Below are 57214 nucleotides of genomic sequence, written 5' to 3' on the forward strand. Positions count from 1 at the left end.
CAAAAGTCGTTCGATTCCGGCGGTTTCGTCGTGGATGAGCTCTGTATCGGCCATTGCAGCTGCCTATTGATCGGTGTCAGATGCATCATCCCGAGTCTGACCAAGGAGTCCACCCCATGCCGGTCGTCAACCGCATCGCCGATTTTGCCACTGATATGACCGCATGGCGGCGCCATCTGCACCAGATCCCGGAGCTGGCGCTGGATCTGCCCAAGACCGCCGCATTCGTGGCCGAGCGCCTGCGCGAATTCGGTGTGGATGAGCTGCACGAGGGCATCGCTCAGACCGGCATGGTGGCGATCATCAACGGTCAGGGGCATGACGCGCCGGATGCGCCGACGATTGGCCTGCGCGCCGACATGGATGCACTGCCCATCCCCGAGGAAACCGGCGTCGAATACGTCTCGGGCCACGCGGGCAACATGCACGCCTGCGGCCATGACGGACACACCACCATGCTGCTGGGCGCAGCGAAATACCTCGCCGAGACGCGTAATTTCAGTGGCCGCGTCGCGCTGATCTTCCAACCCGCCGAAGAGGCCATCGGCGGTGCCCGTATCATGGTCGAAGAAGGCGTGATGGAGCAATTCAACATCGGCGAGGTCTACGCGCTGCACAATCTGCCGGGGCTGGCCGAGGGCAGTTTCCTGACCGCGCCGGGGCCGATCATGGCGGCGGTGGATACCTTCCATGTGCGTATTCAGGGGGTTGGCGGGCACGGCGCCATGCCGCACGAGACCCGCGATCCGGTGATGGCGGCCTGCGGCATTGCCCAGGCGATACAGACCATCGTCAGCCGTAATCACTATGCGCTGCAGGATCTGGTGGTCTCGGTCACCCAGATCCATACCGGCACCGTCGACAACGTCATTCCCGACACGGCCTATATCAACGGCACCGTCCGCACCTTTGATCCCGAAGTGCAGGACATGGTGATGCGCCGCATGGAGGAGATCGTGGCGGGGCAGGCGGTTTCTTACGGCGTCGAAGCGACGCTGGATTACGAGGTCGGCTATCCCGCGACCATCAACGATGCCGACAAGGCGGATTTTGCTGTCGGCGTCGCGCGCGAAATCGTCGGCGAGGACCGGGTTGTCCCCGATGCCACCCGCGACATGGGGGCCGAGGATTTCTCTTACATGCTGAACGCGCGCCCCGGCGCCTATCTGTATATCGGCCAAGGCGATACCGCCGGGCTGCACCACCCCAAGTATGACTTTAATGATGCCATCGCACCCGTCGGGGCGTCCTTTTTCGCCCGTCTGGTGGAGCGCGCTCAACCCGCAGCGTGACCGGCTTGCAAGGGCGGGTATTCATACCACCCTCAGCAGGTGACAACATAGTTTCAGTCGGGTATTCCCGGCTGAAACGGGGTTAACAACTTGTAACGGGGCAGGCCGATGGCATTGGAAGACGCAAAGACCCAGGTGGATCAGGCTTTCACCCGCGAAGACCTGAAGGGGCTCAGCTTTGAGAACACCTTTGGCGGGGCACCGTCCTTTGCGCGCCGCCGCTACACCAAGGATCTGAGCGCCGCGGATATCGCCATCACTGGTGTACCCTTTGATCAGGCGGTGACCAACCGCCCCGGCACCCGGCTGGGCCCGCGCGCGATCCGCGAGGCGAGCCTCTTGCAAAGCCCCGATGCCCCCTATGGCTGGGGCTTTGATCCCCTCAGCGAGCTGGCGATTGCGGATTACGGCGATCTGGCCTTTGACTATGCCAACGTCCCGGCCTTTCCCGGCACCCTGCAGGCCCATATCAAGGGCATTCTCGACAGCGACACCGCTTCGGTCACGCTGGGCGGCGATCACTACATCAGCTTTCCCATCCTGAAAGCCTATGCCGAGAAATACGGTCCGATCTCGCTGTTGCAGTTTGATGCCCATACCGACACCTGGGCCGATGATGATTTCTCGCGCGTGGATCACGGCACCATGTTCTATAAGGCGGTGAAATCGGGGATCGTGGACCCTGCGACCTCGGTTCAGGTGGGCATCCGCACCACCAACGAGGACACGCTGGGCGTCAATATCATCGACGCCCCCAGCGTGCATGAGATCGGCCCGGCAGAGACTGCCCGCCGCATCAAGGACATCCTCGGCGACCGGCCGACCTATCTGACCTTTGACATCGACGGGCTGGACCCGGCTTATGCGCCCGGCACCGGCACCCCGGTCTGGGGCGGGCTGACCTCGGCGCAGGTGGCGCGGATCCTGCGTGATATCGCCGGGATCAACATCAAGGGCGGCGATGTGGTGGAGGTTTCGCCTCCGTTCGATACCACCGGCGCGACGGCGATTGCGGGGGCTCATGTGGCGATGGAAATCATCTGCCTTCTGGGCTGGAATATGACAAAGAAGAATGGCTGAGCAGAGAATGGCAGAGTTCAATCAACCCATCAGTGGCAACGATCTGGCGCGGTTCTCCGGGCCCAATACCTTTATGCGGCTGCCGCAAGCGACCTCGCTGACCGGGCTGGACGTGGCGGTGCTGGGCATTCCGATGGACATCGGCACCTCCTGGCGCTCGGGCACCCGGTTTGGCCCGAAACAAATCCGCTCCGAAAGCGCGATGCTGCGGCCCTATAACATGGCCACCGGCGCGGCGCCCTTTGACAGCCTGAACATTGCCGATATCGGCGATCTGGCGATCAATACCTTTTCGCTGAAGGATTCGCTGCGCATCATCCAGGACAGCTATGCGGCGATCCTGTCGGGCTCGGCCATTCCGGTGGCCATGGGCGGCGATCATTCGATCACCCTGCCGATCCTGCGCGCCATCGCCGCGAAATATGGCCCCGTGGCGCTTGTTCATGTGGATGCCCACGCCGACGTCAACGACGAGATGTTCGGCGAAAAGGAAACCCATGGCACCGTCTTCCGCCGCGCCTATGAAGAAGGGCTGGTCGTTCCCGACAAGACCTATCAGATCGGCATTCGCGGCACCGGCTATTCGGCACAGGATTTTGCCGAGGCGCAGTCCTGGGGCTTCCAGCATTTCCCGGCGCAGGAGCTGTGGGGGCGGCAGCTGCATAACATGGGTGCGGAAATTCGTCGCGATATCGGCAATAGGCCGGTCTACGTGACCTATGATATTGATAGTCTTGATCCGGCCTATGCGCCGGGCACCGGCACGCCCGAAATCGGCGGGCTGACGACACCGCAGGCGCTGGAGCTGATCCGATCCCTGAAGGGGCTCAATATCGTGGGCTGCGATCTGGTCGAGGTGTCGCCGCCCTATGATGCATCGGGCAACACGGCGCTGACGGCGGCGAACCTGCTGTACGAATTGATGTGCGTGCTGCCGGGTGTGAAGACGAAATAGGCAACCTCAGCCGCGGCGCAGGGCACCGCGGTCTGCGGTGACAGCAGACGGGGCGGGGGGAGACCAGATGGGACGTGTTATGCTGCTTGGGTGGATCGTTCTTGCTGCTGTCGTTGTGGTTCTTGGCTTCATCCGGCTGGCGCCCTCTGATCCCTTGGACTGGAACACCCAGCCGGAACTGTCCGAGGACAAGGAATTTCGCGGGGGTATCTTCCGGGTGGTGAACACAGGCCCGGACGGGCTGCGCCGGTTCGACCGTATCGCCGGGCAGGCGCCGCGCACGCAATTGCTCGCTGGCTCGGTCGAGGACCAGATGGTGACCTATGTGACCCGGACCAAGCTGTTCGGATTTCCCGATTACACCACGGCCCGGCAGGATGGGGAGTTGCTGAAGGTCTACGCTCGGCTGCGCTTTGGCCGCTCCGATCTGGGCAGCAACAAGGCCCGCATCGACAATTGGTTGTCGCAGATGGAGATGGCGGGCGACACTGCTGCGGTGGACTAAGAAACTCGCCGCTTTTTCAACCGGCAGCGATGCTCAACAAGCAGGGGGAGGCGCTCCCGCCCGTCGCAGGCGCATTGTAGAATGCGTGGCTCCCGTTGGGCCGGGCGCCGCACCAAGGTGCGGCGTGCGCGCGATTTGGCTGGTCTTGCGCCTAAAGCCTTGGCAGCGGGTGCGCTGTTTCGGTTTGCGGCAACTGCGCGCCGTTCAGCGCGGCCGAAGGGCAGGCCGACTGGACCTCGCGCCACATGGGTACGTTCAGGGACATCTGGCATTGCGCCATGAAGCTGCGCCCATCGACCGAGAGGCAGCGAAACTCGCCTAGCTCGACCCGGCTGCCGGATTTGTCGGTGCAATAGCAATCGAGCACCTTGCCGCCCGGACCGGTGACATCCGCCTGCAGGGGCAGGGCGGTGCCGATCAGCGCGGTTGCGATAAGGAGACTGGTATAATGCATGCCCCTAGCATATCACAGGGCGCGGCCCGCGCCAAAGCGCCCCGGCGGCCCATGGCCCTTATGACAAGAACAAAATAGGCGTTCCCGATGGTACCCGAAGATCGGCTGGAGCAGATCCTGCAACGGTTTCAATACCTTGAAGCGGCGATGGCAGATGGTGCCAGCGGCGGCGATATTGCGACCCTGGCCAAGGAATATTCCGATCTGAAGCCGGTGGTTGAGCAGGTGCAGGCCTATCGCAAGCTGGTGGCGGATCTGGCCGAGGCCGAAGCCATGCTGGCCGATCCCGATATGAAGGAACTGGCCGAAGAGGAAATCCCGGCGCTGAAGGCGGCGCTGCCCGAAGCGGAACATCAGCTGCAGCTGTCGCTGCTGCCCAAGGACAAGGCTGACGCGCGGCCCGCGATCCTGGAAATCCGTCCCGGCACCGGCGGCGACGAGGCGGCGCTTTTTGCGGGGGATCTTCTCCGCATGTATCAGCGCTATGCCGAGGCGCGCGGCTGGAAGTTCGAGATCCTGGAAGAACAGGCCACCGAACTGGGGGGCATCAAGGAAGTCGTGGCCCACATAAAGGGCGAGAATGTCTTTGCCCGGCTGAAGTATGAATCCGGTGTGCACCGGGTGCAGCGGGTTCCCGTCACCGAATCCGGAGGTCGTATTCACACTTCAGCGGCAACCGTCGCGGTCCTGCCCGAAGCCGAGGACGTCGACATCAAAATTGATGCGAACGATCTGCGTATCGACACCATGCGGTCCTCTGGCGCGGGGGGGCAGCACGTCAACACCACGGATTCTGCGGTGCGGATCACCCACTTGCCGACCGGCACGGTTGTCACCAGCTCGGAAAAATCTCAGCACCGCAACCGCGAGATTGCCATGCAGGTGCTGCGCACGCGGCTTTATGATCTGGAGCGTCAGCGCATCGACAGCGAGCGTTCGGAAAGCCGCGCCAGCCAGGTCGGCTCGGGCGATCGCTCGGAGCGGATACGGACCTATAATTTCCCGCAGGGGCGGATGTCGGATCACCGGATCAACCTGACGCTCTATAAGCTGGATCAGATCATGCAGGGCGATCTGGATGAGATCATCGACGCGCTGACGGCGGATGATCAGGCGCGTCTTCTGGCCGAACTGGGGCAGTGACGTGACGCATTCGGGAAATACCGCAGCGCAGGCCATGGCTGCCGCAGCATCGCGGCTGCGGGCGGCCGGCGTGCCTGATCCTGCACGCGATGCACGGGTTCTTTTGGCGCATGCCGCGCGAATCGAAGCGAGTCGTGTTACACTGATAGCACCGGAAGAGTTGTCTTCTGAGATCGCCGACCGGTATGAGCAACTTGTGGCCCTGCGCGCCGTGCGCGTTCCTGTGTCGCATCTAATCGGCGAGCGGGAGTTCTACGGTCGCCGTTTCAAGGTCTCGGGCGAGGTTCTGGACCCGCGCCCGGAAACCGAAACCCTGATCGAAGCCGCGCTGTCGTGCCCCTTCAAACGGATACTGGATCTGGGCACCGGGTCGGGCTGCATTCTGGTGACGCTGCTCGCCGAACAGCCGGATGCCTCTGGACTTGGCGTCGATCTCAGCGAGGCGGCCTGCCTGCAGGCCAGCGCCAATGCGGTGCTGCACCGGGTGGCGGAGCGCGCCGATATCCGTCAGTCGGATTGGTTGCAAAACGTGAGCGGGACATTCGATCTGATCGTTTCCAACCCGCCCTATATCGCCCGGTCTGAAATGGAGGCGTTGGCCCCCGAGGTTCTGGACCATGAACCGCAGATGGCCCTGACCGATGGCGGAGATGGGCTGGGCGCCTATCGCAGTATTCTGGCCGGTGTCATGCAGCATCTTGTGCCGGGGGGGCGGCTGCTGGTCGAAATCGGCCCAAGTCAGGGCGCGGATGTCGCGGATCTGTTCCACTCGGCAGGGCTGGAGGCGGTTCAGGTTCTTCCCGATCTTGATGGACGGGACCGGGTTGTTTGTGGGAATGCGCCTGCCTAGACCGGATCGAATGGGAAAATTCGCACTTTAGAAAGAAAAAAGGTCGAAAAAGAAGCTGTGCCTCTTGTATGGGGGCGCTTAAAGTGGTTACTCAAACTGTCGCACAAAGGTGAGGGCGTTTTTCCTCCCGGCGACATCAAGCCCAAAAATGTCGATGACCCGGCGCTGAGGCGCGCTCGATTGGGTCTACGACGCTTACAATCAAGGCTGACGTTAGGCATATGAGATCGTCAAAATCACGTTCGCGTTCCAAGTCGAACCGAAATCGCCCTGCAAATGGCGCCAATGTTGTCAATCGTGTCTTTGACAGCTCTGGTCCCGAGGGCAAGGTGCGCGGAACTCCGCAGCAGATCATAGACAAGTACAACCAGCTGGCTCGCGATGCGCAGCTGAGCAATGACCGCGTTGCGGCTGAAAACTTTCAGCAGCATGCCGAGCATTACCTGCGCCTTCTGAACGAAGCGCAGCGGGAAATCGACGCGCGCCGTGAAGAGCAGGAGCGGCAGAACCGCGAACGCCAGGCCGAACGTGATCGCGAACGCGCCGAGCGGATGGAGCGTCAGGAACGCGAAGCGGCTCAGGCCAAACCCGCAGCTGATCCCGCCGATGCGCCGCAGCCCGAAGTGATCGACCCGCGCGAAGCTGGCGGTCAGGATCAGGACAGCGGTCTGGTTGAGACACCGGAAAGCGCGAGTTCCGAGGCTGCGCCGAAGAAATCTGCGCCGCGCAAACCCCGCGCGCCGCGCAAGCCCGCTGCCAAGAAGGCGCCCGAAGGGGCACAAGGCGAGGTCGCAGAACCGGCCGCAGCGGAAGGCAAAGAGGATGAGGCCAAGAAACCGGCCAAGAAGCCCACGCGCAGCCGCTCCAAGCCCAAACCGTCGGAAGACACTCCGGAAGCCGCTGAGTAAGGGCTGCAATGGGATTGGGGCAGATATGTCCCGTTCCTGCGTCCACCCTGTGGTTTGGGTCTCTCGCGAATGAAATAGAGAACCCCGGTCGCCGATGGCGGGCCGGGGTTTTTCTTTTGCTCTGGGCTACAGGTCTGGAGGACCGTCAAATGAGGGCGTTGCCGCAGGGGCGGCGTCTTACGCGACTGGCTTCAGGCTGCGGGCCAGCGCGCAGAAGGCTTCCAGGCTGACCTGCTCGGCGCGTTCTGTTGGGGGGATGCCCGCTGCCTCCAGGTGCGCTTCGATATCCGGGGACACCCCTTTAAGGCTTGCACGCAGCATTTTTCGACGCTGGTTGAAGGCCGCAGCCACAACACGCGACAGGGTCGCCGCATCCGCCGGGTAGCGTGGTTCGGGTAGCGCCTCCAGATGTACCACGGCGCTGCTCACCTTCGGCGGCGGGGTAAAGGCGCCTGGCGGCAGCGACAGTACGATCTGCGCCTTGGCGCGCCATTGCGCCAGAATGGCGAGCCGCCCATAGGCCTTGGAGCCGGGCTGCGCCACGATGCGTTCGGCCACCTCGCGCTGGAACATCAGCGTCAGGCTTTGCCAGAACGGCGGCCAGTCCTTTGGCGTCAGCCAGCGCACCAGCAATTCGGTACCGACGTTGTAGGGCAGGTTGGCTACCACCCGCACCGGCGGCGTCAGGTATTGCAGCGGGTCAATCTCAAGCGCGTCGCCATTGATCACCTGCAAACGGTCCGGATAGGCGTCTGCGATCTCCTCCAGCACCGGCAGGCAGCGGCTGTCCTTTTCCACCGCCAGCACCCGGCGCGCGCCCTCGGCCAGCAGGCCACGGGTCAGGCCACCGGGACCGGGCCCGATCTCAAGCACATCACAACCAGTAAGGTCGCCGGCCTGGCGGGCGATCTTTGCTGTCAGGTTGAGATCCAGCAGAAAGTTCTGGCCCAGCGATTTACGGGCGGACAGCTGATGCGTCGCGATGACCTCGCGCAGGGGGGGGAGGGTGTCGATCTGGCTCATCCCCTTCCTATGCGGTGAAATACCGGGCCAAGGCAAGGGGCTGCAGGCGTAAAGGGTGGCGAGGGATAGGATCAGTCAGAGGTCGCCAAGGCCATGCGCTGCGCCATTTTCAGCGCTTCGATCATGCTCGACGGGTTCGCCTGACCGGTCCCCGCGATATCAAAGGCGGTGCCATGATCCGGAGAGGTGCGGATGAAGGGCAAGCCAAGGGTGACGTTGACGCCGCGGTCGAAATCCAGCGTCTTGATCGGGATCAGCGCCTGATCGTGATACATGCAGACCGCCGCATCATAGCGGGCGCGGGCGGTCGCATGAAACATCGTATCGGCCGGATGCGGCCCGGTCAGTGTCATGTCCGGCGATTGCAGCTCGGCGATCAGCGGCGCGATCCACTCCAGCTCCTCGCGGCCCATGGCGCCGCCTTCACCTGCATGCGGGTTGAGCCCGGCAACAGCGATGCGCGGCTTGGAAATGCCGAACTGACGCCGCAGGCCCTCGGCGGTGATGGCGATGGTTTCGCGCAGCAGATCCGGCGTCAGGGCGCGGGGGACCTCAGAGAGGGCAATATGGATGGTTGTCGGCACCACCCTCAGCTGGTCGCTCGCCAGCATCATCACCACCCTGTCGCGCCCTACCAAATGGGCCAGGAATTCGGTGTGGCCGGGATAGGCAAAGCTCGCGCCGTCGATCAGCGCCTTCTTGTGAATGGGGGCGGTGCAGACGGCCGAGGCCTCGCCTGCGCGCACCAGCGATACGGCGGTTTCGATTGCGGCGATCACACCGGATGCATTGCGTGGGTCCGGTGTTCCGGTATTGGCGTCCCCGGCAAAAGGCACCTTCAGCACCGGCAGCGCCTGCGGGCAGATCGCTGCGGCATCCTGCGGCTGCGCAACCTCCTGATAAGGCGTGCCTGCAGGAAGGTGGCGCGGATCGCCGAGCCACAGCATAGGACAGCTGGTCCGCAGCTCAGCCCAGGCCTTGGCCGCGATTTCAGGGCCGATACCGGCCGGTTCGCCGCAGCTGATCGCGACGGGGCGCGTATGGGTCATTTTTCTTTGATCTGGGCGTCGGCGCGCAGCTGTTCCAGATAGCTTTCGGACAGGGAATCAACCCGCTGCGCGGTCAGGGCATTGGCGACAGTTTCGCGGCTTTCACCTTCGCCGAGTTCGGCCGTACGACCACACAGGCGCAGAAGAACCAATGTATTTCCGTTGTTGCGCGTCACTGCGGTCGAGGTTTCGCCGGGATCGAGTTTCGCAAGCTCGATCGCGATGTCGCGGTCAATCTCTGCCGGGGACAGGCTGACACGATCCAGAACCGAAGGATCCTGACCCTTTGCCACCCCATAAAGATCGTCGCAGGTATCTGTCTGGGAGATGATGCCTTGCGCCTTGGCCAATGTCTCGGCACTGCGCCCTCCGGGCAGGTAATAGGCGGCGTAATCGATCGCGGCATAGCGTTGCGCACGTCCTGTGACTTCGCGCAGATCGCGCATCTGGAACAGGGCAACCGCGCCTTGCAGCGGCAGCGGATCGGTCACCTCGCCGGGGCTAAGGGCCAGTACGACCTCTTGCAGCTGCGGCGGTAGCTTGGTGATCGGCATCCAGTTCAACTGACCGCCCCGTTCGCGGCTTTGGGCAGCGGAATACTGGCTGGCGGCGGCGGAAAAGGAATCATAGCTGCGCAATTGCGAGACCTGACGCGCCAGATCCTCGACCTGTGCGGCGTTTTGTTCGTTGATCGGCAGGATCAGCTCGGACAGAAGAACCTGAACGCTGCCGGAGCCAGCCTGACCCATGGCGCGGTCGATCTCTGCCTCGGTCGGGCGGGCGCGTGACAGGAAGCGGGCACCGACCAGATCACGCCAGCCCAGCCCGACGCGGGAGAAATCGCGCACGGTTTCCGGATCGACGCCGCTTTCCTGCAGCGCCGACAGGAATTCGTTCAGCGACAGGTTGGCGCGCCCGGCCAGTTCAGTCATGCCTGCGGTGATCTCTTCTTCGCTGGGCTCAATACCAGCCTCAGCCATGGCCGCCAGTTTCAGGCGGTCATTGATCAGCTCTTTGCGGGCCGCCTTCATCAGGTCGCCCGGAACCCGCAGCACCCCCATGAAACGGGCGCGCTGTTCGAGTTCGTAATATGTAATGACCGAGTCATCGACTGTGATGGCAGGCGAGAACAACCCCTGCGCGGCGCCAGGCACCGGCGTCAGAAGAACGGCGCAGAGCGTCAGGGCCGTGGCCGACTTGGCCGCAAACCGCAGGCCGCGATGGATCAGGGAGGCCGGAGTCCGGAGGGTCAGGTATTGCTGCATGATCGCCTGTACTTTTTGTTGCCGCTGTTCACGGAGAACCCGTTCAACGCGATGGTAAACCCAAAATCGGTCGAAGGCTCAACACTTGTTGTAGATGTATAACGCCGGTTGAGCGAAACGTCGACGGTGACGCATTCATTGCTGTAGGCAAGGCCGATACCTGCCCGCGTGGCCTGTGCATCAGAGATGTCATAGCGCAGGTTGGCGCTGGCGCGCCAGGCCGGTGAAATCTCGTAGGAGCCGTCGAACCACATTTCCGAGGTCTCTTCGCTGCGCCCTTCGGCCGGGTCGGTGCCAAGCCAGAGGTAGGTGCCTGACAACGCCCCCTTTTCGTGGCGCCAATCGCCGCGGAATTCCGCCTTGGAAAAGTTCAGCGACCCGTTCAGTAGGCCGCGCGTGGTTAGCGAAAGATCCTGGCTCAGCTTCAACTGCCCTGCCATCAGGATGTCTGAGGTGGTGCCGCCGAGGCCCGAGCTCTTGGTGAAGCGGGTGTCGGCATCCTGCCGGAAGATTTGTCCGACGGTGGCAAAGGCTTGCCATCCATTGACCGCGTAATGCGCCCAGTTGACCCCGTAGACCAGGGTCAGCCCGTCTTCGCGCGCATCGACAGCGGGGAAGCGCGACAGGGCCAGAAGATTGCCTTGATCGAATTCGACAAAGCCGCTTTCGTCGCCGGGCACCGCATCGCCGGTGACATCGCTCCAGCCCAGCTGGACGATGGGCTCCAGATAGCTGCGGTTGCCGGTGGCGCTGACCTTGCTCATCGGCAGGCGCAGGGTCAGGGCGCTGCGCGGCGTCAGCCGGGTTGCGGTGTTGTCAAACTTGGCGTCGTTGTAGATCGAAAACGCATCTGTCGCAGCGCCGGCCTGCCACTCGGCCACCAGGCCGCTCGCGAAATGCCATTGACGGCGCCAGTCGATATCGGCGGTCACACGGGCAATGTCCCGGCCCAGCGGCAAGGCGCCGGTACTGGTCTGATCCGACTGTCGACGGTGGCCATGGGCCTCCAGCGTCAGGCGCATTTCGCCACCGATAGTCTGCGGGAAATAGCGGCGCTGGAAGGTGAGATCGGCGACGGCCGAGGGGATGAACTCCTGCTGTTCGCTGTCGCGCAGGGTCTTGTAGTGATAAAGACCGGCCCTGAACATCATGTCGCGTTGCGCCTTGGTCAGCGTCAGATCCGAGCGGAGCCGGTCAAGATCGTCGAGGCCGTAGTCGGCAAGATAGGCGTCGTCCGAGACGGTTTTTACATCGAACCCGAGGCGGACATCATGGGGCAGATCGAAACTGCCGGTCCCGAAGAAATAGCCGCGACTGTCGCCGGGTTGCAGGTCATCGCGGGTATGGGCGCCCTCGAATGTAATCGTGCCGGTACGGAAAGCCTGCCTGTAGCGTGCCTCCAGCGTGCGGGTCTTGCGCGAGACATAGGGCGACAGCGTCAGGTCCCGGTGATCACCAAGCCGGAAGAAATACGGCACTTTGACCCCGGAGCCGAGGTTCGAGGTTGTGCGCAAAGAGGGGATCAGGAAACCGGTGGCTCGCTTCAGCGTCGGATCGGGCAGGCGGATTCCTGGGAAATAGAACACGGGCACATCCAGAACCCGCAGCTGGGCGTTCTCGAAGTAAAGTTGGCGTTCGAGCTGGTCATGGGTCACGCGTTCAGCCCGGATCTGCCAGAGCGGCGGGCTTCCGTCCTCGCAGACGTGACACGAAGTGACGGCGGTCTTGTACAGCTGCGTATAGCGCCCGCTGACTCGCGTCATTTGCAGCGAGGCCAGCTGCAATTGCTGTTGGAACACCATGCGCGCACTGCTCAGAAGACCATTCCGCAGGTCCCGGTCCATTTCGGCAGCATTGGCAAGAATGACGATCTCGCCGCCCTGATCAATCCGGATTGGCCCCTCGATTTCTAGAGTGCCGCTGCTTTGGTCATAGGTGATCTTTTGTGCCTTGAGGCGGACGTCACCCTGAAAGGCCTCGACATGGCCGCTGGCAACCAGCGTCCGGTCCGGGGCGATGAATACCCGGTCTGCAACCAGCATTGCAGGCTGTCGCGGCGCGTCTGCGGCATTGGTGTCCTGCGCTTGCACGGGGACGGTCAGGCCCAGCCACGGCAGCAGCACGGAAAGCAAAAGGGTGCGGCGCATATTAACCGTCCTCGGCATGCAAAAGCAGGCCCATAGTCAGCAGAATCGCGGCGACCGGTGGAGCCCAAGCGGCCAAGGCCACCGGAATCTGGCCGTTCTCGCCAAGAACCTGCGCAAAGTTTCGTATGAAGTGAAGGCCAAAGCCTAGCAAGACGGCAGTGAGTACCGCCAGACCTGTGCCGCCAAAGCGGGCATGGCGCATGGTAAAGGCCGCACCGACCAACACCATGGCCACCAGGAACAGCGGCCGGGCCAGTTCGGCCTGATACCAAACCTCGTAGCGTTTGGTGGAGAACCCGGCTTCATCCAGATCGCGGATGGTGGCGGGTAGGTCATAAACCGAGATCCCGTCAGCGGTGCCAAGCGTGTCGCGGATCCGGTCGGTGGTCAGTGTGGTCGGCACCAGTAACACTTCGTGCTCAGCCGAGCTGGTTTCGGGGTTCAATCCAGCGGCCAATGGCCAGACCTTGGCCTTGGTCAGCAGCCAGTCGCCGCCCTGCAGCCGGGCGCTTTCGGCGACGATCTGACGGATTGGTGTGCCGCCGGGGGCGTAGTCGAGAATGGTGATGTCGAACAGTTTGATACTGTCGGCATCGCCGTTTCCCAGGCTGGAGTCTTGCTGCTCGCCCGCGTAGCCCGACGCGTGAATCACCGATTGCCCCTGCGGGCTACCCTGACGTAGCCACAGCCCCTCGCCGGACAGCGACAGCGCCGAGGGGCCGCCGTTGCGATAGGTTTCCGAAAGGGTTTTGAAACGGTTGGTCGTCGCCGCGACGATGGGGTTCAGGGTGCTGAGGGCCAGAATGCCGATCAGCGCGGCTACCAGAACCGGCGCGGCCAGCGCCCGAATGCCAGAGCGACCGATGGCTCTGGTCACCACCAGCTCACTGCTGCGCGCGAGCCCAACGAACAGCACGATGGTGCTGAGGATCATGATCAGCGGCAGAAATTCGTCAAAGGCGGCGGGGGCGTTCAACAGTGTCAGACCGATCAACTTACCGGCGCCGAGGTCGAGGCTGTCAAACCGGCGGATCTGCTCGTTGAGATCGATCAGCACCACCAACGTCATTAGGACGCCACCGATAACGAGGAACCACTGCGCAAATCTGCGCGCATAATAGAGATCGAGTTTCACGCCAGCTGCTCTCCCGGTTCAGCCCGCCGCCGCCTGCGCAGCAGGCTAGGGTGGCTGGCCAGATGCAGAAACAGCAGCGCAATGGCAAGGCCGCTCAGCGCGGGGAGATAAATCAGCGGCCAAAGATCGGGGTTCTTCAGAACGGGTTCCGAGACGATACCGCGCAGGCCCTCGACCCCGATCAGCAGAGCAAAGGCTATCAGCGCCTGCCGCCAGACCCCAAAGCGCGAAAATGTTCCCAACATCAGCGCGGAAAACCCAATCAGGGCGACCGTGACGCAGACCAGGGCCCGGGCAAACCGCAGATGCAGTTCTTCAGTGAGGGCGCCCTGCGAATAGCCTTCGCTGTCGGTGATCGCCTCTTTTGCGGTCAGAAGCTCAAGGCTGGAAATGGCGCGGATATTGCGGGTCGTTTGACCAATCTTTTGAGTCAGAGAGCTGATATCATAGGAAAAGTCAGAAAAGACGGTGGTCGACATCGTCTGGGTTTTGTGATCCAGCCGCTGCGCCATGCCATCTACCATGATGAGGTGGGCCTTGTCGCCATCGCGCACCAGAAAGGCGCGGGCGCCTGTGTAGGTGACCGATTGCTCCGGATCGCGCCGGTCCGAAAGGAACACGTCGTTGAGAGTGCCGTCAGGGTCGATTTGCCGGATGTAGAAGGTGACGCCCTTGGCTGGGTGCAGGAATTTGCCTTCGGTCAGCAGGCGGGCTGTGACATTGCGTGACACCTCCCGTTCGCGCAGCGCAAGCTGGTTGATCGAGGACGGCAACAGGAAATGCGTCAGCACTGACATCATCAGCGCGGTAATGATGCCAAAAGCCAGCGCCGGGCGGGCCATTTGCCAAGGGCTGGTTCCCGTCGCGCGCAGCACGGTCAGCTCGCTTTCATTGTGCAGCCGGTTGGTCACCCAGACCGAGGCGGCAAAGGCGGCGACTGGCAGCACCATGCGGATCAGATTCGGTAGCGTCAGGGCGGTGAATTCCAGGAAGACCAGCGCCGACTGCCCGTCTCCGATCAGCCGGTCGAACAGCACCACGGCCCGGTTCACCCAGAACACAGCTACAAGGATGAGCGCAAAGAAGCCGAAGAACAGCAGGTATTGCGACAGCACATATCTGTCGTAGCGTGACACCTGATCCCCCCAGATCTTGCGGTTGTGATTGCGCCGCAGCTTAAAGGATTTGTCCGGCGGGGAAAACTGCAATCTGCACAGCCGGCAGGCAATGATCAAAGCCGGGCGCGGCGTGCAATCCGCAGGGCTGGTCAAGCCGTCAAGCACAGGGTAGCTGTTGCAAAACCATGTAAAAGACCGACAGGAGCCCATGCGATGAGCACTCTGACCCCGATCCGTTTTGATGACTATGATCCCAAGACCCTGGCCGAAATGACTGGCCATGTCGCGGTTCTGGTGACGCCGGAGGGGACAATGGATCAGGCGGCGCGTACCGCCAACCGTCTGGGCAAGGGGGGCATTGCCCGGCTGATCGAATCGGAAGGGTTCAAGAAGGTAAAAACCGGCTCGGTGATCACCATGGCCTGGCCTGCTGGCCTCGCCGCTGAGGCACTGCATGTACTGGTGCTGCCCAAACGCGCCAGCCAGACCGAGGCCCGAAAGGCCGGCGCTGAACTGGCAAAACGCGCAGGCGGCAAGGCGCTGACCGTGATGGCGGGGCCGATGCCTCGGGCGGCAGATCTGGCGCTGGGGCTGGCGCTGCGGGCCTATGGGTTTGATCAGCACAAGACCGCTGCCGATGAGGCACCGAAGGGGGAAGTGGTGATCGCGCATAAATCACCGGAGGAGATGGCGACGGCTTTCGCTCCGCTCCTGGCGGTGGCTGAAGGCGTGCATATGACCCGCAATCTGATCAACGAGCCGGCGAACGTGCTGACCACCACCGAGTTCGCGCGCCGGATCGAAGAGCTTTCCGACATCGGTCTTGAGGTCGAGATCCTCGACGAGGCAGCGCTTGCAGAGCTGGGCATGCATTGCCTTCTGTCGGTGGGGCAGGGATCGGACAGCCCGTCCAAAGTCGCCGTCATGCAATGGAAGGGCGGCCCGAGCGATGCCGCGCCGCTGGCGCTAGTGGGCAAGGGGGTTGTGTTTGACACTGGTGGTATCTCGCTGAAACCGGCTGCGGGCATGGAAGACATGACCATGGATATGGGCGGCGCCGGTGTTGTCACCGGTACCATGAAGGCGCTGGCCCTGCGCAAGGCAAAGGCCAATGTGGTGGGTCTGGTTGGTCTGGTCGAGAACATGCCATCGGGCAACGCCACCCGGCCCGGCGATGTGGTGAAGACGATGAAGGGCGATACGGTTGAGGTCATCAATACCGATGCCGAAGGTCGTCTGGTTCTGTGCGATGTACTCTGGTACGCGCAGGAGCGCTTCAAACCGGCGGGGGTGATCGATCTGGCCACCCTGACGGGTGCGATCATCATCGGTCTTGGCCACGAAAACGCTGGCGTCTTCTCCAATGATGACAGCCTGTGCAATGGTTTCCTGAAATCCGCCGCAGCCGAGGATGAGGGCGCATGGCGTCTGCCTCTGGGACAAGCCTATGATGATCAGCTGAAATCGCGCATTGCCGATATGAAAAACGTCGGCGGCCGTCCTGCAGGTTCGATCACCGCCGCTCAGTTCCTGCAACGGTTCATTCAGGACGGCATGCCGTGGATCCATCTGGATATCGCGGGCGTCGCCTCGGTTAAGACCGAAACCGCCTATGCACCCAAAGGGGCGACCGGCTGGGGCGTCATGGCGCTGAACCGGCTGGTGCAGGATCGGTTCGAGGCCGAATGACACTGCCATGGGGGCCGCCTATTTCTATCATCTGACGCGCAGGCCACTGCAGGATACGCTGCCCGTGCTGCTGGATAAGGCGCGCGGCGCAGGCTGGCGTATTGCTGTGCGGGGCCAAAGCCCCGATCGCATGGCCTGGCTGGATGAACGCCTGTGGCTGGGGGGCGATGACGCCTTCCTGCCGCACGGGCTGGCCGGCGGTCCGCATGATGCGTTGCAGCCTATCCTGCTGACCACCGATGCCGAGGCGGCAAACACGCCCAGCTGCGTCATGGCGGTGGATGGGGCAGCGGTTTCACCAGAAGAGGTGCAGGCGCTGGAGCGCGTTTGTATCCTGTTTGATGGTACCGACCCCGAGGCGGTGCAGCATGCCCGCGTGCAATGGAAAACCCTGACCGATGCAGGCTGTTCGGCGCAATACTGGTCCGAAGAAAGCGGGCGCTGGGAAAAGAAGGCTGAGAAGTGATACTTTCCCGCCGGAGCGCCGGGATCTAGGAAGCGCGGGACTGTTTGTCCTTGGTCCAGAGCAGGAAGTCGGAGTGCACTGTCACTTCGGCAAAATGGGGCTTGGGTTTACCAAAGAGGTAGCCCTGCAGATAGGTGACGCCGATGGCGTGCAGCAGGCGGGCCTGTTCAACGGTTTCCACCCCTTCGGCCACGGTATGCACACCGAACCGTTCAGCAATCATGACGCTGCCTTCGATGATGGCGCAGCGTTGATCGTCGATCTGCTGAACAAAGGATTTGTCGATCTTAAGCGCCGAAATCGGCATTTCGTGCAAGCGTGACAGCGAGGAATAGCCGGTGCCGAAATCGTCGATGTGTACTTCGATGCCCTTGGCGTGCAGTGCATTTAGAACCGCGATGATCTGGTTTTGATTCCGGGCGTCAAAAATCGTTTCTGTCACCTCAAGGATCAGCGACAGGGCGGACAGGCCGTATTTTTCAAGGTAACCCAGAATGAAGTCTGCGAACCCGGGCACAACCAGCTGCCGCAGCGAGATATTGAGCGCCAGTTTCACATGTGAATCGCGTCCAAGTTCTTCGGTGTAGGTCGAGAGTGCCGTATCCAGCACATATTCGCCGATGCGGACGATCTCGCCGATGTCTTCGGCGATGGGAATAAACTCTTCCGGGCTGACACGGCCAAGGATCGGATTGTCCCAGCGCAGCAGAACCTCGTAGGAATGCAACGAGAAATCATCCGCATGCACGAGCGGTTGAAAGGCCAGGTGCATTTCATTGGCAGGCACCGCGTGTTTCAGGCGCTGGGCAATGATCAGGTGGCGCTCTTTTTCTTCAACCAGCTCTTTGGAGAACAGCAGCGTGTTGCCGCGTCCGGTCCGCTTGATCTCTCCGGCGGCCAGATCCGCAGATCTGATCGCCTCGCTGACTGCGACCGGACGGGGGCGCGAGACGGCGAGACCGGCGCTGAACCCCACGGTGACCTCCTGGCTGGAGAAGATGATGGGCTTTTCGATAATGGCGCGCAGTTGTTCGGTGAATTCATAGCCGATGTCGATGCAGCGCTCTTCAGGCACGGCAACCAATCCTACGAATTCGTCGCCGCCCCAACGGCAGAAGGCCGCGTGTTCCGGCGCGGCGTCAGCAAGACGTTCGCCGATTTCTGCAAGGGCGCAGTCCCCGGTGGCATGGCCCATGCCGTCGTTGATCTGCTTGAACCGGTCCAGATCGATGAAGATCACCACAAAGGCATATCCGTCAGGGATATTGGGTTGCTGATCCTCCACCCATTGAATGATGCCACGGCGATTATACAGCTGGGTCAAGCTGTCATGTTCCGCCAGCCGTTTCAGGTCTCGGGTGCGTTTCTTGACCCGGTCTTCCAGCGTTGCATTGAGTTCGGTCAGGGCTTCCTGCTGGACGCGCAGGTCCTGCACCAGTTCGTGATTGCGCAGTTGCAGGCGGATCGAATGGCGTAGGATATTGTAGTTGCGTTGGTGTGTGACCAACATGACGGCCATGAAGACGGCAACCAAAGTGGCGAGAGCGAATTCCGGCACAGGCTGCAGGCACAGTTCTGCAATGATCAGCGTCAGCAGGGTGGCGATATAGATACGGCCCGTGTTTGCCATCGGCGCGAGCACCCCGGTTGCCCCGGAGGCCATGGCAGAGACCACGATGACGGTGAAATACTTCAGGTCCTGATTGCCGCTTTGCAAGGCAGCATGCAGCAGGCCTCCCCAGATCAGACTGCCAAGAAATGTGCCGAGGAAATAACGCCGACTGGCACCGACTGCCAGAGATGAGCCAGGATCGGTTTCCTGCGACAGGTGCTTTTCGTCCCGCGCTGCCAGGATCGTGCGGCCAATGGAAAGCGTCAGAAGACAGGCGGTCAGAGCATCGACCAAGGTGCTGCCTTGCCCCGTGTACTGGAACTGGGCGTAGACGCCCAGGACGCAGGCGACGTTCACGAAGAGATTGGACAGATGGTTACGATAGGCGTGCTTAAGGAGGCTCAGCCCGATCCGCTGTTCCTGCGCTTGACAGTCCCTTTCGGTTCCGGCGGCTCCACCGTCTCCTTCTGGGCTATGTTGCGGAAACTGTTCCGTCACCTCGTCCAACCTTCGCACTGCGCCTTGGCAGACCCTGCCTTGCGCCGGACAATTCCGGACCTGTTACGTCCTGAACCGCCTTCTGTGACCAGCCCGCGTCAATACCGCTTGGCACGGGCCATACCAATGTCTTGCTAAGTGTCGGGGGTTACTTTTGTGTTTATATTCAGCAATTCATATGCGGGGCAGAGCGCAGGCTCCGCATCTGACGTGACGGCACTGGCGCGCCGCTCACCGGGGGCGGCGCGCAAGCGCGCTAAATTGGTCGCTATCAGCCGTAGTGGGCGACGGGCGTACCGGCAATTGCCGCCATGTTCAAAAGCCCCCGTGCGGTGATCGACGGGCTGACGATATGGGCGCGGTTGCCCATGCCCATCAGGATCGGGCCGACCTCCAGCCCGTCCGAGCGCATTTTCAGGATGTTGCGCACGCCACTGGCAGCATCCGCATGGGCAAAGACCAGCACATTGGCCGCGCCTTCCAGCCGGGAATTGGGGAAGATCCGCCCGCGCAACTCAGGATCCAGTGCGGTGTCGATGTTCATTTCGCCTTCGTAGATGAAATCGCGTGGCTTATCGTCCAGAATGTCTATGGCGTCGCGCAGCCGGGCACCGGTGTCGCAATCGATATTGCCGAACTGAGATTGCGAACACAGGGCAATTCTGGGCTCCAGACCAAAGCGGCGCACGTGGCGGGCGGCGCCCATCACGGTCTGGGCGATCTGCTCAGGCGTGGGTTCGATCCGCACCTGGGTGTCGGCGATGAACAGCGGGCCGTCTTCGAGGATCATCATCGACAGGGCGCCGTGGGGCGCATAGGTGCCGCCGCCCAGAACCTGGGTGACATAATTGAGGTGCCAGCGGTATTCGCCAAAGGTGCCGCAGATCAGGCTGTCCGCCTCGCCGCGATGCACCATGATGGCGCCGATGGCGGTGGTGTTGGTGCGCATGATCGCCTTGGCCAGATCCGGGGTCACGCCCTGGCGCTGCATCAGCTTGTGATAGCTGTTCCAGTAATCGTAATAGCGCGGATCGTTCTCCGGGTTGACGATCTGGAAATCGCTGCCGGGTCGGATGCGCAGGCCCATCTTCTCGCAGCGTGCCTCGATCACATCGGGGCGGCCGATCAGGATCGGGGTTTCAGTGGTCTCTTCCAGCACCTCCTGCGCGGCGCGCAGCACCCGTTCATCCTCGCCCTCGGCAAAGACGATGCGGCGGGCGGCAGCGCGGGCGGCTTCGAACACCGGTTTCATCAACAGCGCCGATTTGAACACGGTCTGGTTCAGTTGGGCGCGATAGGCGGTCAGATCCGCGATCGGGCGGGTGGCAACGCCGCTTTTCATGGCGGCGCTGGCCACGGCAGAGGAGACAACCCCCACAAGGCGCGGATCAAAGGGTTTCGGGATCAGGTAGTCGGCGCCGAATGTCAGCTGTTCGCCCTGATAAGCCGCTGCCGCCTCGGCCGAGGTGGTCCGGCGCGCCAGTTCCGCGATGCCTTCGACGCAGGCGATCTGCATTTCGTCGTTGATCTCGGTCGCTCCGACGTCCAGCGCGCCGCGGAAGATGAACGGGAAACACAGGACGTTGTTGACCTGATTGGGGAAATCGCTGCGCCCGGTGGCGATGATGGCATCGGGGGCAACCTTGCGGGCCTCATCGGGCATGATTTCCGGCGTCGGGTTGGCAAGGGCAAAGATGATCGGTCGCTTGGCCATCTGGGCGACGTGATCCGGTTTCAAAACATTGGGACCGGAGAGGCCGAGGAACAGATCGGCGCCGTCGATCACATCCTCCAGTGTGCGCAGATCGGTTTTCTGGGCAAAGGCGGCTTTCATCGGGTTCATGTCTTCGGTGCGGCCTTCGTAGACCAGACCATGAAGGTCACAGAGCCAGATGTTTTCCCGTTTGACGCCCAGTTTCATCAGCATGTTGAGACAGGCAATGCCCGCTGCGCCGCCGCCAGTCGAGACGACCTTGATGTCCTCGAAGGATTTCTTTGCCACATGCAGCGCGTTGCGGGCGGCGGCCCCCACCACGATTGCGGTGCCGTGCTGGTCGTCGTGGAACACCGGAATGCCCATTCGCTCGCGGCAGATCTTCTCGACGATGAAGCAATCGGGCGCCTTGATGTCTTCCAGGTTGATGGCGCCGAATGTCGGTTCCAGCGCGCAGACCAGGTCGGCCAGTTTCTCCGGATCGCTTTCGTTCAGCTCCAGGTCGAAACAGTCGATGCCGGCGAAATTCTTGAACAGGACCGCCTTGCCTTCCATCACCGGTTTCGAAGCGAGCGGGCCGATATTGCCCAGCCCCAGAACTGCGGTGCCGTTGGTGACAACCGCCACCAGGTTGCCGCGTGAGGTATAGCGCGCGGCGGTGCCTGCCTCTGCTTTGATCTCAAGGCAGGCCTCGGCGACTCCGGGGGAGTAGGCCCGCGCCAGATCGCGGCCATTGGCCATCGGTTTGGTCGCACGGATCTCCAGCTTACCGGGGCGGGGGAATTCGTGATAGCGCAGCGCGGCGTCGCGCAGGTTCGGGGTATCGGACATGGGGCCCTCCAAAACTGATAGTTTAGCGTTAAACTATATTGCGCCGGAGGGGAACAGGGTTTTCGGGGCGGTCTCGGCGGCGGGCGGATCCTTGCATATTTTATCCAATCGGATCACTCTGCCGGGCAGAACCGCACCAGACCGTCTGAGGGAGAAGAGAGATGGCCGAGACCATCGCAGAAATGCGCCTGCCCACGCAGGAGCTACGCGACGATATTCCGTTTTATACTAAAACCTTGGGAATGAAGCTGGATATGATCTATCCGGCGGACGATCCGCGCATCGGCGTCTTCTCGGGGCATGGCCTGCGGCTGCGTATCGAACGGGGGGCCCCCGAGAGCCCCGGAACCCTGCGCATTCTGACCGAAGACCCCGAGGGATTCGCGGGCGGGGCGCGTAGTCTGACCGCCCCGAACGGAACCAAAATCGAAATCGAAGAGCGTCATCAACCAATTGTGATGCCGGACACGGTGCATTCCTTCGTGGTGCGCAGGCTGAAGGATCAGGCGCCCTGGATCATCGGGCGCGCGGGCATGCATTACCGTGATCTGGTGCCGGACCGCTTGGGCGGCTCGATCATCGCCAGCCACATCCGCATCCCCGATGGCGGGCCAGTGCCGGATATGGTGCACTTCCACCGGGTCGGCTTTCAGCTGATTTTCTGCATCCACGGCTGGGTCGATGTGGTCTATGAGGATCAGGGCGAGAAGATGCGCCTGACGGCGGGTGACTGTTTTATCCAGCCGCCCGAAATCCGTCACCGCGTGCTGGAGGCAAGCGACAACGTGCAGGTGATCGAGATCGGCGTTCCGGCAGAACATGTGACCGAGATCGACCACGAGATGACCCTGCCGACCCCGCATTACCGCCCTGATCGCGAATGGCAGGGCCAGCGGTTTGTCTACAATCAGGCAGCGGGCGCAGACTGGGTTCCTTTCCGTCTGCCGGGTTTTGTCTGCCGCGACACCACCATCAACGACAACACCAAGGGCGTCGCCTCGGTGCAGGTGGTACGCCGCGCCGAGGGCGCAGAGGCGGGCAACAGCCCCTGGGCCAGCCACGACACCGACATCCTCTTTACCTTCGTGATGGAGGGCAGCGTTACCCTGCACGGGGAAGGGCGTGATCCTTATGAGCTGGAAGCAGGCGATGCCTTTGTCATTCCGCCCGGCATGAAAACGCGGCTCAGCGATGGCTCTGCGGATCTGGAATTGCTTGAGGTCAGCCTGCCGGGTACCTTCAACACAAAGCTGGAGGAAGCATGAGTCTGAAGGAAGCAGCCATTGCCGTGCGTGAGAACGCGCACGCGCCCTATTCCAACTTCAAGGTCGGGGCCGCCATTCGCGCGGCCTCGGGCACGGTCTACGTGGGCTGCAACGTAGAGAATGTCGCCTATCCCGAAGGCACCTGCGCCGAGGCCGGAGCGATTGCCGCGATGGTGGCAGCGGGCGAGACGCAGCTGGCAGAGGTCTATGTGGTCGCCGATAGTCCCGACCCGGTGCCGCCCTGCGGCGGTTGCCGTCAGAAACTGGCTGAATTCGGCAGCGGAGATGTGCCTGTGACCATGGGTACCACCGCAGGGGCCGAGCGGCACGCCACCATTGCCGATCTGTTGCCCGGTGCCTTTGGTGCCAGCCACATGGCCGGGGCCTGACCCCAAATGGATGCCCGTGCGATCAATGCTGCCCTGCGCCGGGGAGAGACCCCGGGTGACGCCGATCTGCGCTGGTTTGCCCAAGGGCTTGCCGATGGTACGGTCAGCGATGCCCAGGCGGGTGCCTTTGCCATGGCGGTATGTCTGCAGGGGTTGAGCACGGATGGCCGCCGCGCGCTGACGCTTGCCATGCGCGACAGCGGTGATGTGCTGAGCTGGGATCTGGATGGGCCGGTGCTGGATAAGCATTCCACTGGCGGTGTCGGCGACTGCGTATCGCTGTTGCTGGCGCCCGCGCTGGCGGAATGCGGCGCCTATGTGCCGATGATCTCGGGGCGGGGCCTGGGCCATACCGGCGGGACACTGGACAAGATGGAGGCCATCCCCGGCGTTACCACCTCAGTGTCCGAGGATCGACTGGACGGTCTGATGCGCGATGTCGGCTGTGCCATCGTCGGGGCAACCGCGCAGATCGCCCCCGCAGATAAACGGCTCTATGCGATCCGCGATGTGACGGCCACGGTCGAAAGCCTGGATCTGATCACCGCCTCGATCCTGTCCAAGAAACTGGCCGCCAGCCCCGATGCGCTGGTGTTGGACGTAAAGACAGGTTCGGGCGCCTTCATGAAATCTGACGAGGAGGCCCGCGCGCTGGCGCGTTCGCTGGTGGACACCGCCAATGCGGCAGGCTGTCCGACCTCGGCGCTGATCACCGATATGAACCAGCCCTTGGCGCCCGCGCTGGGCAATGCGCTAGAAGTTGCTGAGGTGATGCGCGTGCTGACCGGCGAGACCTCAGGGCCGCTGGCTGAGATCACCATCGCACTTGGGGCGGTGCTGCTCGTGCAGGCGGGGCTGGAAAAAACTCCGGAAGAGGCCGCCGCGCGCCTGTCGACGGTATTGACCGATGGCCGGGCCGCCGCCCGGTTCGAAGCCATGGTGGCCGCATTGGGCGGGCCGCAGGGCTTTGCCAGCGACTGGCAGAGCGTTTTGCCTGAAGCCAGCGTCATCCGCGAAGTGACCGCGCCGCAGGCCGGCTATATCTCGGCCATCGACGGTGAGACGCTGGGCCTTTGCGTGGTTGGCCTTGGCGGCGGGCGCATGGTCGAAAGCGATCTTGTCGATCCTGCTGTCGGCCTGTCGGATTTGTTGCCGCTGGGCGCGCGCGTTGCACGCGGAACGCCGCTGGTGCGCATTCATGCCGCCCGGGAAGAGGCCGCCGACCGCGCCGCGCAGGAGGTCCTGGCGGCGATCACCATCGCAGAGGCGGCGCCGAAGTTGCCGCCGCTCATTCACGAAAGGATCATCTGATGGCGCGCGCCTTTCTGGTGGTGATGGATTCCGTTGGAATCGGCGGTGCGCCGGACGCGGATCGCTTTTACAACGGTGACCTGCCGGACCTGGGTGCCAATACGCTCGCCCATATCGCGCAGGCCTGCACCGAGGGCCGCGCCGAGGACGGGCGCAGTGGCCCGCTGCATCTGCCCAATCTGGAGCGGCTGGGGCTGGGGGCGGCCATGCGGCTGGCCTCTGCTGTGCCGTTTCCGGGGTTGACCGCTGAACCTGAGGGGCTGTGGGGCTGCGCCGCTGAAGTCAGCCCAGGCAAGGATACGCCTTCGGGCCATTGGGAGTTGGCAGGCCTTCCGGTGCCATGGAACTGGCATTTCTTTCCAGACGAGACACCTGCCTTTCCGACGGATCTCAGCGCCTTTGTCGCAGAGGCCGCGGGGGCGCCGGGGGTCTTGGGCGATTGTCACGCCTCGGGCACCGATATCATTGCCCGTCACGGGGCCGAGCATATGAGGACCGGTGCCCCGATCTGCTATACCTCTGCCGACAGCGTCTTTCAGATCGCTGCGCATGAAGAGAGCTTTGGCCTCAATCGTCTTCTGGACCTGTGCCGCGCGGTGGCGCCGCGCCTGCATGCGATGAAGGTGGGCCGGGTGATCGCGCGCCCGTTTGTAGGCACGCCAGAGAGTGGATTTACCCGCACCACCAACCGGCGGGATTTTGCGATCACGCCCCCGGCAAAGCTGCTGACCAACTGGGTGCAGGACGCCGGGCAGAAGGTCCACGCCATCGGCAAGATCGGCGACATCTTCACCATGAGCGGCATCGACACCCTGAAGAAAGGCCCCGATGCCGAATTGATGCAGCATCTGGCCGAGGCGGTGGAGACGGCAGAGGAAGGCAGCCTGACCTTTGCCAACTTTGTGGAGTTCGACAGTCTTTACGGTCATCGGCGCGATATTTCGGGTTATGCACGGGCGCTGGAATGGTTCGACCATGAAATCGGAAAGATCCTGCCACGGTTGCGGGTCGGGGATATTCTGGTGCTGACCGCAGATCATGGCAATGATCCCAGCTGGCCGGGGACCGACCACACCCGAGAACAGGTGCCGGTTCTGGTGGCCGCGCCGGGCCAGACACCAGGTCAGGCACCGGGCGCCGGATCGCTGGGCGCGCGGGCCTTTGCCGATGTCGGTGTCTCGGTTGCACAGCATCTGGGCGTGGCCAGCAGCGGCCCGGGGCGCAGCTTTCTGTAGCGGAATGGGCAATCCGGCTTGCCTGCACCGGGCAAGGGCGCATAAGAGAGACCAAATTTATTCGCAGGAGAGTGCCGATATGTCCGAACATCTGACCGTTGTTGATCATCCGCTGGTCCAGCACAAACTGACCCTGATGCGGGACAAGGGCACATCGACTGCCGGGTTCCGGCGTCTGCTGCGCGAGATCACCCAGCTTCTGGCCTATGAGATCACTCGCGAAATGCCGCTGACCACCACCACCATCGACACCCCGATGGAGGAAATGGAAGCGCCGATCTTGGCGGGCAAGAAGCTGGCGCTGGTGTCGATCCTGCGGGCGGGCAACGGCATGCTGGATGGCGTGCTGGAACTGATCCCTTCGGCCCGGGTTGGATTTGTGGGTCTCTACCGCGACGAGGAAACCCTGCAGCCGGTGCAATATTACTTCAAGGCGCCCGAAGGTCTGAAGGATCGTCTGGTGATCGCCGTCGATCCGATGCTGGCGACCGGCAACTCCTCGGCAGCGGCCATCGACCTCTTGAAAGAGGCTGGTGCCAACAACATTCGTTTCCTTTGCCTCCTGGCCGCGCCGGAAGGCGTTGCGCGCATGAAAGAGGCGCATCCGGATGTGCCGATCGTCACTGCTTCGCTGGATCGCGAGTTGAACGAAAAAGGCTATATCATGCCCGGTCTTGGCGATGCCGGCGACCGCATGTTCGGCACCAAGTAATTCGCATTTGCTGGCTCTGGGCCCGCTGCCTGCCTTGGCAGCGGAGCCGGGGCAACAATTTGCCCGAACGCCGCCAGATTGTGCCCGGCGCCGGGTTTACTAAGATTTGGTTATCAGGCATCGTATGCCCATATGTTGTGGGGCTCTGGTATGAAGATAACAAGAATTGTCGCGCTCGCCATCATTGCAGGCACGCTGAGCGTTCAAGGCGTGGGTCAGGCCGTGGAGGCGCAGACCCTGCGGGCCTCCGGTCCCCCAGCAGAGGTGCCCCCGGCCTCTTATAAGGGTAAGCAATATGTCGACAGCCGCGGTTGTATCTATATACGCGCCGGGATCGACGGCAATGTGAACTGGGTGCCCCGCGTAACCCGCAGCCGCAAGCAATTGTGCGGCTACAAGCCTACTACCATCGCAGGGGCTGCTAAACGCCAGCCGCAGGCGAACGCGGGGCCTGAAATCATCACCCTGCCGCAGGAACAGCAGCCCGCCGCGACCGCGGTTGCAACGGCTCCCGCCAAAAAGGCGACGCCCACGTCTCGCACAACGGCTCCTGCAAGCGCCCCTGCAGTCGCCGCAACCACCAAACCGCGCCGCACTGCGCAAAGCACCAGTGCCCGCCCCACGCGGGTCACCACCGCCGCGCCCCGGCGTGTCGTGAAACCGGCTCCGGTTGTTCCGGCGCCGCAGCCTGCACCGCAGCAAGTGCGCACGGCACCAACAGCAGGCGGCTGCCCCGGAGCCTCGGCGATCAGCCAGCAGTACATCAATAAATCCGACGGTGTCCGCTGTGGCCCGCAGGCCGAAGCGCCGGTGACTTATGGCCGGGACAGGGCGGGCGATCAGAACTCGTCGCTTCAACTGGCGCCCAACACCCGTATCCTGCCGGCACATGTCTATCAGCAGCGCCGACTGAGCACGGGGCTGACGGTGCCGGAAGGCTACCGCCCAGTCTGGGAGGATGATCGTCTGAACCCCCGGCGCGCCGAGCGTACGCTGACAGCGGCCACGCCGAATGGACAGACTGCGGTGCCGCCGGGTTACGTCCGGGTGGAACGGGATGACGACCGCATGAATACAATGCGCGGCGTGCGCAGCGCTGCAGGAGATGCGCAGATGGCCGAGGTCTGGACCGATGGCCTGCCGCGTAAACTGGTGCGCAAACCGCTGGACCGGCAGACGGTCACATTGTCGGGGCGTCAGGCCCGCAGCGCCGCCGAGGCGCGCGAGCCGCTGGCATTGCGTCTGTCGACCAGGTCGGACCCCGAGGCGGGAGCGGCTGCATCTGAAGCCACACCGCGTCGCTACGTCCGTGCGGCGACCTTTGCCGATCCGGCGGCGGCGCGCGCTGCTGCGCGGGATCTGGCCCGCTGCACTGGCTTGCCGGTCCGTCTGGGCACGCTCACCCGCAAGGGCAAGACCTACAAAGTTGTTTTGGCAGGGCCTTTCACGGCCACTGGGGCAGGTGATGAAGCCCTGAACGCCGTGCGCGGCGCGGGGTATCCCAAGGCGCGGCTCAGCAAGTAAGCTCAGCAAGAAAGATGGGCGTTCAGGCTATGGGGCAGGGCGCATCTCTGCCCCGTTGCGTTGCTCCGTAACTTAACGGGTCAGCACAAGGGCGCGGTTCTGGATCTCGATCCGTGACCAGCGTTGCAGATAGCCCATGCCAAGCAGGGATTTATCCATTTCACCGGCGTTGACCCAGACCCGCACATCGCTGTCGGTGATCCCGCCTAGCGACATCTCATCCACCCAGAAAGAGGCGGTGCGCACTTCGCCATTGGCGGTCTGTGCGCGGCCCAGATAGGCCAGTTTGTCGGTGTCGATCCCGGCGCGCTCAGCGTCCGCGTGGCTCAGAACCACCTGACTGGCGCCGGTATCCACCAGGAAATTGACTGGCGTGCCGTTGACCGAGAGGGTCAGGTAGTAGTGACCATCCGGCGCCATTGGCACCTCCACCCGGCCTTGTTCGGTGATCACGCTTTGCTGTGGCATTACCGTGCTGCGGATATCGCCCCACAGACCATAGGCGGCGATCACCCCAAGGAAGATAAACGCCCAGACGGCGAGCATCTGCACCGTCTTGCCCAGAGACTGCCGGTTCTGCACGAAGACCCAGGATCCTACCGCCACCAGCAGCAGGACAAGATAAATCACCCGGGCATAGTCCATATCGGTCATCAGCGCGCCTCCTGCTTTCTGATGTAGGAAGTTCGCGCCGCGATACTAGCCTGCGGCAAAGCCAAAGGCGCGCAGACCGTCCAGAATGAACTGCACAGAAAGCGCCGCCAGTAGCATGCCCAGAAGTCGGGTCACCACATTGATCCCGGTCTTGCCCAGAAGCCGCTCCAGCACGCCGGAGACAAGGAACATCACCAGCATCACAGAAAGCACCGCCAGAACGATGCTCATCACCAGGGCAAAGCCTTCGATGCCCGGTTTCTGACCAGCGAGCAGGATCACGGTTGCAATCGAGCCGGGGCCTGCGATCAGCGGGATGGAGATGGGAAAGACGGAGGGGTCCTCGACCTCGGTCGCTTCCTCGCCCTGATGTTCGCGGCGTTTGGTGCGCCGTTCGAACAGCATGTCGAGCGCAGTGAGGAACAGCAGCGCGCCACCTGCGACACGGAAGGCGGGCATTGAGATGCCGACAAAGGCAAGAACCGCCTCTCCGAACAGGGTGAAAAGCGCGAGGATGAAGGTCGCGGTCAGCGACGCGCGAATGGCCACGCCGCGCCGCTCGGACGCGGACATGCCTTGTGTCAGCGCCAGAAAGATCGGGGTCAGGCCAATAGGATCAATAATCACGAAAAGCGTGACAAAAGAGGTGATCATAAAGGCCGTGTCGATCATAGGGCTTCGGCTTTTTCCAGTTTCTCCAGCGCCCGCATCCACAGCAGTTCGGCGCGGTCCAGCGCCTCGATGACTTCGGCGTGCTTGCCTTGCCAGACGCGGGCTTCGTCCTTCTTCTCTGCCTCGTAGAGTTCCGGGTCCGCCAGCTTGATGTCAAGCTTGTCCTTCATTGCGGTCAGTTTGCTGACGCGCTCCTCGGCTTTACGGGCCTCCGCGCGCAGCGCCAGCATGGCATCGCGCGTGGGGCGTTTCGGCTTTGGCTTGGCAGCGGCCGGTTTCGACGCAGGTTTGTCCTTTTCCAGCAGCAGCGACCGGTAAGAGGTCAGATCGCCCTCATAGGGTTTCACCGTACCTTGCGACACCAGCCACAGCCGGTCGGCCACAAGGCTCAGAAGGTGCATGTCGTGGCTGACAAGGATCACCGCCCCGGTATAGGCGGTCAGCGCTTCCACCAGCGCTTCGCGGCTTTCGATATCAAGGTGGTTGGTCGGCTCGTCGAGGATCAGAAGATGCGGCGCATCCAGTGTTGCCAGAAGCAGTGACAGGCGCGCCTTTTGCCCGCCCGACAGGCGTCCGACCTCGGTATCCGCCTGCGCGGCGCCAAGGCCAAAGCCCGCAAGGCGCGCCCGCAGTTTCGCCTGACCTTCTTCGGGGCGCTCGCGCTGCAGGTGCTGCAGCGGGGTTTCGTCGATATAAAGCTCGTCGACCTGGTGCTGGGCAAAGAAACCGATGCGCAGCTTGCTCGATTGCGTCATCTTGCCGGACATCGGTGCAAGACGGCCCGAGAGCATCTTCGACAGGGTGGATTTGCCTTCGCCGTTCTTGCCCAGCAGCGCGATCCGGTCGTCCTGATCGATGCGCAGGTCCAGTTTGCTGAGGATCACCGTGTCGCCATAGCCGACCGAAACGCCTTCGGTGGCGATGATCGGCGGCGACAGTTCTTCGGGCTCCGGGAAGGTGAAGACTGTGCGTGCTGCGTCTTCGGGCGCGCGGATGGTTTCCATCTTTTCCAGCATCTTCACGCGGCTTTGCGCCTGCTTGGCCTTGCTGGCCTTGGCCTTGAACCGGTCCACGAATGCCTGCAGGTGGGCGCGCTGCGCCTCTTGTTTCTTGGCGGCTGCCGCCTGATTGGCGCGGTTGGCGGCGCGCTGGCGGGCGAACTGGTCATAGTTGCCGCCGTAGTAGATGAGGCCGCGATCCTCCAGATGCAGGATCCCCCCGACCGAGCGGTTCAGAAGTTCGCGGTCGTGGCTGATGATGATGACCGTATGCGGGTATTTCACCAGATAGGCCTCAAGCCAGAGCGCACCTTCGAGGTCGAGATAGTTGGTCGGCTCGTCGAGCAGCAGCAGATCGGGTTCGGAGAACAAAACCGCGGCAAGCGCCACCCGCATCCGCCAGCCGCCCGAGAAATCGGCGCAGGGGCGCTGTTGCGCCTCTTCGTCAAAGCCAAGCCCCTTGAGGATGGACGCGGCGCGGGCTTCGGCGGACCAGGCGTCGATATCGGCAAGCCGGGTCTGCACCTCGGCGATGCGCCCGGGATCCGTCGCGGTCTCGGCTTCGGCCATCAGCTCGGCCCGTTCGATGTCGGCGGCCAGCACCGTGTTGATCAGCGACACGTCCGAGGCGGGTGCCTCTTGCGCTATACCGCCGATCCGCGCCCGGGACGGCAACGAAATACTGCCGCCTTCCAGCGCCAGTTCGCCCTTGATCAGGCGGAAGAGGGTGGTCTTCCCGGTGCCGTTGCGCCCCACAAGGCCAACCTTGTGGCCGGTGGGAATGGTGGCGCTGGCCCCGTCGAACAGGGGGCGGCCTTCGACCGAATAGGTGATGTCCGAAATACGTAGCATGGCCGCGCTCATAGCAGAGGGTATCGCGCCCGACCAGCGCCTTTGCACGCTGCGTCTCAACTGGGTATCAACTGGCCCATCCCCGGAGCACGTGATAGCCAAGGCGGGAATTCGTCTTTCTCCCGTTCTACGTCCGGTGACTGCCATGCGAGCTGCGCAAACGGCCCCTCATATTGCCACGCTGATCTTCGGCACTGCCCTTTCGGTGCTGTCGCTCAACATGTTCCTGCCGTCGCTGGCACGGATCGGAGAGGATTTTCAGGCCGACTATGGTCTGGTGAACCTGTCCATCGCCGGTTACCTGGCGATTTCTGCAGTATTGCAGCTGGTCATGGGGCCTTTGTCGGACCGCTTCGGACGCCGTCCGGTGGTGCTGGTGTCGCTGCTGGTCTTTGCCCTTGCCTCAATCGGCTGCGCGCTGGCGCAATCGATCTGGGTGTTCCTTGGCTTTCGCTTGCTGCAAGGGGCCGTGGTGGCGGGGCAGGTGGTCTCCCGCGCTGCGATCCGAGACATGCACAGCGCCGAAGAGGCCGCCAGCAAGATGGGCTACGTCTCCATGGCGATGGCACTGGCGCCGATGCTGGGGCCGATGCTGGGCGGCTTTCTCGAAATGGCCTTTGGCTGGCGGGCGGGATTCATCCTTTATACCGTGATGGGCCTTGCCATGCTGGCGCTGGCCTGGGGCGACTGGGGCGAGACGAACGACAACCGCTCGGCCACCTTTGGCGCCCAGATGCGGACCTATCCTGAGCTATTGGCCTCGCGCCGGTTCTGGGGGTACAGCCTTTGTGTGGCGTTTTCGGTCGGCGGGTTCTTCTCTTTCATCACCGGGGCGCCGCTGGTGGCAGCGGCCTGGTTCGACCTCAGCCCTGCCATGGTGGGGCTGGGCATCGGCATCATCACCAGCGGTTTCATGGTGGGCAATTTCATCACCGGACGGGTGGCGGGGCGGGTGTCGCTGCTGACACTGATCCTGATTGGCCGTATCAGCGCGACGCTCGGCCCGCTTGGCGGATTGTTCCTGTTCGCGCTGGGGCAGGGCTCGGTTCCGGTGTTTTTCGGCGCCGCGATCTGCGTCGGATTTGGCAACGGTCTCACTATCGCCAATGCCAGCGCCGGGCTGATGTCGGTGCGCCCGCATCTGGCGGGCAGCGCTTCAGGGTTGTCGGGGGCCTTGTCGGTGGCGCTGGGGGCGGTTCTGACCTCGCTGACCGGTGCTTTGGTGGCGCCTGAAAACGCGCCCTTCATGGTGCTGGGGATCATCCTGTGCGCCAGTATCCTGGCGCTGGCCTCGGCGCTGTATGTGCGCTGGGTCGATATACGCGAACCTTTGCCCGAAGCGGGCTGATCGCAGGCCGTGTTGACAGCGTGGATTTGAGCGCCAGGGAGCAACTCAGCCCTTCCCAAGCGAGCGCAGGCATGTTACCCGGCGCGCGATATATCCGGCGCGGGGATTTGCCCCGGCCGAACACTAATGGAGAACGCCCGATGGCACTGGAACGCACCTTTTCGATCATCAAGCCTGATGCAACCCGCCGCAACCTGACCGGCGCAATCAACGCCAAATTCGAAGAAGCAGGTCTGCGCATCGTCGCGCAAAAGCGCATCCACCTGACCAAGGAACAGGCCGGCAAGTTCTACGAAGTGCACGCCGAGCGTCCCTTCTACGACGAACTGTGCGAATTCATGTCCTCCGAGCCGATCGTGTGTCAGGTTCTGGAAGGTGAAAACGCCATCGCGAAAAACCGCGAAATCATGGGCGCCACCAACCCGGCAGACGCCGCTCCCGGCACCATCCGCGCCGAGTTCGCGGAATCGGTTGGCGAAAACTCGGTTCACGGCTCCGACGCGCCGGAAACCGCAGCGGTTGAAATCGCATACTTCTTCTCCGGTCTGGAACTGGTCGGCTAAGCCTGACTTTCCGTGACCCGGATTTCAGGGCCGCCTCGGGACACCGGGGCGGCCTTTTTCGTTCGTCTGTTTCCTTCGGAACGGGGGAGGGGCGGTTATCCCCGACGGGGAATGACGCCTATGGCGTCTAGCTCGCGCTCCAGCCGCGACAGACCGGCGGCCTCGCTCTTGGCCGTAGTGTTTTCCGCCTTGATCTGGTCGAACCGCTTGCGCAGGGCCTTTTTCTCTTCGCCCTTGCAATCGTTCCAGGGGCGCCCCTGAAGCCCCATCACCAGCACATAGTACCCGATGAAATGGGGGCGACTGCCCGCCTGCAGCAGCCGCGCATAGGCCGCATCCGCGCCAAGCTCGCGCAGCTCCTCGGCGGAGTGGATGCCTGCACGGGCAAAGGACTCTTCCGAGGCCGGGCCAAGGTTGCGGATGGATGAGATAGGCGTGGACATAGGGCGAACATATCCGGGGCGTCCGGGGCCGTCACCCTGGTTTCGCAGCGGAATTTTGCGCCGCAGCGATTGACAGTCTCAAAACGACAGCGGACGTTACGGCACGTTCTGGGAGGAGACGACGTGACACAACCGCAAACCGCACCCGACATTCTGAATTTTGATCTGGCAAACCCACCCGAGGGCTTTGTGGAGGATCCGTTTCCCTTCTACGATGCCCTGCTGGCAGAGGCGCCCATTCTGCAGCAGCCCGATGGCTCGGTGCTGATCTGCCGCCATGCGGATCTGGACCGGATCTATCGGGACACCACGTCTTTCTCCTCGGATAAGAAGGCCGCCTTTGCGCCCAAGTTCGGCGAAGGTTCACCGCTCTTTGAACATCATACCACATCGCTGGTGTTTTCCGACCCGCCGCTGCACACACGCGTGCGCAAAATCATGACCTCGGCCCTGACGCCGCGTGCCATCGGGCGGATGGAGGCGGGGCTGGTTGAGACCGTCGATCATCTGCTGGATGCCATGGAAGGGCGCGAGGAGGTAGATCTGATCGAGGATTTCGCCTCGACCATTCCGATCCAGATCATCGGCAACCTGCTGGACGTCCCGATGGAGGAACGCGGGCCGCTGCGCGATTGGTCGCTGGCGATCCTCGGGGCGCTGGAACCTGCGCTCAGCGATGAGGAGCTGAAGCTCGGGCATAAGGCGGTGGAAGAGTTCAAAGCCTATCTGACGGATCTCATCGCGCGGCGCCGTGCCCAGCCGGGCGATCCGGAAACCGACGTGCTGACCCGACTGATCCGGGGCGAGGGCGCGGATGAGCAGCTGAGCGAGATCGAGCTGATCCAGAACTGTATTTTCATCCTCAACGCAGGGCATGAGACCACCACCAACCTGATCGGCAATGGTCTGGCGCTGCTGAATGATCACCCGGACCAGCGCGCGCGGCTGCAGGCGGAGCCGGAACTGATCAAACCGGCGGTGGAGGAGATGTTGCGGATGCGCTCTCCGAACCAGCTGGGCAACCGGGAAACCACGCGGATGGTGGAAATCGGCGGGCTTGAGATCCCGCGGGGCACCAACCTGCATCTGGTGATCGGCGCCGCCAACCGTGACCCGGAGGTGTTCGACCACCCCGAGCGCTTCGATATCTCGCGCAAGCCGAACCGGCATCTGGCCTTTGCCGGTGGCCCGCATGTCTGCGTCGGGCTGACTCTGGCGCGGCTGGAAGGCAAGATCGCTATTGAACGCTTCCTCAGTCGCTTTCCGAATTACCATCTGCTGCCGGGGCGGGTCGCCGGCGGTCGGATGCGGTTTCGGGGCTATGCGCATCTGCCTGCCTCCTTAGGCTGACCGCCGCCAGGCCTAGCGCTGCCCGCATGGGGTGCGCCTTTGCGCGCGACCTATCCTTTTGGGCGCGCTGCGCAGCCCCATGGATAGGCGCTTTTTGTATGAAGTTTCTGTAAACCTGTCGGCATCAGTTTACTCCGGCGAGGGTTGTTATGATTTATCCAGTGGTGATGGCAGGGCAGGCAAATTCTGTGGTTCCGGCAGGGGAAGAGCGCGTTCCGGCGCATTTCTTCGCGGAAGCGATGATCGAAAGCCGGTTCCAATCGGTTATCCGCTGTCTGGATCATCCGATGTTTGCCGCTCCGACGGTGGTCACCTGCGAAGCCAATCAAGGTCTGGCAGTGCAGCAGATGTGCGCGGTGGGCGTAAAGGGCTCCCTGCTGATCGAGCCGGGGCTGTCGAAATCCGCTGCGGCTCTGGCGGCCGTTGCGCTGCGGTTCCGCGATGCGCCGGATGCGCTGTTGCTGATCATGCCTGCCAGCCATTCCTGCGCCTCCGAAGGCCGTTTGCTTCAGACGCTGGAGGCGGCACTGCCTGCGGCCAAACAGGGCGGTATCGTGGCGGTGGCAACCCGTGATCACGGGCCTTATGGTCGTCTCAGAACTTTGTCGCGGCGCCGGGGACAGGAGCCGATGCAGGCATTGTATAGCGCCGGAGTGGGGGGTGATGAGGCCGATCCTGATGTCCTGTGGAATTCCGGCATCTATCTGGTGCGGGCGGGCAGTCTCCTAGCAGCATTCAAACGCCATGCCCCGCGTATCCTTCATGCCACCAAGGCCGCCGTTGCCGGTATCGCGCAAACCGAGATCGTTCGTCGGCTTGTGCCCGATGCCTATGGCAAGGTGAAACAGGAAAGCTTTGAGGCTGCGATTCTGGGACGGGTGGAGATCGTCGACAGCGTGCAACTGGACCACAACCGGTCGATCTGGGAGGACTGGATCCAGGACATGGCGAATGAAAAGGCCGAAGCCGGTGCGGCCCGCCGACGTGCGAAACGGCAGAGGGCGGCCTGATCAAGAGGCCGCACGGCCGGAGAGGAGGAATGCCGCCTCTTGCCAAAGAACACCTGAATGCGACCGGTGCGGCGCAGTCTGCGGGCGTGGTTCAGAAAAGACCGGCTTCCTTGGCGGTCAGGGCAGCTTGGGTGCGGTTCTTGGCGTCCAGCTTGCGGCAGAGGGTGCGCACATGCAGTTTGATGGTGACCTCTTGCAAGTCCAACTCGCGGGCGATTTCCTTGTTCGACAGGCCGCGGCAAAGGCCGTTCAGGACTTCCAGCTCCCGTGGGCTCAGCCGTTCGGCCAGGGGGTGCGTATTTGCGCTCTCTTCCGCGCGCATCAACTCGACCGGAGCATAGATTTCCCCCGCGCTCATGAAGCGGACCGCGTTCAAAAGCGACTGCGCGCCCATGGTCTTGGGAATGAACCCGATGGCCCCGGCATCGAGCGCCGCCCGGGCAGTATTGGCCGGAGCGCTGCCGGAGAGGATCGCAACGCCCTTGCCGCCATTGGCCGCAAGCGCCTCAGCCAGGCCATCCAGTCCTGTCATTCCGGGCATCTGGTAGTCCAGCAACACCAGGTCAAACGGGCCTTCCGCGGAAATCAGCTCCATCGCGCCCGGCAGATCGGTGGCAAGCAACACCTCTGCGCCCCCCTCGGATTTGAGGTAGGCGGAAATGGTCTCGCGAACCATGTCATGATCATCTGCCAAAAGAATACGCATAGAATTCCTAGAGTCTGTTAGCGACAGCGAAGGTCAATCAAAGTCGACACCTACACGACAAGGGTTTCATAAGTATCAATCCCCGGCTGGACGTGTCTTCCCTCTTGCAGACAATAGTGCCCCGGGCCGGTTTTCAATAAAACATTTAGAAAGATAACTGAATTAAGCTGGAGAAGGACAGCTGAAAAGGTTGGGTTTTAATAACCCATCCGGCAGGCGTCCTATCCTTTGGGATAGGCGCATATCCCGAGGCGTTGGTGCCAGAGGGGGCACAATCTGTCAGTGTCCGACGCGGTGAAATTGGGTATTTTCAAAAAGGAGTGTTGTGATGATCCGCTGGATGAATGTTTTGGGCGCGCTGGTTCTGGCGCTGGGGGTAGGCCTGATGCTCGGGCTTGGGGCGTCGGCGCAGGCCGCCAGCGACGACACCGTGCTGCTGACGGTTCAGATCGAAGGGGATGATGCCTCGACGACGACCTTCACCCGCGATCAGCTAATGTCGCTGGGCCAGACCTCCTTTGAAACGGAAACCATCTGGACCTCTGGCACGCAGGCCTTCACCGGCGTATCGCTGAAGGATCTCATGGCCCATCTCGGGGTGACCTCTGGTGTCCTGCAAGCGCGGGCGATCAACGATTACATGGTCGAGGTGCCTCTGTCCGATGCGATCGAAGGGGGGCCGATCATCGCCTATGAACGCAATGGCAAGACCATGTCGGTCCGCTCCAAGGGGCCTTTGTGGATCGTTTACCCTTACGATAGCAATCCCTCGTATAAAACCGAAGCGATCTACTCCAGAAGCATCTGGCAGCTGGAGGGGATCAACGTCCAACGGTAAAGGTGTGGCCCGGTGACCAAAGAAACGGACTGGCGATTTCCACTAGCGTCGCGCTGGGTTCTGGTCGCGGCCCTGATCGTTCTGCCTTTGCTGGTGGTACAGTCCGTGCGCCTGGGTCAACAGGTTCTCCTCAGGCTCGAGGGTCTATCGACGGCCGCGACGGACAACATGCAATGGGTCATGTCGCAGGCCGAGGTCGAGCATCTGAAACTGGATGCAGCAGCCGGTGCAGCGCGGCAGGCAAAGGACCTGCCCCTGCTGCGCCGTCGCTTTGACATTTATTACAGCCGCATTGCGACCTTTCAGGAAAGCCCGCTGTTTCAGGAGCTGCGCGACAACGAGGCGGGCAGCAAGTTACTGTCCGATCTCAGTGCGCGACTGGACCGTTTGGCTGATCTGATCGATGTCAGCGACGAGCAGTTGATTGAAAATATCTCTCAGGTCCGTTCGGAACTGAATCAGAACGGCGACAAGGTGCGTGAACTTGCCCTGTTCGGGGTGGTGATGCAGGTCGAGGGAACCGAGGCCAAGCGCCTGCAGCTGTTCGATATCCTCTACCAGTTGGGTTGGGTCATTCTGGCGTTATTTGCGGCCATTGCGATCACCGCGCTAATGCTGGCGCAGATGTACCGGCGCGGGCGCCAGCTGGCCGAAGAGCGCAGCCGCGCCGCAGCGCAGATGGAGGCAATGATTTCCTCCTCTCTCGACGCCATTCTGGTGGTCGACACCGAAGGCCGTATTCAGGCGTTCAACGGCGCGGCCGAAACGATTTTTGGCTACAACAGCGCCGAAGTCATCGGGCAGAAGATGCAGGAGCTGATCATTCCGATGCACCTGCGCGAAGCGCATGCCCGGGGCATGGCGCGTTTCCTCAATACCGGCCAGACCAAAGTGATCGGCGCCGGCCGGGTCCAGCTCGAAGGGTTGCGCAAGTCCGGTGAAATTTTTCCGGTCGAACTCTCGGTCTCGCTCAGCCAGTCGGGGCAGGATATGGTCTTTGTCAGCTTCATGCGTGACATTTCGGACCGGATGCAAGCCGAAGAAGAGTTGCGCACCGCCCGCGATGATGCCCTTGCAGGTGAACGTGCCAAGGCCAATCTGCTCACCGTCATGAGCCACGAAATGCGCACCCCTCTGACCGGGGTGCTGGGGGCGATCGACCTTCTGGAAGACACCGATCCCTCGGGCGAACAGATGCGCTATCTCCAGGCAATGCGAGTGTCGGGAGAGCTTCTGCTGCATCATGTGAACGACGTGTTGCAGCTGTCGCGGCTCGAAGCAGGGGTGGACCCGGAAAAGATTCGTGTCTTCGACCTCAGGGAACTGGCCGAAGGTCTGATCGAAAGCCAGCAGGCCACCGCAAAGAGCCGGGGAATCGATCTGTCGCTGCATTGCAGCCTTGGCCCGTCCTCGGTGGTGGCAGGGCGACCCCGCGCCATTCAGCAAGCGCTTCTCAACCTGATCGCAAATGCTGTGAAATTCACCAATGAAGGCGCCGTTTCCGTCGATATCCAGCGCCTGCCGGAGACGGATGTGGTGGACTTCCATGTCGCCGATACCGGCCCCGGTATCCCGCAGGAGGATCTGCAGCGCATCTTTGAAGAGTTCACCATGCTCGATTCCAGCTATCGGCGCGGCAATGAGGGCACCGGGCTTGGCCTGGCGATCACCCGCCGTATCGTGCAGGCGATGGATGGTGAAATCACCTGCGAAAGCGAACTTGGCGAAGGCAGCCTGTTCTCGATGTCGCTGCCGCTGCCGGTGGCCAGCGCGCCCATGGTCAAGGCCGAGGCGCAATCGGATCAGGAACAGGAGACTAGTGCCGTCCTGATCGTCGAAGACAATGACATCAATCGCCTGCTCTTGGAGAAGATGCTGATCCAGCAGGGCCAACGGGTGACCACGGCCGCAGGCGGGCTGGAGGCGGTCAACTGCGCCGAAGCGGGCAGTTTCGATCTGATCCTGATGGATATCAGCATGCCAGAGGTGGACGGGATCGAGGCAATTCGCCGGATCCGCGCGCGGAAACTGGCGGAAGGCACCGACATCGTAGCCCTTACAGCGCATGCCGCCGCCGAAGATCATGCCCGCATTCTGGACGCGGGATTCGCCGAGGTCATCACCAAGCCGATCAGCAAACAGGAACTTGCCGATGTGATCGCTCGTCGGGCAGGGCGAACCCCGGTGCTGCCGGAGGTTAATCAGGACGAAAACATCGTGCAGTTCTTCGATGCGCTTGGCCCGGAACGCGCCCGCGGCTTCCTCGCGACGTATTGCGAGGACGTGGAGCGGCTGAAGGCAGCTTTGGCCGAGGCCGAGGAGCTGACGACAGAGCTGCGCCAGGAGGCACACCGCCTGGCGGGATCGGCAGCGGTCCTGGGCCTGACCCGGTTCCGCGAGCTGATGCTGGAGATCGAACACGCAGAAGGCTGCGACATCACCCAGACCGAACTGCTCGATGAGATCTGGTGCGAGGCCGAGAGCTTTTTGTCCGTCCATATGTGCGCCTGAAGTCGGCGCTCCGCGGCACAGGCTCTCCGTGCTGTTGACCAATAACGGGGGAGGGGGGCTGGCTACGGCGCCGAGCCGGACAACGTGGCAATCCGGTCGGGCTTTTGGGCCGCCTTGGTGCCGAAGACGCGTGGACAGAGGTTGGTTCCACAGGGGCCTATCAAGGTGACAGGGGGTGTCGGCGCGGAGACGAAAGAGGGCTTAAGACCAATATGTTAGGCTGAAAGCGCGCTCTGACTTTAGGGGCTGAAAAAAACTGCAGCTTGGAGAGAATTTTCTCTGGACGCGGCAGAGCGGAGATTCTATACCACGCCTCACATTCCGGCGTAGCTCAGCGGTAGAGCAGTTGACTGTTAATCAATTGGTCGTAGGTTCGATCCCTACCGCCGGAGCCATAAAAAGCCCTCAGGTCGTGCAGACCTGAGGGCTTTTTTGGTGTCGGAGAGTTTGACGCCATAGCTCCATCCTTTTGATGAAAGCCTGCGCTTAGGGGGAGGCACTGCACCTTCCTTGAGGGTGGCCAAGCAACCTGAGTTACCAACTGATTACCTCTGGCGTCTGGACTTCCAAATGCACAGATAATTTTTTTCCTCTTTGTTGGAAATCAAAACGTCTGTCTTTGGGTTTGAGCTCAAAAAGCATGGCGCAAGGGCAGTGCCCCACTGCACTCTCTTTCACATCTCAGAGGACGGCAAGGAACACAAAAAGCTGTCGTATTGAATGGACAAATTGATAGCCTCAAAGGCCACATCCACGGACACAGGGTTCGGACCGCAGAACGCGGACGTGGCGCTTCGCCAATCTGACCTCTAGCGCTTAACTGGAGACCAGAATGCAACTTAGAAGGCCAGCAGGTTCAAAAAAGGAGGGGAGTGCACCTCTTGCGCAGATACCCCCGCATCCAATAGCACTCCAGATTCTGGAACCAAAAAAGCCCTCAGGTCGTGCAGACCTGAGGGCTTTTTTGGTGTCGGAGAGTTTGACGCCATAGCTCCATCCTTTTGATGAAAGCCTGCGCTTAGGGGGAGGCACTGCACCTTCCTTGAGGGTGGCCAAGCAACCTGAGTTACCAACTGATTACCTCTGGCGTCTGGACTTCCAAATGCACAGATAATTTTTTTCCTCTTTGTTGGAAATCAAAACGTCTGTCTTTGGGTTTGAGCTCAAAAAGCATGGCGCAAGGGCAGTGCCCCACTGCACTCTCTTTCACATCTCAGAGGACGGCAAGGAACACAAAAAGCTGTCGTATTGAATGGACAAATTGATAGCCTCAAAGGCCACATCCACGGACACAGGGTTCGGACCGCAGAACGCGGACGTGGCGCTTCGCCAATCTGACCTCTAGCGCTTAACTGGAGACCAGAATGCAACTTAGAAGGCCAGCAGGTTCAAAAAAGGAGGGGAGTGCACCTCTTGCGCAGATACCCCCGCATCCAATAGCACTCCAGATTCTGGAACCAAAAAAGCCCTTAGGTCGTAAAGACCTAAGGGCTTTTTATGGCTCCGGCGGTAGGGATCGAACCTACGACCAATTGATTAACAGTCAACTGCTCTACCGCTGAGCTACGCCGGAACGGTCCGCGCCGTATAGCGGCCCTGCGTGGGGGCGTCCAGAGGGAGAGGCGAAAAAAATGCAAATAACATCGGATCGCACAATCCGGGACCGAGAACCGCTCTGGGGCAGGGGCGTCCAGGGATCAGCCCAGCAGCCTGAATTCTGCGGTTGCGCTCAGGTCACCGACCGGGGCTACGCGGGATTTTCCCATTAGGTCAATGAGATGGGCCAGAACGTTGCGCTCGGCAGCGAGCAATAGGGCCGTCGGGGTTTCGGTATAGATCCGGGCGGCCAGATCGCCCGGGCGGGCCGGGCCGGAGCGCAGCGCATCGATGATGGCGGCTTCGCGGGCTTCGCGGTGGGCGATCAGCCAGTCGAGACGTCCGGCAGGGTCCGTGATCGGGGCGCCGTGGCCGGGATAGAAGATCCGCCAGTCGCGGGCGCGCAGCTTGCGGCAGGAAGCCATGAAGTCGGTCAGATCGCCATCGGGCGGCGAGACCAGCGAACTGGCCCAGCCCATCACGTGATCAGCGGTGAAACAGGCATCCCCAAAAGCCAGCGCGATGTGGTTGCCCAGATGCCCGGGCGTGTGCAGCACCTCAAGGTTCCAGCCCTCGCCGGAGATCATATCGCCATCTGCCACCGTGATGTCAGGCGTAAACTCGGTGTCGATGCCTTCGCCGCCGCCTGTCATGCCCTGCGCGACCAGTTGCTGCATCGCCGGGCTCCGGCCTGCGCTGGCCGGGCCAAAACCATAGACCGGCGCGCCGGTACGCTGGCTGAGCTCGTCGGCAAGGGGCGAATGATCTACATGGGCATGGGTGACGATGATATGGCCGATACGCTGATCAGGGCCCACTGCGGCCAAAATCGCTTCCAGATGATCTGGCAGCACCGGACCTGGGTCGATCACCGCCAGATCCCGGGTTCCCATCAGATAGGTGTTGGTGCCGCGATAGGTCATTGGCGAGGGGTTCGGGGCCAGAATGCGGCGCACACCCGATTGCAGCTCTTCGGCACGACCGGGGGCGGGATTGAAATCGTCTGGAGCCTGCATTCGGGTATCCGTTCCTTTTGTTGCTGGCGCGCGGGCAAAAGCCTGCCGGGTGCCTTCACAGCCATGGGGCGACCCTGTAGGCTTAGCGCATGTTCTTGCAAAGGCTCAAACAATATTCTCCACGGAGCCTTTATGGCCGGGCGGCGCTGATCCTGATCGTGCCTATCGTGTCGATGCAGCTTGTGGTCTCCATCGTCTTTATCAAACGGGATCTGGAGGATGTGACCACCCAGATGACGGCCACGGTGATGCAGCAGATCGCATTGCTGCAACAGCAGGGCGCAGGCGCGGAAAGCCAACAGGACATGCTGGTGCGGATTGCTCCGTTCCTGCAGCCTCTGCAGATGGGGGCACGGTTCCTTGAGGAGGGTGAACCTGACCCGCAGGATCTAGTGGGGTGGTACGAATTCTCTGGCCGCGTTGTCCGGGACAAGTTGCAGCAGGATCTGCCGGGTTTTGTCGCGGCGCAGTTTCCCGATAACCGCGAGGTCAAGGTGTTCCTGGATACCGACCTTGGCAGGATGGAACTGCGGGTGGACAGGCGGCGGTTGACGGCGGCAGCGCCGCATCAGCTGATCGTAACGATGGTTTTCTTCGGCCTTTTCATGGCTTTGATTTCTTTCATCTACCTGCGCAATCAGCTGCGCCCGATCAAGCGGCTTGCGGATGCGGCGCAGGCCTTTGGCCGGGGACGGATGATCCCTTATTCGCCGCGTGGCGCGACAGAGGTACGGGCCGCTGGCAGCGCCTTCGTGGATATGCGCGCCCGGATCGAGCGGCAGATCGAGCAGCGGACCCTGATGCTGTCGGGGGTGAGCCACGATCTGCGCACGCCGCTGACACGGCTGAAGTTGGGGCTGGCGATGTTGGACGAAGAGGAAGCGGAACCGCTGTTGCGTGATGTCGATGAAATGCAGGCGCTGCTGGATGCCTTTCTGGATTTCTCCCGCGGTGCGTCAACAGGCGAGCCTGAACCGGTGGACCCGATGCAAATGGCGCATGCCATCGTCGAGGATTGGCAGCGGCAAGGCAAGGATGTGATGCTGGGAGAGCTGAGCGGGTCTGGCACCGTGATGCTACGCCAGCAATCGATACGCCGGGCGGTGGAAAATCTGGTCTCGAACGCGGTACGATATGGCAGCCGGGCGCGGGTCTCTGTGACTTTGACGGAAAAATCCCTGCGCATCCGAGTCGAGGATGACGGTCCCGGTATCGACCCCGCGCAGCGCGGTGATGCGATACGTCCCTTTACCCGGCTGGATGCTGCGCGCAATCAGAACCTTGGAACCGGGGTTGGACTGGGGCTTGCCATCGTTGTGGATGTGGCGCGGGCGCATGGCGGCACGCTGCGCCTGACCGAAAGCGCCGAACTGGGCGGGTTGCAGGCCGATATCGTGATCGCACGCTGAGGAATTGCAGCTATACCCTGAGGGGCCGCGATACGGTTGAAAGGGCAGGGCGCCTGCTGGTCAATGTCAGAATAGTCGGGCCTGCGCGATGCAGGCCCGGTGGAAAATCCGATTACACGATCAGAAGATGAAATCGCCCACACCTAGGTCGGCCATATCGACGTCCAGCAGCGTGATCGAATTGCCGTTGCCATCCTGAATGAGCACGTCGTCGCCTTCCTGGCTCATGTGATTGTTGCGCAGATCCCGCATGCCGGTGATGCTTTCCACCCCGCTCAGATCAATGTCCTCACCGTTGCGTGTGGCGTTGAAATCGCGGATCTTGTCATTGCCAAAGTTGCCGGAGAACACGAAGACATCCAGACCACGACCACCGGTCAGAATATCGTTGCCGCCCTGACCGTCCAGGATGTCGGCATCACTGCCACCGAACAGCCGGTCACGGGCGCCGCCGCCCAGCAGTTTGTCGTCGCCGTCGCCGCCGAACAGCTTGTCCCGACCGGTGCCGCCCAGAAGCTTGTCGTTGCCGGTGTCTCCGTCCAGCGTGTCGCGGCCAGCACCGCCCTTCAGGGTATCGCGTCTGCCGAGGCCGGAAATTTCATCGTCGCCCGCAAGGCCCAAAATGCGGTCTTTTCCATCGGTGCCGACCAGAACGTCGTCGCCCGCGGTTGGGGTGTTGCTCAGCTCGCTGACAAAGCTCTCTGAGGCGAGGAAACCCTGGTCGATCCCGGCACCACGAATTTCCGCAATATCACCGACAAAGATCGTGTCTTCTGAGTAATCTGCACTGCTGCCTACCGGGACGGTGACGTTCACATAGGTCTGGCCTGCCTCCAGCGTGAAGGCGGCGTCGAAACTGTTGACCGTCTTAGAGTAATCCGCGTCCACTGCGGTGACAGAGACGGTTCCCGTGATATCGCTTTCGGGGGCCTCGGCGATATCAACGCGCAGGGTAACCATTGTGGAGCCACCGCTTTCGGTAGCGGAAATCGTGCCGAGGCTGGCCAGGTTGGTCGGTGCGGCGTCCGTATAGCTGCTGATCGTATAGGCGCCGGAGTAGCCGAAATAGGTCCAGGCAGCGAGGTAGTAGGTGCCGGAAAGCTCTGGCGAGAAGGTCTTCACTGATCCGTCCCAGGCGCTGGCGCCGCCGGACACACCGTCGACCGGCTCTCCATCCGCGTCAAGGATTTCCAGCCAGCCGCCGGACGTGGCCCCAAAAGGCGAGTCGGCCTGCGCCATGGAGAATCCGTAATCCATTCCGCCAATCGCGTGGAAGGCATAGTAGTCGGTCTCTCCGGTGCGGTCGCTGCCATTGATGACGCCCGTTATGCTGGATCCGATCTCAAGGGTTGGCGCGCCGCTCATGCCGCCTGCGTCCTCGTCCTCCAGATAATCCGCAGGAAGGCCCTGCATGGTGACGGTGTAGCTGCCGCTGCCAGTGACGCGGATGTTATAATAGTCCGAGGGGTGCTCGGCCGTGTAGGTCATGGTGTTGCCGTCGATTGTTGCCCCGGCATCGGTGCCGTCATCCAGCATCTCAAAGAAAACTCCGTCGCCCTCCAGGGTAAACGTGTAGGGCTGATCATAGGCCAGTGAGACCCGGATCAGATCGCCCGCATCGGTGCCGCCTACGGTACCGCTGACGCTGTGACCGGGTTGGATGTCTGCGACGTTGGTCTGAGTGTAGTCAAAATCGTTGGTCCAGTCGCCGTCTTCGGTCAGTTGATACATGGGAAACCTCCTTCACCGTGCCCGTAAATACAGCGCAATTTTAAGGCCGGGCGTACGCGTGGAACGTGACCAGGATCAAATAGGAGCGGGCGGAGGTGGGAGAATTCGCTCAAAAAGTGGATGACTTTACGGTAACTTGTGGCGTGTGCCTCAGCGTAGCACGCTTTGCTCCATGGACAGGCTGCTGTGGACAGGCCATTGCGGCGCAGGGAGGGACTCAAATCCCGGCTTGGCGAACAGATACCCCTGCATCAGGTCCACACCCAGATCATATAGCGCATCGTATTCGCCCTGGGTTTCAATCCCTTCGCAGACGATCAGGATACCCATTTCCTCAAGCATCCTGATGGTGTTGCGAACAATCGTCTGTTTCGCCGATGAGACATCGATATTGCGGATCAGCCCGGCGTCCAGTTTCACCACATCCGGCTGGAACATCGTCAGCAGTTTCAGGCCGGAATAGCCGGCGCCGAAATCATCGATGGAGGTCTTGAAGCCAAGGCGGCGATAGGTGGTCAGGATTTCGATCAGCTTGTCCGTGTTCACCCGTTCGGTTTCGGTGAACTCAAACATGATCTGGTCCACCGGAAATCCGGTGCGTTTGGCCGTCTCAAGCGTCAGCCGGATGCAGGCCTTTGGATCGTAAACCGCATTGGGCAGGAAGTTCATCGACAGGAGCGCGCCAGTTTCCGCAAGGTTCAGCTTTGCTGCCAGTTCGATCGAGGTGGTGCGGCACTTCTGGTCAAAGGCGTAAAGCGTATCAGAAGTGACATGCGAGAACACTTCGCGCGGACCAGCGCCGTCCTTGCCGCGCAGCAGCGCCTCGTAGGCAAAGATCTTTTCCGCGCCAAGGGCGACCATTGGCTGGAACGCCATGGTGATGGGCAGGTCGAACTTTGCGCCATTCCGGCAGGCCTGACATTTTTCCTGTTTCACCGCTGCACCTCCTGAGGATCCGTCGGCCAGCTGTGTAACCTGTCTTCCTAAAGAAAGGTTTATGCATCAGCGGGATGCCCCCTCCTTTTTAGGTGAACGGTTGATCGTCGAAGGGATCAGTAATGCTGCTCCTAAAAATCACCGGAGGCCCCCGTTTGGGGGCCTCCGGTCAATGTCTTCTCGGTTCATTGTGAGGCAGCGTGGCCTCAGACAGCCTCGGCCATCATGTCGTCTTCCGTGTCAGCCGGGTCTTCCGGCATCATGTCATCCTCCGGCGGTAGGGTCATGAGAGACATGACATCCGGTTCGGTTGCGGGTTGGCTAAAGGCGACCGGAAGCGTTTCGGACCAGCTGTCCAGCGTCATGCCATTCACCGCTGCCGGGTCGGTTTCGACCTGCGCCTGCGCTTCATCAGTCAGACCACCGTGCAGCTCCTGCGGATCCCGACCGTCGCTGTTGACCACAATCGACACATTGGTGAGGTCTAGATCCTGCAGCGTCAGCGCGCCATCTTCGGACCACAGGGTGAAGTTGAGGTTGTTGACGGTCCCTTCGGTGCTGTCCGGCACCTGTCCGAATTGCACGTGGGCGTCATAGTTTTCGGAGACAGTGGCGCCGTTATCCAGCGTGTTCTCCGAATTGGCGGATGCACTGTGGCCGGTCACCGGCAACGCGTTTTCATCCGGGTAGAAGTGCAGTGCATCGGTGCGGCCGTCGTCGCTCAGGTTGAAGAACATGCCGTCGAGATCCGCCTCCTGGCCGTCAAAGGTGGTTGGATCCAGTTTCACGAACAGCTCACCGCCGGGCGTCTGCGTGACGGACACGTCCACCTGGCTGCCGCCTTCTTCGCCCAGGGTGAAAGTGATGGTGGTCTTGCCATCGTCGGTGTTTTCGCCGCCGCCGCCGTCTGTACCGCCGGTGCCGCCGGTTCCACCCGTGCCTCCGGAGCCGCAATGGCCACCGCTGCCCCATCTGCCGGTTCCGCCGGAACCGTGAGTCCCGCCAGAACCGTGGGTGCCACCAGAACCATGCGTTCCGCCAGAGCCGCGGGTTCCGCCAGAGCCATCGGACGCGCAATCGTCATCTTCGTTGCGACCATGGTCCCACCAGTTCTTGCCACCGTGGTTCCACCAGTCCTTGCCGCCGTGATGGCCTTTCGAGCCGCCACCGGTGCCGCCGCCTGATCCGCGACCTGTGCCTTCTCCCGTGCCGCAGCCGTCCTTGCCACCCGATCCCCGGGCGCCGCCAGAGCCTTTGGTTCCGCCGGAGCCCTTGCTGCCACCGGTCCCCTTGCTGCCGCCCGTGCCGTGATCGTCCTTTTCGTCGCGGTCCCACCAGTTTTTATGGCCTTTGCCGCCGTGGCCAAACCGGTCGGACAGATGTCCGTCATACCAGCGGGCGAAGTGTTCCCCGCGCACGCCGCCGTTGTGGTAGCTGTTGCTGCCACAGGCGTCCTTGCCGCTGCTCTTGCCCCAGTTGCCAAAACTTTTGTGCGAAAAAAGTCCCCAAGTCATACTGTCACCCCTGCGATCTGAAATGATGCGTTTCGGCAGGCGCAAAATGGGAGGCATGCCGCTCAACGGTGAACATATGAAATGGTTCGGCAGTCGAACAAATTTTCGTCGCATTTTAGTCAAATACGGGGTGAGTGCGGGAAATTTTGGAAACAAACCCAGCTTTGGGTCGTGCATTGTTTTGCGATTGGCGCGCCCTGGGGTGTCAACTTCAGCGTGTGCCGGGCGAATCGCGCACTCTCTGCCTCTGTTTGTCCCGAAATTCGCCGTTTTCTGATGTCAGCACAGGCGCAACACTTGGTGAGGTGAAGAGGGACAGACGTGGCTGACGGCAGTTTTGAGGATCGCAAAGCTTATATCGCGGCCAAGGCCGAGGTGGTTCTGGGCGCCGCGCCCGACCGGATTTCTGCGCCGGGGGGCAATTCGCGCTCGTCCTTGCGGCTGCATTATCCAGATCGCAACGTGATTGCCACGCTGCGGCCCGATTTCCGCCGCACCCACTTAGAGGCGCATGTACTTGAGGAACTAGCGCCCCATTGTGACGATATTCCGCAGGTTCTGGGGGTCAGCGATGATGTGATGTTCCAATCCGACACCGGCGAGCTGCGTCTGAATGCAGAGATCATGGAACAGGACCCAGAGGATCAGGTCGAACTGGCCGCCGAGGCGGTGGCGGCGATCTTCCGGATCCAAGCCGCGGGGCGGCAAACCAACCTGGCGGAAATGCTGCCGCATCTGGGATCGAACACGGATTGGGTCACCTCCTTTGTCGGTTCGGTGACCGCGATGGAGCCCTATTCGGTGGGCATCTCCCGCCAGTTCGATATGGCGGCTGTGGCAGAGCGGATGGATTACCCCGGTGTGCAGTTCCTGAAATGGGATTGCCGGTCAGGCAATGCCGCCATCGGCGACGACGGATACCTGCGCTGGTTCGATTTCGAATACGCCGGTCTACGCCACGGGGCCGAGGATCTGGCCTGGCTGATTGCCGATGAAACCTGGCCAATCGCCCCCGATGTGATGGCCGATATCGTGATCGAGAATTTCGATATCGGCTGTGGCCACGACATTGCCGACTACATGGATTACTTGTCAGTCTACACGACGCTGCATTGCGTACAGCGCCTGAAGCTGATTGAGCAGGAGGTTAAACGCCGCGGCTGGCTACGCAAGGAGCGGGTGCGCAAATACGATGATGCGGGCGTGCACCCCGATTTCGCGGTGCAGCTGTGCCGGGTCGGGGCCTATTATTCGGCGCAATCGCCGTTGACGGCGCCGCTGACCCGCAATTTCGAGGCGGCTGAACGCAGCTTTTCCTCGACGGTATGACGCGCCGCTGCGCGATTACAGCCCCATCTGCCGCACCGCCAGATCGCGCATGATTTCCTCGGATCCGCCGCCGATGGCCATCACCTTGACCTCTCGGTAGATGCGTTCGATCCGGTTGCCGCGCAGATAGCCCGCACCACCGAGTATCTGCATCGCTTCGGAGGCGCAGAACTCGCAGGCTTTGGAGGTGAACACCTTCGCCTTGCAGATTTCGGCCACCGGCATCCGCCCTTCGTTCACCTGCCAGCAGATCGTGTTGAGCGTGGCCTCTACCGCGTCGATCCGGGCCGAGATATCGGCGATCTTGTGGCGGATCACCTGATGGCGGATCAGCGGCTTGCCAAAGGTCTGCCGCTCCTGCGCCCAGGCAATACTGTCCTCAAGGCAGGTTTTCATCATGCCCAGCATGCCGGCGATCAGCCCGACCCGTTCGAGGTTGAAATTCTCCATCACCGCCAGAAAGCCATGATTTTCCGGCCCCATCATCCGGTCGGCGGGCAGGCGGACGTCATCGAGGAACAGCGTTGCCTGATCCGAGCACCACCAGCCCATTTTCCGGCTCAGCGCGCTGCGGGTGAACCCCGGGGTGTCTGCTTCGACAAAGAACAGCGAAATCCCCTCCAGCCCCGGCCCACCAGTGCGGGCAGGAATAACGAAATACTCCGACGTCATGCCGCCGGTGATGAAGGTCTTGCTGCCGCTCAGCACCCAGTGATTGCCATCCCGCCGCGCCGTGGTGGTGATATTGGCGACGTCCGATCCGCCGCCCGGCTCCGTCACCGCAAGCGAAGACCCTTTGCGCCCCGCGATCACCTCCGGCAGCACCTGCATCTTGATTTCTTCGCTGGCCAGCCGGGCAATGGGATCAAGCGAGATCTGACGCCCACCCATGGCCGCCGCGACACCGCCCGCGCCGCAGCGGGCGATTTCCTCGCTGTAGGCGGCACGCATGAAGCAGTCGTCAAAGCCAAGCCCGCCGTATTTCTCGTCGATGCCAAAGCCCCATACGCCCAGCGCCCCGGTTTTCTGGTGCAGCTCCCAGGGGATTTTCCCGGCTTCGTCCCAGTCATCGCAGAAGGGAGTGATTTCCTGCGCCACAAAGCTCCGCAGGCTCTCGCGGAAGGCACGGCGCTCTTCGGTGTCAAAGGGGCTTTGCATGCGGTTTACTCCTTGGGGCCGGGGCGGGTCGCCAGATGCGGCGACATAATACGGGCGAACAGATCGACCATCTTGGTGATGATCTCGGGGTCGCGTTCATAGGGTGCCTGACTGTGCAGCCCGCGCATGAAACTACGGCAGATCGACCAGAGCAGCGCCAGATCCTCGCCCGAGGAGGCGGTGTAAAGGTTCGCGATATTGCGGTTGAAGGCGTCGTTATAATCCCAGAGCGAGGGGGTGATGCGCGTGCGCAGGGTTTCATCCGTGCGCGAGGCGACGAGGATTTCCATCACCGCGCGCCCTTCGCGGGTGTTGATCACCCGGGCCCACAGACGGTGCAGCTCGGCGGGCAAATCCTGTGCCGCGCCGCCCTTGCGCAGCATATGGCCGCTTTCGCTCGCCTGTTCCGGGCCGCGCACCGGCGCCAGAAGATGTTCCAGCGTGCGCACCATCATCTCCTCTTTCGAAGGAAAGTGATGGGTCAGCGCCCCGCGCGACACACCAGCGGCGGTCTGTACCCGGTTGATCGAGGTTTCCGCGTATCCCGACTGGTCCAGACAGTCCGTGACCGCATCGAAAATCCGCTGCCGGGTCTTGTCTGCCCGCGTTTCGGCCCGCGTTGTGCCCGCAGCGCCGGGCGCGGTGACGTCGGGTTGGTCTTCGGTTTTCTGTGTCATGCGCCTATCCTTTGAGGAATCGTAAAACAGAACGTTCGGTCGGTTCAATCGTGGAAGGGCTCGCCGGACGTAGCGGAATTTCAATTGGGAGGAGGGCATCCATGCAGCAGGCAGAGGATTTTCGTGCCGAAAGCCGGGCGCTGGCGGCGATACTGGAGGATCTGCCGGAAGAGGCGTTTCACAGGCCGACGCAGTTCAAAGACTGGACCATCGATCACGTGCTGGGCCACCTGCACCTGTTCAACGTGGCGGCAGAAACCTCGCTCAAGGGGGAGGAGGCCTTTGCCGCATTCATCGGCCCCATCGTGCAGGACATGCAATCGGGCAAGACGATCCTGCAATGCCAGTTCCCCTGGCTCGACGGGTTGTCGGGACGGGCGCTATTTGAGGCTTGGAAGGCTGGCGCGGAAACCTGCGCCGATGCCTTTGCTGTGGCCGACCCCAAGGCGCGGGTGAAATGGGTCGGCCCGGACATGAGCGCGCTGTCCTCGATCACCGCACGGCAGATGGAGACCTGGGCGCATGGTCAGGAGGTCTTTGATCTTCTAGGGCTGGAGCGGGTGGAGCAGGACCGGATCCGCAATATCGCCCATCTTGGCGTTGCGACTTATGGCTGGACCTTCCTGAACCGGGGAGAAGAGGTGCCCGACCCCGCGCCATTCGTGCAGCTGACCGGACCGTCTTCGGCGGTCTGGGAATGGAACACGCCGCAAGAGGACAACCGGGTTGTCGGATCCGCGGTGGAGTTCGCGCAGGTGGTGACGCAGGTCCGCAATATCAAAGACACCGCGCTGGAGGTGACCGGGGCGACCGCGACGCGCTGGATGGAAATCGCCCAGTGTTTTGCCGGCCCGCCCGAAATGCCCCCCTCAAAAGGGGCCCGTCACAAGGTCTGATCGCTTGGCGCGGCCCTCCGTCCTGTGAACGTGCAGGGGGCTGGCGCGACGGTGGAGGCTAGTCGTCTTCTTCGCGCAGCCTGCGCCAGGCCTTGGTCAGCCCGGCCAGTGTCATGCGTTCCGCGTCTGCAATGGTGACCGGCAGCCCCTGCATTTCCAATGCAGCGGCATAGGGGCGGGCGGTCTCCTTTTCACCGATCAGCGCCAGATTTTGCCCTAGCCAGTAAGGGCGGGCGGCGGCCAGTTCGGCGCCCAGCACGGCGCCCCAGATCCGTCCGGTGGCCTCTTCCGGGGTGCAGCTGCCGCCATGCATGGCTGCCTTGGCTTCGGCCAATCGCGCGGCCATCAGTTCCGGCTTTGACATGGTGTCGGCCACGGTTCCGGTCAGCTCACCCTCTGCCCAGTCCTGCACGTGCAATCCGGCCATGGCGCAGGTGGCTTCGGCCAGTTCCACGGTCAGGAAGCTTTGAAAACTGACGACTTCATCTGCGCTGATCAAAGCCCAGTGGGTGGTTTTGCCGGGCAGGCAAAGAACCCCGTCCCAGGACGGATTGAGCGCCAGAAACCCGGCGATGCAGGTTTCGGCGCCCTGCATGATGGCAGGCGGCGCCTCTTGCGCCAGCCCGGGCAGTGTGATGAGCACGGTTTCCGGGGGCAGGGCGCTGCCTTGTGGGGCCAGTGGCAGCTGGTCCGGGCGCGTCGGGACGGCCTGCGGTGCGGCCAGGCCGGTGCCACAGGCGACAATTGGCAGTTGCGATGCAGTCAGCTCGCCGCACAGCGCGGCATGGATCTCGGACAAGCCCGGATCGTTGCTGCCCTGCGGCAGATGTGCCTTGCGGCGAGCGCCGGGCGTGTCCCCGGACATGGCCCAGAAAGTCCACTCCGTGCCCTGCGCCTCGGCAGCGATCCAGTTGTCGGACTGAAAAAAAGACGATCTATCTGCAGCCATGGTCATCCGCGCCTTCCGTCTGTTTTGGAATGGCGCGCATAAAGACGCGATTCCCGCCAACAGGCAAGCAGGCGACCGTCAATGTTGCAGGCGCGGCGTTTGATCGCCCCGAAAAGCGGCCAGACCTATCCGCAGGTCTTGGGGTACTATCCAAAAGGTGAGGGGGGATGACCGGAAGAGACGCCAAGCGGTGGCCGGTTTCCGCTGGACAGAGTTGGGAAATATTCAAATCAGGCTATATTGTAAAAGCAGCCTGCAGCGTTTTGTGGGGCTGCCTGGCCAAGCGGCGCACCCGCGTACAACGCACGGATGAAACGCCGGGACGCTCTGCCCGGATGCACCACAGAGGCCATGTCAGGGGCCAAGACAATGCCCTCTGACTGTGGTGTTGAGTGTGTTTTGAGTGGGGCTTGTGTTATGACCCGGCATCTGAACCTTGAAAATGCAATTTTCGTCCAATGTGCCGCGCAAAGGCTGGCCGAGCTTGGGCATTCTTCGGCAGAGATCTTTCGTGCGGTGCCTTTTGGCCAGAGTCTTGTTGGCCAAGAAGAGCCCTATACCGACAGCCGTTCGATCGCATCGTTCTTTCAGCATGCGGCGAAAATCAGCGAGATTGATCTCTTCGGACTACGGTTCGGGCAGCAGACCGATCTGCGCAAGGCCGGGCTTCTGGGGTATCTGGCCCTGTGTGCGCCGCAGGTGCTGGGGTTTCTGTCGAACCTTTCGGACTACGCCCGCCTATTCGGAGAGGCCCTGCATTTCGATCGCTCACAGCTTGCTGAAACCGGTGCGCTGACCTGGACCTATGCGGTGGATGCAGGCACTCGCCCCGAGATCCGCGGAGGAGAGAGCCGAGTGCGGACATCTGCTCCAGACACGGCGGGGATCGAGCTAAGCGGACAATACGTGGAATTCCTCGTGGCACTGATCCTGTCGAACCTGCGCCGGTCCAGCCAGACCCGTATCCGGTTGCGGCAGGTGGCGTTCTGCCATCACCGTTTGTCCGGCGCCGCCGAGATGGAAGAGTTCTTTGGCTGCCGTGTCCAGTTTGGTGCGCCGGAAAACCTGTTACGGTTCGAAACCGATGACCTGACGCGGGAGCTTGCGACAGGTGACCCGATCCTGTTGCGCATCTTGCTGCAATGCGCCGCGTCGCAGATGAAGACCATGCTGGCCGGGGAGAGAGATATCGCATCGCAAGTTGAGCAGAGCATTTCGCGTCGACTTGCCTCGGGGACGGCAGCGCTGGAGACCGTGGCGCAGGACCTTGGCATGAGTCCCCGTACCTTGTCGCGCAAGCTGGGCGATCAGGGTACCAGTTATTTCGAAATTCTGGAAAAGCTGCGCGAGGAAATGGCCACGCAATATCTGTTGCACAGCGATCTGGTTCTGGCAGAGATCGCGCATTTGCTGGGCTATCGCGGGCTCAGCTCGTTCAACGATGCCTTCAAGCGTTGGACAGGAAAAAGCCCCGGAAAATTCCGCAGCGGCTCCTGAAACGGCCGTGATCCTGTCGAATCTCATTCTGTTGCAGGCTGATAGCGTGCACGCTTAGCCCGGATGCAATGTGGGGGCTGAGGTGCGCTGCGCCACCGATTCTGGGTCTATATTCCCCAGTTCCCCAACAGTGTGAGCATATTTTGGATTATTGTTTCCCAAATGCGCTGGAATTCAGGTGAAAATGTGGCTGGTTAACCTTTTTTCATTTACTCGCAGCAATTTAGATAAAAATATATTAAAAAGAATGTGTCGATAATTTGAACTTCTTTCGCCCTAAATGCGGAGAAGTGGGTGCAGGGAAGACGCGTGGGGGCGCGTCCTATCAGACCCTTCAATTACAGACGTGTGTTGCCGGCTGCTGCCATGCCGGACCTGTGCAAATTAAACGGTTCCGCAGGATGCGGTGTGCCCGACCCATGGGGTCTGGTGAGGAATGGGGATTTTGATGACGGACCTGTTGCGTAAGAATAAAGTTCCGATGCTGTCATTTGCTTCAGTCGATACTGCTGGGCAGGGAACCTTGGTTTTGAAACGGCTCAAGGATGAAGCTCTGCGACAGGCGATGACAGCGCAGGCCGCCAATGCCAACGTGGCCCAATGGATCGGTCCATCACACTATGAACCGCTGCAGATGCCGCACCGCCGGTCCTCGCGTCCGGAGCTGTATCGTCGGGCTGGAAAACGGACCCTAGATTTGCTGCTAACCCTATTATCCTTGCCTGTCACTCTGCCTGTCGTGTTGTTCTGCGCGCTGGCGCTTGCACTTGAAGGCGGCAGCCCGTTTTACACGCAGGAGCGCCTGGGCCGGAATGGCAGACGCTTCCGAATCCTGAAGCTGCGCACCATGGTGCGGGATGCGGATGCCCGTCTGGCCGAATGCCTTGCGCGGGACCCGGCCTTGCGGCGGGAATGGGACGCAACGCAGAAACTGAAGAACGATCCCCGCATCACCCGTGTTGGCCGTATCCTACGAGTCACCTCCATGGATGAGCTTCCGCAGCTGTGGAACGTGGTGAAAGGCGAGATGAGCCTTGTGGGTCCGCGTCCGATGATGCCCGAGCAGCTGGCGATTTACGGTGATCCGCGCGATTATTTTGATCTCAAACCCGGTTTGACGGGGCTGTGGCAGGTGTCGGCTCGCAACGAAAGCACCTTTGCCTTTCGCGCTGCCGCGGATTCCGAATACTGTCGCGCGCTAAGCCTTGGCTGTGACATCGGTCTGATCTGGCGTACTATCGGCGTGGTTCTGAAAGGTACAGGATATTAATCCCTGTCTGGTTCAATGCAGTCGCGAAGAGGACCCGCGCCGTGCATCTCATTTTTGGTGCGCGCGCTGCCTTGCGGCCATGGCCGGAGCGAGGCGCGTTGCGGGCTTCTTTCGCAGAGGCAAGTTGATATGATCCTGAAGTTGGCAAAGCTGCGGCCTCGTGGCAAGGCTGTGATGACAATATGAGCAAGGCATGACGCAACAGGGTTTTAAGAAATTTCGGCGGCGCGCACAGGTTCAGCCCGAGGTGCAGGAACAGGTGCGCCCGGAACCGGATGAGGCTGTGCTGGAGAACGTACCACCCGGCCTGCAGTCCGAACCTGCCGAAATCCTCCCCACCACCTTGCCAAGCCCATGGGAACGGTTGGCCAGAATCTCCTTTGATCCTGACCGGGGGGGGCGTGATGGTGCGCCGCTGGCTTCAGCCGTGCGGACCGACCCGGCCGGGCGCGCATTTGATCTGCTGCGCACGCGGCTGTTGCAAACCTTGAAGGCCCGCGGCTGGAACCGGGTTGCGGTCACTGCGCCCACCGGGGGCTGTGGAGCCACATTCTGTGCGGTCAATCTGGCGCTTAGCCTGGCGCGGGTGCCGTCTAGCCGGACCATCTTGATGGATCTCAACTTTCGCAGCCCTGGGGTGGGCCCTGCGATGGGGCTGGTGGCGGCGGGCGACATGGCGTCCTTCCTGTCCGGCACCCGCCCTGTAGAAGAGGCGTTGGTGCGCCCGCTCGATACGCTCGCGGTCGGGTTGAACGCGACGCCGGACCTGAACGCGGCAGAAATCCTGCATGACAGCCGTAGCGCCGCGGTACTGGACCACATGGTGGCGGACCTCGACCCGGAAACGGTTGTCTTCGACCTACCACCGATGCTGGAGTACGATGATGCGGCGGCCTTCCTGCCGCAGGTCGACGGGGTGCTGGTGATCTCGGACGGGACGCAGACAACGGCGGCGCATCTGGCCGCTTGCGAGAGGATCCTCAATGGAAACGCGCCGTTGCTGGGGGTGGTCCTGAACCGAGGGCGCGCGACGGCCGACATCGGGCCTGTCGCATAACTTCCGCCAACCGGTCAAAGTTTTGCCTGCTTGCCATGGTGTGTATGGCACAGCACACTTTGCA

Annotated in this window: 49 protein-coding genes and 2 tRNA genes (1 of these 51 only partly in view); 28 read left to right on the forward strand and 23 right to left on the reverse strand. The window is 61.9% G+C overall.

Annotation, left to right across the window (positions count from 1 at the left end):
- Positions 1 to 54: the start of a nucleoside triphosphate pyrophosphohydrolase gene (gene mazG, locus SM765_RS01335; protein WP_274836814.1), read on the reverse strand. The gene continues 771 nt to the left of window position 1, outside the view; 54 of the gene's 825 nt are visible here — the first part of the coding sequence; the start codon lies at positions 52 to 54; its stop codon lies off the left edge, out of view.
- A gap of 62 nt (positions 55 to 116) precedes the next feature.
- On the opposite strand from mazG, the gene SM765_RS01340 reads away from it, so the two are divergent.
- From SM765_RS01340 to SM765_RS01355, 4 genes are all read left to right on the forward strand, one after another.
- Positions 117 to 1292, forward strand: coding sequence for a M20 aminoacylase family protein (locus tag SM765_RS01340; protein ID WP_274836815.1), 1176 nt, complete (start codon positions 117 to 119; stop codon positions 1290 to 1292).
- A 108-nt stretch (positions 1293 to 1400) separates the two neighbouring features.
- Positions 1401 to 2372, forward strand: coding sequence for an agmatinase (speB, locus tag SM765_RS01345; protein WP_274836816.1), 972 nt, complete (start codon positions 1401 to 1403; stop codon positions 2370 to 2372).
- A 7-nt stretch (positions 2373 to 2379) separates the two neighbouring features.
- Positions 2380 to 3327 carry an agmatinase gene (gene speB / locus SM765_RS01350; protein ID WP_274828932.1) on the forward strand — a complete coding sequence of 316 codons (948 nt, stop codon included), beginning with the start codon at positions 2380 to 2382 and terminating at the stop codon, positions 3325 to 3327.
- A gap of 67 nt (positions 3328 to 3394) precedes the next feature.
- Positions 3395 to 3832, forward strand: a complete 438-nt coding sequence (locus SM765_RS01355) for a DUF1499 domain-containing protein (protein ID WP_065273270.1) — start codon at positions 3395 to 3397, stop codon at positions 3830 to 3832.
- 151 nt (positions 3833 to 3983) lie between these two features.
- On the opposite strand, the gene SM765_RS01360 is transcribed toward SM765_RS01355, so the two are convergent.
- Positions 3984 to 4286 (reverse strand): hypothetical protein, encoded by a 303-nt coding sequence (locus tag SM765_RS01360; protein ID WP_274836817.1) that lies wholly within the window; start codon positions 4284 to 4286, stop codon positions 3984 to 3986.
- A gap of 87 nt (positions 4287 to 4373) precedes the next feature.
- On the opposite strand from SM765_RS01360, the gene prfA reads away from it, so the two are divergent.
- The 3 genes from prfA (at position 4374) to SM765_RS01375 (ending at position 7187) form a co-directional block, all read left to right on the forward strand.
- Positions 4374 to 5429 carry a peptide chain release factor 1 gene (gene prfA, locus SM765_RS01365; protein ID WP_065273272.1) on the forward strand — a complete coding sequence of 352 codons (1056 nt, stop codon included), beginning with the start codon at positions 4374 to 4376 and terminating at the stop codon, positions 5427 to 5429.
- The gene (prmC, locus tag SM765_RS01370; protein ID WP_274838985.1) at positions 5392 to 6279 is read left to right on the forward strand and encodes a peptide chain release factor N(5)-glutamine methyltransferase; all 888 of its coding nucleotides are present in this window, start codon (positions 5392 to 5394) and stop codon (positions 6277 to 6279) included. Before prfA ends, prmC begins: the two co-directional genes overlap by 38 nt.
- 221 nt (positions 6280 to 6500) lie before the next feature.
- The gene (locus tag SM765_RS01375) at positions 6501 to 7187 is read left to right on the forward strand and encodes a DUF4167 domain-containing protein (protein ID WP_274828494.1); all 687 of its coding nucleotides are present in this window, start codon (positions 6501 to 6503) and stop codon (positions 7185 to 7187) included.
- A gap of 177 nt (positions 7188 to 7364) precedes the next feature.
- On the opposite strand, the gene rsmA is transcribed toward SM765_RS01375, so the two are convergent.
- The 6 genes from rsmA to lptF form a co-directional block, all read right to left on the reverse strand.
- Positions 7365 to 8210 carry a 16S rRNA (adenine(1518)-N(6)/adenine(1519)-N(6))-dimethyltransferase RsmA gene (rsmA, locus tag SM765_RS01380; RefSeq protein ID WP_274833728.1) on the reverse strand — a complete coding sequence of 282 codons (846 nt, stop codon included), beginning with the start codon at positions 8208 to 8210 and terminating at the stop codon, positions 7365 to 7367.
- A 71-nt stretch (positions 8211 to 8281) separates the two neighbouring features.
- Complete coding sequence (gene pdxA / locus SM765_RS01385) at positions 8282 to 9259, reverse strand: 4-hydroxythreonine-4-phosphate dehydrogenase PdxA (protein WP_274833730.1); 978 nt, start codon at positions 9257 to 9259, stop codon at positions 8282 to 8284.
- Entirely contained in the window at positions 9256 to 10524 is a 1269-nt protein-coding gene (locus tag SM765_RS01390) for a peptidylprolyl isomerase (protein ID WP_274836818.1), read from the reverse strand. The genes pdxA and SM765_RS01390 overlap by 4 nt, the downstream gene beginning before the upstream one ends.
- Entirely contained in the window at positions 10509 to 12671 is a 2163-nt protein-coding gene (locus SM765_RS01395; RefSeq protein WP_274836819.1) for an LPS-assembly protein LptD, read from the reverse strand. The genes SM765_RS01390 and SM765_RS01395 overlap by 16 nt, the downstream gene beginning before the upstream one ends.
- 1 nt (position 12672) lies before the next feature.
- Positions 12673 to 13806 carry an LPS export ABC transporter permease LptG gene (lptG, locus tag SM765_RS01400; protein WP_274836820.1) on the reverse strand — a complete coding sequence of 378 codons (1134 nt, stop codon included), beginning with the start codon at positions 13804 to 13806 and terminating at the stop codon, positions 12673 to 12675.
- Positions 13803 to 14942: an LPS export ABC transporter permease LptF gene (lptF, locus tag SM765_RS01405; RefSeq protein ID WP_274834457.1), complete on the reverse strand. Its 1140-nt coding sequence runs from the start codon at positions 14940 to 14942 to the stop codon at positions 13803 to 13805. The genes lptG and lptF overlap by 4 nt, the downstream gene beginning before the upstream one ends.
- Before the next feature lie 195 nt (positions 14943 to 15137).
- On the opposite strand from lptF, the gene SM765_RS01410 reads away from it, so the two are divergent.
- Positions 15138 to 16613, forward strand: coding sequence for a leucyl aminopeptidase (locus tag SM765_RS01410; RefSeq protein WP_274836821.1), 1476 nt, complete (start codon positions 15138 to 15140; stop codon positions 16611 to 16613).
- 7 nt (positions 16614 to 16620) lie between these two features.
- Positions 16621 to 17079, forward strand: coding sequence for a DNA polymerase III subunit chi (locus tag SM765_RS01415; RefSeq protein ID WP_274836822.1), 459 nt, complete (start codon positions 16621 to 16623; stop codon positions 17077 to 17079).
- Positions 17080 to 17104: 25 nt separating this feature from the next.
- Here SM765_RS01415 and SM765_RS01420 read toward each other — a convergent pair whose 3' ends face one another.
- Both SM765_RS01420 and SM765_RS01425 read right to left on the reverse strand, forming a co-directional pair.
- Complete coding sequence (locus SM765_RS01420) at positions 17105 to 19189, reverse strand: putative bifunctional diguanylate cyclase/phosphodiesterase (protein ID WP_274838986.1); 2085 nt, start codon at positions 19187 to 19189, stop codon at positions 17105 to 17107.
- A gap of 271 nt (positions 19190 to 19460) precedes the next feature.
- Positions 19461 to 21734 (reverse strand): NADP-dependent malic enzyme, encoded by a 2274-nt coding sequence (locus tag SM765_RS01425; protein ID WP_274836824.1) that lies wholly within the window; start codon positions 21732 to 21734, stop codon positions 19461 to 19463.
- Between the two features lie 161 nt (positions 21735 to 21895).
- On the opposite strand from SM765_RS01425, the gene SM765_RS01430 reads away from it, so the two are divergent.
- The 6 genes from SM765_RS01430 to SM765_RS01455 all read left to right on the forward strand — a co-directional run bounded on the left by SM765_RS01430 (position 21896) and on the right by SM765_RS01455 (position 28170).
- Positions 21896 to 22999 (forward strand): cupin domain-containing protein, encoded by a 1104-nt coding sequence (locus tag SM765_RS01430; protein WP_274828485.1) that lies wholly within the window; start codon positions 21896 to 21898, stop codon positions 22997 to 22999.
- The gene (locus SM765_RS01435; protein WP_274836825.1) at positions 22996 to 23388 is read left to right on the forward strand and encodes a cytidine deaminase; all 393 of its coding nucleotides are present in this window, start codon (positions 22996 to 22998) and stop codon (positions 23386 to 23388) included. Before SM765_RS01430 ends, SM765_RS01435 begins: the two co-directional genes overlap by 4 nt.
- Before the next feature lie 6 nt (positions 23389 to 23394).
- Positions 23395 to 24699: a thymidine phosphorylase gene (locus SM765_RS01440; protein ID WP_274836826.1), complete on the forward strand. Its 1305-nt coding sequence runs from the start codon at positions 23395 to 23397 to the stop codon at positions 24697 to 24699.
- Positions 24699 to 25934, forward strand: a complete 1236-nt coding sequence (locus tag SM765_RS01445; RefSeq protein WP_274836827.1) for a phosphopentomutase — start codon at positions 24699 to 24701, stop codon at positions 25932 to 25934. The genes SM765_RS01440 and SM765_RS01445 overlap by 1 nt, the downstream gene beginning before the upstream one ends.
- A 79-nt stretch (positions 25935 to 26013) precedes the next feature.
- On the forward strand, positions 26014 to 26646 hold the full coding sequence (gene upp / locus SM765_RS01450) for a uracil phosphoribosyltransferase (protein WP_065273288.1): 633 nt from the start codon (positions 26014 to 26016) through the stop codon (positions 26644 to 26646).
- Between the two features lie 150 nt (positions 26647 to 26796).
- Positions 26797 to 28170, forward strand: coding sequence for an SPOR domain-containing protein (locus tag SM765_RS01455; protein WP_274836828.1), 1374 nt, complete (start codon positions 26797 to 26799; stop codon positions 28168 to 28170).
- 72 nt (positions 28171 to 28242) lie between these two features.
- Here SM765_RS01455 and SM765_RS01460 read toward each other — a convergent pair whose 3' ends face one another.
- From SM765_RS01460 to SM765_RS01470, 3 genes are read right to left on the reverse strand one after another with little or no spacing between them, the layout of a single operon-like run.
- Positions 28243 to 28824, reverse strand: a complete 582-nt coding sequence (locus SM765_RS01460) for a retropepsin-like aspartic protease family protein (RefSeq protein WP_065273290.1) — start codon at positions 28822 to 28824, stop codon at positions 28243 to 28245.
- 45 nt (positions 28825 to 28869) lie between these two features.
- A complete protein-coding gene (locus tag SM765_RS01465; RefSeq protein WP_274836829.1) occupies positions 28870 to 29496 on the reverse strand; it encodes a MarC family protein in 627 nt (208 codons plus the stop codon).
- Positions 29493 to 31346, reverse strand: coding sequence for an ABC-F family ATP-binding cassette domain-containing protein (locus tag SM765_RS01470; RefSeq protein WP_274832028.1), 1854 nt, complete (start codon positions 31344 to 31346; stop codon positions 29493 to 29495). Before SM765_RS01470 ends, SM765_RS01465 begins: the two co-directional genes overlap by 4 nt.
- Before the next feature lie 145 nt (positions 31347 to 31491).
- Here SM765_RS01470 and SM765_RS01475 point away from each other — a divergent pair, with 145 nt between their 5' ends.
- On the forward strand, positions 31492 to 32694 hold the full coding sequence (locus SM765_RS01475) for a multidrug effflux MFS transporter (protein ID WP_274828479.1): 1203 nt from the start codon (positions 31492 to 31494) through the stop codon (positions 32692 to 32694).
- 140 nt (positions 32695 to 32834) lie between these two features.
- Complete coding sequence (ndk, locus tag SM765_RS01480; protein ID WP_065273293.1) at positions 32835 to 33257, forward strand: nucleoside-diphosphate kinase; 423 nt, start codon at positions 32835 to 32837, stop codon at positions 33255 to 33257.
- 95 nt (positions 33258 to 33352) lie between these two features.
- Here ndk and SM765_RS01485 read toward each other — a convergent pair whose 3' ends face one another.
- Positions 33353 to 33700, reverse strand: coding sequence for a TfoX/Sxy family protein (locus SM765_RS01485; RefSeq protein ID WP_274828478.1), 348 nt, complete (start codon positions 33698 to 33700; stop codon positions 33353 to 33355).
- A 123-nt stretch (positions 33701 to 33823) separates the two neighbouring features.
- Between SM765_RS01485 and SM765_RS01490 the strand changes: the two genes are divergently transcribed.
- Together SM765_RS01490 and SM765_RS01495 are read left to right on the forward strand one after the other, a co-directional pair.
- Positions 33824 to 35050 carry a cytochrome P450 gene (locus SM765_RS01490; protein WP_274836830.1) on the forward strand — a complete coding sequence of 409 codons (1227 nt, stop codon included), beginning with the start codon at positions 33824 to 33826 and terminating at the stop codon, positions 35048 to 35050.
- 149 nt (positions 35051 to 35199) lie between these two features.
- Entirely contained in the window at positions 35200 to 36060 is an 861-nt protein-coding gene (locus SM765_RS01495) for a hypothetical protein (protein ID WP_274836831.1), read from the forward strand.
- Between the two features lie 91 nt (positions 36061 to 36151).
- Here SM765_RS01495 and SM765_RS01500 read toward each other — a convergent pair whose 3' ends face one another.
- Entirely contained in the window at positions 36152 to 36766 is a 615-nt protein-coding gene (locus tag SM765_RS01500; RefSeq protein ID WP_274828475.1) for a response regulator transcription factor, read from the reverse strand.
- A 328-nt stretch (positions 36767 to 37094) separates the two neighbouring features.
- Between SM765_RS01500 and SM765_RS01505 the strand changes: the two genes are divergently transcribed.
- The 3 genes from SM765_RS01505 (at position 37095) to SM765_RS01515 (ending at position 40510) form a co-directional block, all read left to right on the forward strand.
- Positions 37095 to 37604 (forward strand): putative pterin-binding protein, encoded by a 510-nt coding sequence (locus tag SM765_RS01505; protein WP_274836832.1) that lies wholly within the window; start codon positions 37095 to 37097, stop codon positions 37602 to 37604.
- A 12-nt stretch (positions 37605 to 37616) separates the two neighbouring features.
- The gene (locus SM765_RS01510) at positions 37617 to 40115 is read left to right on the forward strand and encodes a hybrid sensor histidine kinase/response regulator (protein ID WP_274833761.1); all 2499 of its coding nucleotides are present in this window, start codon (positions 37617 to 37619) and stop codon (positions 40113 to 40115) included.
- Positions 40116 to 40435: 320 nt separating this feature from the next.
- A tRNA-Asn gene (locus SM765_RS01515) sits at positions 40436 to 40510 on the forward strand.
- Between the two features lie 1103 nt (positions 40511 to 41613).
- On the opposite strand, the gene SM765_RS01520 is transcribed toward SM765_RS01515, so the two are convergent.
- Both SM765_RS01520 and SM765_RS01525 read right to left on the reverse strand, forming a co-directional pair.
- Positions 41614 to 41688: transfer RNA gene (locus SM765_RS01520), tRNA-Asn, on the reverse strand.
- Between the two features lie 124 nt (positions 41689 to 41812).
- Positions 41813 to 42727, reverse strand: coding sequence for an MBL fold metallo-hydrolase (locus SM765_RS01525; RefSeq protein ID WP_274836833.1), 915 nt, complete (start codon positions 42725 to 42727; stop codon positions 41813 to 41815).
- Between the two features lie 89 nt (positions 42728 to 42816).
- Here SM765_RS01525 and SM765_RS01530 point away from each other — a divergent pair, with 89 nt between their 5' ends.
- Complete coding sequence (locus SM765_RS01530; RefSeq protein ID WP_274836834.1) at positions 42817 to 44136, forward strand: ATP-binding protein; 1320 nt, start codon at positions 42817 to 42819, stop codon at positions 44134 to 44136.
- Positions 44137 to 44256: 120 nt separating this feature from the next.
- Here the strand turns inward: SM765_RS01530 and SM765_RS01535 are convergent, their stop codons facing one another.
- From SM765_RS01535 to SM765_RS01545, 3 genes are all read right to left on the reverse strand, one after another.
- Entirely contained in the window at positions 44257 to 45867 is a 1611-nt protein-coding gene (locus SM765_RS01535) for a calcium-binding protein (RefSeq protein WP_274836835.1), read from the reverse strand.
- Positions 45868 to 46017: 150 nt separating this feature from the next.
- Positions 46018 to 46803 (reverse strand): EAL domain-containing protein, encoded by a 786-nt coding sequence (locus SM765_RS01540; RefSeq protein ID WP_274832039.1) that lies wholly within the window; start codon positions 46801 to 46803, stop codon positions 46018 to 46020.
- 206 nt (positions 46804 to 47009) lie between these two features.
- The gene (locus SM765_RS01545) at positions 47010 to 48317 is read right to left on the reverse strand and encodes a hypothetical protein (RefSeq protein WP_274836836.1); all 1308 of its coding nucleotides are present in this window, start codon (positions 48315 to 48317) and stop codon (positions 47010 to 47012) included.
- A gap of 321 nt (positions 48318 to 48638) precedes the next feature.
- Here SM765_RS01545 and SM765_RS01550 point away from each other — a divergent pair, with 321 nt between their 5' ends.
- Positions 48639 to 49646 (forward strand): hypothetical protein, encoded by a 1008-nt coding sequence (locus SM765_RS01550; protein WP_274836837.1) that lies wholly within the window; start codon positions 48639 to 48641, stop codon positions 49644 to 49646.
- Positions 49647 to 49661: 15 nt separating this feature from the next.
- Here SM765_RS01550 and SM765_RS01555 read toward each other — a convergent pair whose 3' ends face one another.
- On the reverse strand, positions 49662 to 50804 hold the full coding sequence (locus SM765_RS01555) for an acyl-CoA dehydrogenase family protein (RefSeq protein WP_065273304.1): 1143 nt from the start codon (positions 50802 to 50804) through the stop codon (positions 49662 to 49664).
- Between the two features lie 5 nt (positions 50805 to 50809).
- Positions 50810 to 51481 (reverse strand): TetR/AcrR family transcriptional regulator, encoded by a 672-nt coding sequence (locus tag SM765_RS01560; protein WP_274833773.1) that lies wholly within the window; start codon positions 51479 to 51481, stop codon positions 50810 to 50812.
- A 101-nt stretch (positions 51482 to 51582) separates the two neighbouring features.
- On the opposite strand from SM765_RS01560, the gene SM765_RS01565 reads away from it, so the two are divergent.
- Complete coding sequence (locus tag SM765_RS01565) at positions 51583 to 52377, forward strand: TIGR03084 family metal-binding protein (protein WP_274836838.1); 795 nt, start codon at positions 51583 to 51585, stop codon at positions 52375 to 52377.
- A 58-nt stretch (positions 52378 to 52435) separates the two neighbouring features.
- Here SM765_RS01565 and SM765_RS01570 read toward each other — a convergent pair whose 3' ends face one another.
- Positions 52436 to 53326 (reverse strand): 2-dehydro-3-deoxygalactonokinase, encoded by an 891-nt coding sequence (locus tag SM765_RS01570; protein ID WP_274836839.1) that lies wholly within the window; start codon positions 53324 to 53326, stop codon positions 52436 to 52438.
- A 417-nt stretch (positions 53327 to 53743) separates the two neighbouring features.
- Between SM765_RS01570 and SM765_RS01575 the strand changes: the two genes are divergently transcribed.
- The 3 genes from SM765_RS01575 (at position 53744) to SM765_RS01585 (ending at position 57150) form a co-directional block, all read left to right on the forward strand.
- The gene (locus SM765_RS01575) at positions 53744 to 54823 is read left to right on the forward strand and encodes an AraC family transcriptional regulator (protein WP_274836840.1); all 1080 of its coding nucleotides are present in this window, start codon (positions 53744 to 53746) and stop codon (positions 54821 to 54823) included.
- A 634-nt stretch (positions 54824 to 55457) separates the two neighbouring features.
- The gene (locus SM765_RS01580) at positions 55458 to 56093 is read left to right on the forward strand and encodes a sugar transferase (protein WP_065273817.1); all 636 of its coding nucleotides are present in this window, start codon (positions 55458 to 55460) and stop codon (positions 56091 to 56093) included.
- A gap of 193 nt (positions 56094 to 56286) precedes the next feature.
- A complete protein-coding gene (locus SM765_RS01585; protein ID WP_274827859.1) occupies positions 56287 to 57150 on the forward strand; it encodes a CpsD/CapB family tyrosine-protein kinase in 864 nt (287 codons plus the stop codon).
- Positions 57151 to 57214: the final 64 nt, after the last annotated feature.

Origin of the sequence: Pseudophaeobacter sp. 1A09344 (assembly GCF_041008745.1) — a bacterium.
Taxonomy (GTDB): Bacteria; Pseudomonadota; Alphaproteobacteria; order Rhodobacterales; family Rhodobacteraceae; genus Phycobacter; species Phycobacter gallaeciensis_A.

Coding starts and splice junctions, on each gene's coding strand:
- SM765_RS01535 (WP_274836835.1), bottom strand. CDS start 45,867: ATGTATCAACTGACCGAAGACGGCGACTGGACCAACGATTTTGACTAC.
- prmC (WP_274838985.1), top strand. CDS start 5,392: ATGATCAGGCGCGTCTTCTGGCCGAACTGGGGCAGTGACGTGACGCAT.
- SM765_RS01375 (WP_274828494.1), top strand. CDS start 6,501: ATGAGATCGTCAAAATCACGTTCGCGTTCCAAGTCGAACCGAAATCGC.
- pdxA (WP_274833730.1), bottom strand. CDS start 9,259: ATGACCCATACGCGCCCCGTCGCGATCAGCTGCGGCGAACCGGCCGGT.
- SM765_RS01395 (WP_274836819.1), bottom strand. CDS start 12,671: ATGCGCCGCACCCTTTTGCTTTCCGTGCTGCTGCCGTGGCTGGGCCTG.
- SM765_RS01545 (WP_274836836.1), bottom strand. CDS start 48,317: ATGACTTGGGGACTTTTTTCGCACAAAAGTTTTGGCAACTGGGGCAAG.
- SM765_RS01425 (WP_274836824.1), bottom strand. CDS start 21,734: ATGTCCGATACCCCGAACCTGCGCGACGCCGCGCTGCGCTATCACGAA.
- SM765_RS01355 (WP_065273270.1), top strand. CDS start 3,395: ATGGGACGTGTTATGCTGCTTGGGTGGATCGTTCTTGCTGCTGTCGTT.
- SM765_RS01475 (WP_274828479.1), top strand. CDS start 31,492: ATGCGAGCTGCGCAAACGGCCCCTCATATTGCCACGCTGATCTTCGGC.
- SM765_RS01530 (WP_274836834.1), top strand. CDS start 42,817: ATGTTCTTGCAAAGGCTCAAACAATATTCTCCACGGAGCCTTTATGGC.
- SM765_RS01430 (WP_274828485.1), top strand. CDS start 21,896: ATGGCCGAGACCATCGCAGAAATGCGCCTGCCCACGCAGGAGCTACGC.
- SM765_RS01495 (WP_274836831.1), top strand. CDS start 35,200: ATGATTTATCCAGTGGTGATGGCAGGGCAGGCAAATTCTGTGGTTCCG.
- upp (WP_065273288.1), top strand. CDS start 26,014: ATGTCCGAACATCTGACCGTTGTTGATCATCCGCTGGTCCAGCACAAA.
- SM765_RS01390 (WP_274836818.1), bottom strand. CDS start 10,524: ATGCAGCAATACCTGACCCTCCGGACTCCGGCCTCCCTGATCCATCGC.
- speB (WP_274828932.1), top strand. CDS start 2,380: ATGGCAGAGTTCAATCAACCCATCAGTGGCAACGATCTGGCGCGGTTC.
- rsmA (WP_274833728.1), bottom strand. CDS start 8,210: ATGAGCCAGATCGACACCCTCCCCCCCCTGCGCGAGGTCATCGCGACG.
- SM765_RS01415 (WP_274836822.1), top strand. CDS start 16,621: ATGGGGGCCGCCTATTTCTATCATCTGACGCGCAGGCCACTGCAGGAT.
- SM765_RS01485 (WP_274828478.1), bottom strand. CDS start 33,700: ATGTCCACGCCTATCTCATCCATCCGCAACCTTGGCCCGGCCTCGGAA.
- ndk (WP_065273293.1), top strand. CDS start 32,835: ATGGCACTGGAACGCACCTTTTCGATCATCAAGCCTGATGCAACCCGC.
- SM765_RS01560 (WP_274833773.1), bottom strand. CDS start 51,481: ATGACACAGAAAACCGAAGACCAACCCGACGTCACCGCGCCCGGCGCT.
- SM765_RS01555 (WP_065273304.1), bottom strand. CDS start 50,804: ATGCAAAGCCCCTTTGACACCGAAGAGCGCCGTGCCTTCCGCGAGAGC.
- SM765_RS01580 (WP_065273817.1), top strand. CDS start 55,458: ATGCCGCACCGCCGGTCCTCGCGTCCGGAGCTGTATCGTCGGGCTGGA.
- SM765_RS01570 (WP_274836839.1), bottom strand. CDS start 53,326: ATGGCTGCAGATAGATCGTCTTTTTTTCAGTCCGACAACTGGATCGCT.
- SM765_RS01565 (WP_274836838.1), top strand. CDS start 51,583: ATGCAGCAGGCAGAGGATTTTCGTGCCGAAAGCCGGGCGCTGGCGGCG.
- SM765_RS01455 (WP_274836828.1), top strand. CDS start 26,797: ATGAAGATAACAAGAATTGTCGCGCTCGCCATCATTGCAGGCACGCTG.
- SM765_RS01445 (WP_274836827.1), top strand. CDS start 24,699: ATGGCGCGCGCCTTTCTGGTGGTGATGGATTCCGTTGGAATCGGCGGT.
- SM765_RS01525 (WP_274836833.1), bottom strand. CDS start 42,727: ATGCAGGCTCCAGACGATTTCAATCCCGCCCCCGGTCGTGCCGAAGAG.
- SM765_RS01500 (WP_274828475.1), bottom strand. CDS start 36,766: ATGCGTATTCTTTTGGCAGATGATCATGACATGGTTCGCGAGACCATT.
- SM765_RS01470 (WP_274832028.1), bottom strand. CDS start 31,346: ATGCTACGTATTTCGGACATCACCTATTCGGTCGAAGGCCGCCCCCTG.
- SM765_RS01460 (WP_065273290.1), bottom strand. CDS start 28,824: ATGACCGATATGGACTATGCCCGGGTGATTTATCTTGTCCTGCTGCTG.
- SM765_RS01465 (WP_274836829.1), bottom strand. CDS start 29,496: ATGATCGACACGGCCTTTATGATCACCTCTTTTGTCACGCTTTTCGTG.
- speB (WP_274836816.1), top strand. CDS start 1,401: ATGGCATTGGAAGACGCAAAGACCCAGGTGGATCAGGCTTTCACCCGC.
- SM765_RS01340 (WP_274836815.1), top strand. CDS start 117: ATGCCGGTCGTCAACCGCATCGCCGATTTTGCCACTGATATGACCGCA.
- SM765_RS01435 (WP_274836825.1), top strand. CDS start 22,996: ATGAGTCTGAAGGAAGCAGCCATTGCCGTGCGTGAGAACGCGCACGCG.
- SM765_RS01505 (WP_274836832.1), top strand. CDS start 37,095: ATGATCCGCTGGATGAATGTTTTGGGCGCGCTGGTTCTGGCGCTGGGG.
- SM765_RS01440 (WP_274836826.1), top strand. CDS start 23,395: ATGGATGCCCGTGCGATCAATGCTGCCCTGCGCCGGGGAGAGACCCCG.
- SM765_RS01575 (WP_274836840.1), top strand. CDS start 53,744: ATGACCCGGCATCTGAACCTTGAAAATGCAATTTTCGTCCAATGTGCC.
- SM765_RS01410 (WP_274836821.1), top strand. CDS start 15,138: ATGAGCACTCTGACCCCGATCCGTTTTGATGACTATGATCCCAAGACC.
- SM765_RS01585 (WP_274827859.1), top strand. CDS start 56,287: ATGACGCAACAGGGTTTTAAGAAATTTCGGCGGCGCGCACAGGTTCAG.
- prfA (WP_065273272.1), top strand. CDS start 4,374: ATGGTACCCGAAGATCGGCTGGAGCAGATCCTGCAACGGTTTCAATAC.
- SM765_RS01360 (WP_274836817.1), bottom strand. CDS start 4,286: ATGCATTATACCAGTCTCCTTATCGCAACCGCGCTGATCGGCACCGCC.